This is a genomic window from Bacillus sp. GS3m_15504, assembly GCF_055825275.1.
On the sequence record NZ_JBVVNL010000002.1, the window covers coordinates 230,686 to 288,356 of the forward strand.

40 protein-coding genes, 14 pseudogenes and 1 riboswitch are annotated in these 57,671 nt (G+C 32.2%); of the genes and pseudogenes, 19 read left to right on the forward strand and 35 right to left on the reverse strand.

Translation table 11 applies throughout. The features are described 5' to 3' along the window. Positions 1-115: 115 nt before the first annotated feature. From AC0L0O_RS20605 to AC0L0O_RS20620, 4 genes and pseudogenes are all read right to left on the reverse strand, one after another. On the reverse strand, positions 116-1,444 hold the full coding sequence (locus AC0L0O_RS20605) for an MATE family efflux transporter (protein WP_473786124.1): 1,329 nt from the start codon (positions 1,442-1,444) through the stop codon (positions 116-118). Between the two features lie 629 nt (positions 1,445-2,073). Further along, positions 2,074-4,956 carry a collagenase ColA gene (gene colA, locus AC0L0O_RS20610; RefSeq protein ID WP_473786009.1) on the reverse strand — a complete coding sequence of 961 codons (2,883 nt, stop codon included), beginning with the start codon at positions 4,954-4,956 and terminating at the stop codon, positions 2,074-2,076. A 406-nt stretch (positions 4,957-5,362) separates the two neighbouring features. Next, positions 5,363-5,594, reverse strand: a pseudogene (locus AC0L0O_RS20615) (cell filamentation protein Fic); the annotation flags it as partial. Positions 5,595-5,820: 226 nt separating this feature from the next. Next, positions 5,821-7,011, reverse strand: coding sequence for an MFS transporter (locus AC0L0O_RS20620; RefSeq protein WP_473786010.1), 1,191 nt, complete (start codon positions 7,009-7,011; stop codon positions 5,821-5,823). Between the two features lie 362 nt (positions 7,012-7,373). Here AC0L0O_RS20620 and AC0L0O_RS20625 point away from each other — a divergent pair, with 362 nt between their 5' ends. Continuing rightward, complete coding sequence (locus tag AC0L0O_RS20625) at positions 7,374-7,952, forward strand: TetR/AcrR family transcriptional regulator (protein WP_473786011.1); 579 nt, start codon at positions 7,374-7,376, stop codon at positions 7,950-7,952. Positions 7,953-8,232: 280 nt separating this feature from the next. Here AC0L0O_RS20625 and AC0L0O_RS20630 read toward each other — a convergent pair. The 3 genes and pseudogenes from AC0L0O_RS20630 to AC0L0O_RS20640 form a co-directional block, all read right to left on the reverse strand. Next, a pseudogene (locus AC0L0O_RS20630) lies at positions 8,233-8,446 on the reverse strand (linear amide C-N hydrolase); the annotation flags it as partial. A 109-nt stretch (positions 8,447-8,555) separates the two neighbouring features. Next, positions 8,556-8,855: a transcriptional repressor PagR gene (pagR, locus tag AC0L0O_RS20635; RefSeq protein ID WP_000196515.1), complete on the reverse strand. Its 300-nt coding sequence runs from the start codon at positions 8,853-8,855 to the stop codon at positions 8,556-8,558. A 189-nt stretch (positions 8,856-9,044) separates the two neighbouring features. Next, positions 9,045-9,335, reverse strand: a pseudogene (locus AC0L0O_RS20640) (SunI/YnzG family protein). 769 nt (positions 9,336-10,104) lie between these two features. Between AC0L0O_RS20640 and AC0L0O_RS20645 the strand changes: the two are divergent. Beyond that, positions 10,105-11,418 carry a condensation domain-containing protein gene (locus AC0L0O_RS20645; protein WP_473786012.1) on the forward strand — a complete coding sequence of 438 codons (1,314 nt, stop codon included), beginning with the start codon at positions 10,105-10,107 and terminating at the stop codon, positions 11,416-11,418. Positions 11,419-11,628: 210 nt separating this feature from the next. Further along, a pseudogene (locus tag AC0L0O_RS20650) lies at positions 11,629-11,739 on the forward strand (IS6 family transposase); the annotation flags it as partial. A gap of 114 nt (positions 11,740-11,853) precedes the next feature. On the opposite strand, the pseudogene AC0L0O_RS20655 reads toward AC0L0O_RS20650, so the two are convergent. Beyond that, positions 11,854-12,573 (reverse strand): annotated as a pseudogene (locus AC0L0O_RS20655) (aromatic amino acid transport family protein); the annotation flags it as partial. Positions 12,574-12,720: 147 nt separating this feature from the next. Beyond that, complete coding sequence (locus AC0L0O_RS20660) at positions 12,721-13,893, reverse strand: tyrosine-type recombinase/integrase (RefSeq protein WP_000341109.1); 1,173 nt, start codon at positions 13,891-13,893, stop codon at positions 12,721-12,723. Between the two features lie 401 nt (positions 13,894-14,294). Here AC0L0O_RS20660 and AC0L0O_RS20665 point away from each other — a divergent pair, with 401 nt between their 5' ends. Further along, entirely contained in the window at positions 14,295-15,287 is a 993-nt protein-coding gene (locus AC0L0O_RS20665; protein ID WP_473786013.1) for a helix-turn-helix domain-containing protein, read from the forward strand. Positions 15,288-15,485: 198 nt separating this feature from the next. On the opposite strand, the gene AC0L0O_RS20670 is transcribed toward AC0L0O_RS20665, so the two are convergent. Beyond that, positions 15,486-16,877 carry a family 8 glycosyl hydrolase gene (locus tag AC0L0O_RS20670; protein ID WP_086419703.1) on the reverse strand — a complete coding sequence of 464 codons (1,392 nt, stop codon included), beginning with the start codon at positions 16,875-16,877 and terminating at the stop codon, positions 15,486-15,488. 551 nt (positions 16,878-17,428) lie between these two features. Between AC0L0O_RS20670 and AC0L0O_RS20675 the strand changes: the two are divergent. Further along, positions 17,429-17,602 (forward strand): annotated as a pseudogene (locus AC0L0O_RS20675) (IS4 family transposase); the annotation flags it as partial. A 54-nt stretch (positions 17,603-17,656) separates the two neighbouring features. Here AC0L0O_RS20675 and AC0L0O_RS20680 read toward each other — a convergent pair. The 3 genes from AC0L0O_RS20680 to AC0L0O_RS20690 all read right to left on the reverse strand — a co-directional run bounded on the left by AC0L0O_RS20680 (position 17,657) and on the right by AC0L0O_RS20690 (position 21,234). Continuing rightward, entirely contained in the window at positions 17,657-18,652 is a 996-nt protein-coding gene (locus tag AC0L0O_RS20680; RefSeq protein WP_326042299.1) for a DUF4046 domain-containing protein, read from the reverse strand. Between the two features lie 833 nt (positions 18,653-19,485). Continuing rightward, positions 19,486-20,700 (reverse strand): MFS transporter, encoded by a 1,215-nt coding sequence (locus tag AC0L0O_RS20685; protein WP_473786014.1) that lies wholly within the window; start codon positions 20,698-20,700, stop codon positions 19,486-19,488. A 57-nt stretch (positions 20,701-20,757) separates the two neighbouring features. Beyond that, entirely contained in the window at positions 20,758-21,234 is a 477-nt protein-coding gene (locus tag AC0L0O_RS20690) for a MarR family transcriptional regulator (protein ID WP_473786015.1), read from the reverse strand. A gap of 291 nt (positions 21,235-21,525) precedes the next feature. On the opposite strand from AC0L0O_RS20690, the gene AC0L0O_RS20695 reads away from it, so the two are divergent. Beyond that, complete coding sequence (locus AC0L0O_RS20695; RefSeq protein ID WP_473786016.1) at positions 21,526-21,996, forward strand: MarR family transcriptional regulator; 471 nt, start codon at positions 21,526-21,528, stop codon at positions 21,994-21,996. Between the two features lie 123 nt (positions 21,997-22,119). On the opposite strand, the gene AC0L0O_RS20700 is transcribed toward AC0L0O_RS20695, so the two are convergent. The 3 genes and pseudogenes from AC0L0O_RS20700 to AC0L0O_RS20710 form a co-directional block, all read right to left on the reverse strand. Then, complete coding sequence (locus tag AC0L0O_RS20700) at positions 22,120-23,340, reverse strand: cytochrome P450, cyclodipeptide synthase-associated (protein ID WP_473786017.1); 1,221 nt, start codon at positions 23,338-23,340, stop codon at positions 22,120-22,122. 35 nt (positions 23,341-23,375) lie between these two features. Then, positions 23,376-24,095 (reverse strand): tRNA-dependent cyclodipeptide synthase, encoded by a 720-nt coding sequence (locus AC0L0O_RS20705; protein ID WP_070183911.1) that lies wholly within the window; start codon positions 24,093-24,095, stop codon positions 23,376-23,378. 659 nt (positions 24,096-24,754) lie between these two features. Next, positions 24,755-26,103: pseudogene (locus AC0L0O_RS20710) on the reverse strand (FAD-binding oxidoreductase). 371 nt (positions 26,104-26,474) lie between these two features. Between AC0L0O_RS20710 and AC0L0O_RS20715 the strand changes: the two are divergent. Further along, positions 26,475-26,657 (forward strand): hypothetical protein, encoded by a 183-nt coding sequence (locus AC0L0O_RS20715; RefSeq protein WP_253184245.1) that lies wholly within the window; start codon positions 26,475-26,477, stop codon positions 26,655-26,657. Then, a pseudogene (locus AC0L0O_RS20720) lies at positions 26,651-26,877 on the forward strand (recombinase family protein); the annotation flags it as partial. The gene AC0L0O_RS20715 and the pseudogene AC0L0O_RS20720, both read left to right, overlap by 7 nt. A gap of 176 nt (positions 26,878-27,053) precedes the next feature. On the opposite strand, the pseudogene AC0L0O_RS20725 reads toward AC0L0O_RS20720, so the two are convergent. The 3 genes and pseudogenes from AC0L0O_RS20725 to AC0L0O_RS20735 form a co-directional block, all read right to left on the reverse strand. Next, a pseudogene (locus AC0L0O_RS20725) lies at positions 27,054-27,372 on the reverse strand (Holliday junction resolvase RecU); the annotation flags it as partial. 296 nt (positions 27,373-27,668) lie between these two features. Beyond that, positions 27,669-27,836, reverse strand: a complete 168-nt coding sequence (locus AC0L0O_RS20730; protein ID WP_473786018.1) for a hypothetical protein — start codon at positions 27,834-27,836, stop codon at positions 27,669-27,671. 252 nt (positions 27,837-28,088) lie between these two features. After that, a complete protein-coding gene (locus AC0L0O_RS20735) occupies positions 28,089-28,310 on the reverse strand; it encodes a hypothetical protein (protein ID WP_473786019.1) in 222 nt (73 codons plus the stop codon). 501 nt (positions 28,311-28,811) lie between these two features. Between AC0L0O_RS20735 and AC0L0O_RS20740 the strand changes: the two genes are divergently transcribed. After that, positions 28,812-29,405 carry a cupin domain-containing protein gene (locus AC0L0O_RS20740; protein ID WP_473786020.1) on the forward strand — a complete coding sequence of 198 codons (594 nt, stop codon included), beginning with the start codon at positions 28,812-28,814 and terminating at the stop codon, positions 29,403-29,405. Between the two features lie 203 nt (positions 29,406-29,608). Here AC0L0O_RS20740 and AC0L0O_RS20745 read toward each other — a convergent pair. The 7 genes and pseudogenes from AC0L0O_RS20745 to AC0L0O_RS20775 form a co-directional block, all read right to left on the reverse strand. Beyond that, positions 29,609-29,731, reverse strand: a pseudogene (locus AC0L0O_RS20745) (IS6 family transposase); the annotation flags it as partial. A gap of 45 nt (positions 29,732-29,776) precedes the next feature. Then, positions 29,777-31,480, reverse strand: coding sequence for an exosporium leader peptide-containing protein (locus tag AC0L0O_RS20750; protein WP_473786021.1), 1,704 nt, complete (start codon positions 31,478-31,480; stop codon positions 29,777-29,779). A 1,147-nt stretch (positions 31,481-32,627) separates the two neighbouring features. Next, complete coding sequence (gene kdpC / locus AC0L0O_RS20755; protein ID WP_134189262.1) at positions 32,628-33,206, reverse strand: K(+)-transporting ATPase subunit C; 579 nt, start codon at positions 33,204-33,206, stop codon at positions 32,628-32,630. 19 nt (positions 33,207-33,225) lie between these two features. Further along, positions 33,226-35,319 carry a potassium-transporting ATPase subunit KdpB gene (kdpB, locus tag AC0L0O_RS20760; RefSeq protein ID WP_473786022.1) on the reverse strand — a complete coding sequence of 698 codons (2,094 nt, stop codon included), beginning with the start codon at positions 35,317-35,319 and terminating at the stop codon, positions 33,226-33,228. A gap of 18 nt (positions 35,320-35,337) precedes the next feature. Further along, positions 35,338-37,002, reverse strand: coding sequence for a potassium-transporting ATPase subunit KdpA (gene kdpA / locus AC0L0O_RS20765; protein ID WP_473786023.1), 1,665 nt, complete (start codon positions 37,000-37,002; stop codon positions 35,338-35,340). 19 nt (positions 37,003-37,021) lie between these two features. Next, a complete protein-coding gene (gene kdpF / locus AC0L0O_RS20770; RefSeq protein ID WP_098405503.1) occupies positions 37,022-37,102 on the reverse strand; it encodes a K(+)-transporting ATPase subunit F in 81 nt (26 codons plus the stop codon). Continuing rightward, entirely contained in the window at positions 37,099-37,203 is a 105-nt protein-coding gene (locus AC0L0O_RS20775; protein ID WP_098405502.1) for a hypothetical protein, read from the reverse strand. The genes kdpF and AC0L0O_RS20775 overlap by 4 nt, the downstream gene beginning before the upstream one ends. A gap of 100 nt (positions 37,204-37,303) precedes the next feature. After that, positions 37,304-37,447: riboswitch (cyclic di-AMP (ydaO/yuaA leader) on the reverse strand. 307 nt (positions 37,448-37,754) lie between these two features. Here AC0L0O_RS20775 and AC0L0O_RS20780 point away from each other — a divergent pair. The 3 genes from AC0L0O_RS20780 to AC0L0O_RS20790 all read left to right on the forward strand — a co-directional run bounded on the left by AC0L0O_RS20780 (position 37,755) and on the right by AC0L0O_RS20790 (position 41,010). Next, positions 37,755-38,177, forward strand: a complete 423-nt coding sequence (locus AC0L0O_RS20780) for a CBS domain-containing protein (protein WP_098425949.1) — start codon at positions 37,755-37,757, stop codon at positions 38,175-38,177. A 321-nt stretch (positions 38,178-38,498) separates the two neighbouring features. Then, on the forward strand, positions 38,499-39,854 hold the full coding sequence (locus AC0L0O_RS20785) for a TrkH family potassium uptake protein (protein WP_134189259.1): 1,356 nt from the start codon (positions 38,499-38,501) through the stop codon (positions 39,852-39,854). A gap of 478 nt (positions 39,855-40,332) precedes the next feature. Beyond that, positions 40,333-41,010 carry a DUF421 domain-containing protein gene (locus tag AC0L0O_RS20790; RefSeq protein WP_410986382.1) on the forward strand — a complete coding sequence of 226 codons (678 nt, stop codon included), beginning with the start codon at positions 40,333-40,335 and terminating at the stop codon, positions 41,008-41,010. Positions 41,011-41,154: 144 nt separating this feature from the next. Here the strand turns inward: AC0L0O_RS20790 and AC0L0O_RS20795 are convergent, their stop codons facing one another. Beyond that, a complete protein-coding gene (locus AC0L0O_RS20795; protein WP_473786024.1) occupies positions 41,155-41,748 on the reverse strand; it encodes a DUF421 domain-containing protein in 594 nt (197 codons plus the stop codon). Between the two features lie 247 nt (positions 41,749-41,995). On the opposite strand from AC0L0O_RS20795, the gene AC0L0O_RS20800 reads away from it, so the two are divergent. Both AC0L0O_RS20800 and AC0L0O_RS20805 read left to right on the forward strand, forming a co-directional pair. Continuing rightward, positions 41,996-42,406, forward strand: a complete 411-nt coding sequence (locus AC0L0O_RS20800) for a hypothetical protein (RefSeq protein ID WP_044796527.1) — start codon at positions 41,996-41,998, stop codon at positions 42,404-42,406. Positions 42,407-42,577: 171 nt separating this feature from the next. Then, positions 42,578-42,874 carry a DUF1259 domain-containing protein gene (locus tag AC0L0O_RS20805; protein ID WP_473786025.1) on the forward strand — a complete coding sequence of 99 codons (297 nt, stop codon included), beginning with the start codon at positions 42,578-42,580 and terminating at the stop codon, positions 42,872-42,874. Between the two features lie 648 nt (positions 42,875-43,522). On the opposite strand, the pseudogene AC0L0O_RS20810 reads toward AC0L0O_RS20805, so the two are convergent. From AC0L0O_RS20810 to AC0L0O_RS20820, 3 genes and pseudogenes are all read right to left on the reverse strand, one after another. Then, a pseudogene (locus tag AC0L0O_RS20810) lies at positions 43,523-44,953 on the reverse strand (IS4 family transposase). A 110-nt stretch (positions 44,954-45,063) separates the two neighbouring features. Further along, positions 45,064-45,487, reverse strand: a pseudogene (locus AC0L0O_RS20815) (DUF1878 family protein). 167 nt (positions 45,488-45,654) lie between these two features. Beyond that, on the reverse strand, positions 45,655-46,614 hold the full coding sequence (locus tag AC0L0O_RS20820; protein WP_473786026.1) for a proline dehydrogenase family protein: 960 nt from the start codon (positions 46,612-46,614) through the stop codon (positions 45,655-45,657). A 117-nt stretch (positions 46,615-46,731) separates the two neighbouring features. On the opposite strand from AC0L0O_RS20820, the gene pdxR reads away from it, so the two are divergent. From pdxR to AC0L0O_RS20835, 3 genes are all read left to right on the forward strand, one after another. Beyond that, positions 46,732-48,147 carry a MocR-like pyridoxine biosynthesis transcription factor PdxR gene (gene pdxR, locus AC0L0O_RS20825; RefSeq protein WP_473786027.1) on the forward strand — a complete coding sequence of 472 codons (1,416 nt, stop codon included), beginning with the start codon at positions 46,732-46,734 and terminating at the stop codon, positions 48,145-48,147. A gap of 1,293 nt (positions 48,148-49,440) precedes the next feature. Next, on the forward strand, positions 49,441-49,746 hold the full coding sequence (locus tag AC0L0O_RS20830) for an ArsR/SmtB family transcription factor (protein ID WP_473786028.1): 306 nt from the start codon (positions 49,441-49,443) through the stop codon (positions 49,744-49,746). Positions 49,747-50,220: 474 nt separating this feature from the next. Further along, positions 50,221-50,478, forward strand: coding sequence for a hypothetical protein (locus AC0L0O_RS20835; protein ID WP_134189254.1), 258 nt, complete (start codon positions 50,221-50,223; stop codon positions 50,476-50,478). 136 nt (positions 50,479-50,614) lie between these two features. On the opposite strand, the gene AC0L0O_RS20840 is transcribed toward AC0L0O_RS20835, so the two are convergent. Continuing rightward, positions 50,615-51,214 (reverse strand): HD domain-containing protein, encoded by a 600-nt coding sequence (locus tag AC0L0O_RS20840; RefSeq protein ID WP_134189253.1) that lies wholly within the window; start codon positions 51,212-51,214, stop codon positions 50,615-50,617. A gap of 222 nt (positions 51,215-51,436) precedes the next feature. Here AC0L0O_RS20840 and AC0L0O_RS20845 point away from each other — a divergent pair, with 222 nt between their 5' ends. Together AC0L0O_RS20845 and AC0L0O_RS20850 are read left to right on the forward strand one after the other, a co-directional pair. Continuing rightward, positions 51,437-52,027 (forward strand): TetR/AcrR family transcriptional regulator, encoded by a 591-nt coding sequence (locus tag AC0L0O_RS20845; protein WP_473786029.1) that lies wholly within the window; start codon positions 51,437-51,439, stop codon positions 52,025-52,027. A 320-nt stretch (positions 52,028-52,347) separates the two neighbouring features. Further along, positions 52,348-52,949 (forward strand): annotated as a pseudogene (locus AC0L0O_RS20850) (transposase); the annotation flags it as partial. 540 nt (positions 52,950-53,489) lie between these two features. Here AC0L0O_RS20850 and AC0L0O_RS20855 read toward each other — a convergent pair. From AC0L0O_RS20855 to AC0L0O_RS20870, 4 genes and pseudogenes are all read right to left on the reverse strand, one after another. After that, positions 53,490-54,394 (reverse strand): annotated as a pseudogene (locus AC0L0O_RS20855) (Rpn family recombination-promoting nuclease/putative transposase). Positions 54,395-54,572: 178 nt separating this feature from the next. Beyond that, positions 54,573-55,094 carry a hypothetical protein gene (locus AC0L0O_RS20860; protein ID WP_473786030.1) on the reverse strand — a complete coding sequence of 174 codons (522 nt, stop codon included), beginning with the start codon at positions 55,092-55,094 and terminating at the stop codon, positions 54,573-54,575. Between the two features lie 505 nt (positions 55,095-55,599). After that, positions 55,600-56,445 (reverse strand): AraC family transcriptional regulator, encoded by an 846-nt coding sequence (locus tag AC0L0O_RS20865; RefSeq protein WP_473786031.1) that lies wholly within the window; start codon positions 56,443-56,445, stop codon positions 55,600-55,602. A gap of 397 nt (positions 56,446-56,842) precedes the next feature. Beyond that, entirely contained in the window at positions 56,843-57,478 is a 636-nt protein-coding gene (locus AC0L0O_RS20870) for a GntR family transcriptional regulator (RefSeq protein ID WP_473786032.1), read from the reverse strand. Positions 57,479-57,671 lie beyond the last annotated feature (193 nt).

Consider the following 57,671-nt stretch of genomic DNA (forward strand, 5'->3'; position numbering starts at 1 on the left):
TTAAACTTAATTTAAAGACAACACAATGTCTAGAATAGTGAAAAAAATACCCTCCGAGTCATTAACGCAAACTAAGAAGTATCTTGTTTCACCATGTAGATCTTCTACTTCTATCCTAACTAACAAGTCGTGAAATTCGTTTCTTTTTCCATGAAAATTTATAATATCCATATTGCAAAAGTAAACTTACAATAAATGCAGCTGGATATCCAATCCATATTCCTTTTATACCAAGATTTGTATGATAAGAAAGGTAATAAGCAACTGGGACTTCTACAAGCCATATTGATACGACACCGATAATAGTGGGCCATAATACAGTTCCACTTGCTCGCATTGTCGCACCAATAATTTGAGCATGGCCGAAAATTAAGTAACTCCAAAGTGTAATCATCACCAAACTATGTGCAATTTCGATTGTATTCGGGCTCGTTAAAAATAACGATAAGATTTCTCTTGAAAACAAATAAATAAAAGCAATTAATATACCACCAATTATATAGTTCATAACGATTCCAGCACGAATAACTTCCTGTAATCGATTAAATTGCTTTGCACCAATGGATTGCGCAGCGAAAATGGATACTGTTATTCCGAGACTGACTGCAGGCATCTGAACATAACTTGCAACCTGGTTTACAACCCCATATGCAGCAGTCGCATCAGAACCGAAACGATTCACAAATGCGATTACCGCAATCTCAGATAATGAAACAAGAATCATATTAATACTGGCTGGAATTCCAAGGCGTAATAATAGTTTTAACAATTCCCAATCCATACGAATATTTTTCCGCACGGTCTCATCTAATTGCAGTGGATGATTCTTCTTCTTTAAATAAATAAGCATAACAATAAATGTTACAATGGTTGAGATAACAGAAGCATAAGCAGCTCCGTACACACCTAGTTTGGGTATTCCTAGCCAGCCAAAAATTAGAATAGGTAATAGCATTATATTTAAGACTGTACTAACAATTAAGAAATAAAACGGTGTCTTAGAATCTCCTGTACCCCTAATAAACGTTGTATAGGAGAAATATAGAAATAAAACTGGCATAGAAATAAATAAAATACGTGCATAATGCACACTCATATCAATTATATTATCTGGCGTACCCATAAGACGCATAATGTTCAGAGCAAATACATTTCCCACTATTGCCAAAATAACTCCTATTATAAAGGTAAATGTCAACGTCGTACCAACAATGGCTTTTAAACGCTCTTCATTACGGGCACCAAATGCCTGACCAATTAAAATCGAACTACCTGATCCAATTCCAATTACAAACGAAACCAGTAAGAAGAATAATGGGAAAAATGCTGAAATGGCAGCTAATTCATTCACACCAAGCCATCGTCCTACTACCACCATACCAAATAATTGTCCAACTGATTGTAATATGTTACTTAAAAGCAAGGGAACTAGAAACATAGACATTGATTTCCATGTTGCTTTCTCATCCTTTTGTTGATTTTTTAATCTTTTACTTTCTTGAATACTATCTATCGATGATTTCATATTTGATTTCCCCTTTTATTTGGAGGATTTATATCATTTTGAGAATAATACGTTAAAGATGAAAAAAATTTCAAGTTAACGTTATAATTTTATCTACAGATTTCCCCCTACGTAATAATGATTTTTAATAATTTGTTTGTCATTCTTTTTTCTACACTTCTCCCTTTGGATTTACTCTTCAACATGTACAACAGTTGGATTAATTTTCCTTGCCCCTGTTTATTTTAATAAAATTATTTATATTATTAAATGTAATAAACAATTAATAAATAAAATTGGTATAAATGAGCCACTGTCACAAAACGAAACGGTTACGCTTTTATATAGCGTAACCGTTTCGTTTTGTTGTTTGCCATCATTACGTATACTTGTTAATTTTCATGTCTATACTGTTTAGAGAAGGTATTCCATGCCATTCGGATTGACCTCCAGCACATGATAAGTTTATAACCGTTCCTATAATTAGGAACGGTCTTATTTCATTCAACTGTCCTTTTTAATTACAGTAACTGTTTTTTGATAAGCATTTATACATATCGGATATGAATTTATTTTACAAATAATGAATATTCACCATTCTTATCATCGAACTTATAAACATTCAAATAATATTTGCCTCGTTTCGCTTCGAATTTCCCCTTTATAGTATTTCCTTCATCTTCACCACAAGCTACATAATTTTGCATGTCTGATTCATGATAAAGTACCCATGTCATCCCAATATTTTGTTCATTTACCACAGAAATATCTACTTCTTTTGGATTTGTAACATTAAACGTATAAACATCTGTTTGATCAGGAGTAATCAGATTTCCTTTTACAAGCGTATTAAACGGGAGTACCTTCTCCTCTTCATGGGATTCACCTGTTTGCGGATCTTGTTTTATAGTAACTTTTGTTTGATCTTTGCTTTCTTTTCCTCTACTATCTTTCACTGTTAGTTCCACAGTGTATGTTCCTTTTTCTCCATATACATGGGTAGGATTTGCTTCTGTACTTGTTGTACCATCTCCAAAGTTCCATAGATAAGAAGTAACTTTTCCATTTTCACTTTTTGTACCATCGCTATGAAATTGAATCTCTTCATTTACTACCCCGCTGTATGGTCCATTCATATTTACTATAGTATTTGTTTTTTCCTTTTCCTCAGTTGCAACACCATGAAAAACAATATCATATTCAAACTGGTTAGCTGCATTCACACGATAGTTTACAAAATAGGCTGTAACTGTTTTATAACCACTCCAACCTTTTTGGGATAACTGCTCCAAAGTTCGATTTACTTGTTTACTCATCGTTTTCCAATCTTCAGACTCACCTTTTGATGTACCACCTGTATACTTGCCTTCCACGGTAAATGTATTAAAGAATTGCGACTCATATTTTGTAATTTTGGCATCTTTTATATTTGCTACATCCACAATTTCTTTTTTCACTTCAACTAGCGGCTTTGGTGCGTGTTGAATTAAATAATCATTTGTTACTTGCGGTACATTATATTTATCTTGATTATCAATCAACTGCTGCATATATGCTTGATATTCTGCATTCAATTTTGTATTGTTGCTCAATGATTCACGATATGAGTCATAATTTTTCACATCGTTTGCACGGATTAAATCTTGAAGCTTATCAAATGTTTCAAATTGATGATTATACAAATATGACTGTAGTGCAAAGGAATACTTATAAAAGTCCCATGATCCATATTTTGAGAACAAAGTTTGCTTTGCTGTATAACGGCTTGCTGGATCAGATGATAAGCCACTTATCATACTTTTACGCGGAACAACATTATTTGTACGTGTAGATCCTGCAAAAAATTCTGCATTCCCTTCTTGGAACCAAGTTAATCGTTCATTTTGATACATTTCTCCGCTTCCAAATAAACCAGGAACCTCATACCTTCCTTGTAAATAATGAGTGAATTCATGACGGAATAACTCTTCTAAACTATAAATACTCTGCTTTGGCGTACGCTCATATGTAAAGAAGGTCCCCTTCTCTTCAATATAAATTCCACCGTTATTTGTTTCATATCCATATAATTGTCTATTTAATTGATATTCATCTGGATTATTATAAATTACTATTGTTAGTACATCATCAGCGTTACCCGGTTCTAGTGCTTTATCATTACCAATTACACGGTGATATTGTGCTTTTACTTCTTTGGCTGCCCAATATAATCTCTTAATTTTTTCTTCTGTTACTTTATCTCCCGTCTTGAAGACAATTGATCCGTCATCAAATGTATATGTTTTAGGTAAGTATTGTCGTTTCCCTTCTTCACGTATTTTCTGTAGATTTACTGCATTTCCACTATAATCTTTTCCACCATAGTTTGTTTTAATTTGTTCTACTGCTACAAAATAAGGTCCACTTAAACGAGGATACAAGCTCATTGCTTGTGTAATAACTTCTAATCCTTTGTATGGATTACTATGAAACTTCCCTAAACGACCTGCATAATAAATGCCATTATTAATTAGCCAACTATTTTCATTTGTTATATTCCCCACGAGAGCAATTCTATTAACCTCATTTATAAAGTTATCAATCTTTCCATACCACATTGTTTCATTAGATTGCTTACTCGTATCTTGCAAATAAGACTGTATATCATAATCAATTCCTTTTACAATTTCATATACAGCTTGTCCTTTCGCATAATCGCTTACATACGTAGTAAGATTATCATTATATTGTTTTAAAACATTTACCGCATACTGTACTGTTTCAGTATCACTAGAGGCATTACCAATTAATTTTCCATACGCGGCTACTACTCTATCTTGCTCAGCTGTACCTAATGTAAAGTTTGGATTTTTCGCAATCGCTTTCAATGCTGGTAAACATTTGTCATGGAAGCTTCTCTCTTTCAAGTAACTTAATTCATTATTATAATATCCCACATAAAAAGCAGAACGTAATACTTCAACAAATGTTTCAATGCCCTTTGAGTTATCTTTCGTAAACGTGCTTCCTCGTTGTCCTAATTCATCAATGATAATGTTCATACGTTCTTTATTTTGATAAAAAGCTTTCGTATCTTGATTGAATTGAAATAAATCAGTAATTTGATTCCAAGAAATTTTTGAAAGCGTATCAATGAGTTCGCTATCAGGCATTTTATTCAGTTCTGCCAGAGTGTAGCTTTGCTTTAATTGACTTTCATCACGTTTCATAACCAGAGTAGGACGTTGTGAAAAATCGCCTACTTTTAAACGCTCTTCAAAAGTCAATGTTTCGTCCGCTGTTGTAGCATGTACAATTTCATCTTTTGAAGTTTCTGTCCCCATTGGTTTCATCTGTAAGATATTATAGGATGCTGTTTCTTCTGCTGATACCTGTGTTTGAATACTTCCAAATGATAATGCCATCGTACTAATCCCGATTATCATTTGAGTAAATTTTAAATTCTTGTTCATTACATTTCCTCCATTTATATATTCCACCCAAAAATAATACATTTTATCTTAATAAATAATTATAAAATGTATTATTTCATATTATATCAAATTAATATATGAATAATATGAAATATTATAGAATTTTTTTTCTTTTTTCCATCCTTACTCATGAATTGAGTATATCTTTTGTTTGAAATTCACAGGTTCGTTGCAAGAAACCAAACTCTCTGGCAAGATTTCGTAAGATATTTTGCGATAAAAAGCTTTGAATTTCTTGAGCAAATAGTTGTAATTCATTGGATACAGAAATAGACATACAAAAACGCCATTCTTACTTATAATTTCACAGAAAGAATAACGTATTTTTTAATAAAAAATACTCGTCAAAGTGTAAAACAAAAAGGCTATCTCAGCCCTTTTTGTTTTACAAATCCTTTATATCATATTCGGTATATCCCTCATAATAGTAACTAATACTAATACTTTTCATGAATATTTCACGACTATTTATTTCATCTACTAGTGCATTTTGAAGTAAATGCTTAATTTCAATATCTTTAATTCGGCTGCGTTCCATTGCCAGTAAATAATCTTCTTTATCAATTTTATTACAGTCGACCAACCTGATAAAGTTCATTTTTAAAGATTAAATCTAGCTATATTCATTTCAACTTAAAGAGAGTCTGTGTTTTGACACAAGCTCTTTTTTATTGCGTTTCAAATACATTCAACAAGGTGAATCTTTTTCAATTACAGCAATATAGAAAAAAATCTGGTTTTGATATAAAAACTTCAAAATAACCGCAATTAATCTATAAAACTCGGACATACCAATGAAGAAGCATTCAAACAAATCCAGGCAGTTTAAATTTGATTATAGAACTATTTCTCACTAGCAAAATAAAGCAAGGCTATGGTCGGAAAAGCGATTCCTATGCATAATGTTAGATTCCATCCTCCTAAGGCATATGCCCATCCTCCAATAAAAGATCCAACAGCACCTCCTAAAAAGAAAATAGCCATAAATAGCCCGTTTAATCGACTACGAATTTCTGGACTTAACGAGAAAATTAAACGTTGGCTAAGCACAAGGTTTGCAGATACTCCCATGTCTAACAGAATTGCAGCAATTACTAAAACAGCTATTCCGATGGGCGAACTACTTTGAATAATAAGTGGTAGTAATAAAGAAATAATAACAACAGTGAGAGCTATCCCAGTGGCGGATCGTGTCCAGCCAAGATCAGCTAGACGACCACCTATTGGAGCGGCTATTGCACCTGTAATTCCGACAAGTGCATATAATGCTATGGCAGTCTGAGAAAAATGAAAAGCAGGACTAGATAATAATAATGGAACAGTGGTCCAGAATAAGCTGAAAGCCCCAAATACACAAGCATGATAAATGGCGCGACGGCGTAAAATTGGAGTAGTTCGTAGCAGTTGCCACATTGAATTAAGTAAGGCTATATAATTTGTTTTTACCTGTGGTTTCCTAGTAGGGAGTACTTTCGATAATACAAACGCTAAGACAATAATTACAGTAGCAGATAAAGCAAATATTGCATTCCATCCCCACATATCGGCTACTAGACTAGATATCGGTCGCGCAAGCATAATACCTAATAACAGACCACTCATGACATTGCCAACTACGCGACCGCGTGCATTCTCAGATGAAAGATATGATACAAGAGGTACGAGTACTTGCGCTGCGACCGAACCCAGTCCGATAAAGAATGAAGCAATTAACAACAAAGTTGCGCTTTTTACAAAAACCATGGAAATGAGTGCAAATGCACTTAAAAATAACAATATAAGTATCAATTTTTTATTCTCAACAATATCCCCCAAAGGCACAAGAAATAGTAAGCCAACAACATATCCAATTTGAGTTAGCGTTACAATTAATCCAGCGCTACTATTAGAAAGCCCAATTTCATTACTAATTACCCCAATTAAAGGCTGTGCATAATAAAGATTAGCCACAATAATACCACATGCAGTTGCTAAAAGAATGATTAAACCTGATGAAATATCCTTATCAATTGCTTTATTTTTAAAATTAGACATATCTATTTCCTCCCATACTTTTATTTCAAAATTACTAAATCACCTTGGCAAGTACTACTGCGATGCCATTTTTTATTGTAATAAATTATATCTGAGCTACTTTCCATTCTGCTTTTAAAAGGTCCAATTTCATCTCTTTTTTATCCCCCTTTTCTAAATGTTTTTTAGCAATTTAATTTGTAATTTTTGGAACCTAAATATATCCATACCATTACAAGATGTTAATTAATAAACTGAACGTACAGTTTATTAATTAACTAAAATATATACTAAACGTTCAGTTTTGTAAATAGTCTATTTCATTTTTCGTTTTTATTAAGTATACTAAACGTATAGTTTATGTTTTGAAAGGAATGATTAATGTGCAAGGTAAAAGAGGTCGACCACGTAATATTGAAACCCAAAAGGCCATCCTTTCTGCGTCCTATGAGTTATTATTGGAAAGTGGCTTTAAAGCAGTCACAGTCGATAAAATTGCAGAACGTGCTAAAGTCAGTAAAGCTACGATTTATAAATGGTGGCCAAATAAGGCTGCTGTGGTAATGGATGGTTTTCTTTCTGCTGCTGCTGCCAGATTGCCTGTACCTGACACAGGTTCAGCGTTGAATGATATTTTAACTCACGCCACAAGTTTAGCCAATTTTTTAATCAGTCGAGAAGGAACCATTATCAATGAGTTAGTTGGCGAAGGGCAATTTGATTCGAAACTAGCAGAGGAATATCGTGCCCGATACTTCCAGCCACGTCGACTGCAAGCAAAGCAACTTCTGGAGAAGGGAATTAAAAGAGGAGAATTAAAAGAAAACCTCGATGTTGAATTGAGCATCGATCTCATTTACGGACCAATTTTTTATCGGTTGCTAGTAACCGGTGAGAAGTTGGATGATTCCTATGTACATGACTTGGTTATAAACGCATTCGAAGGGATACGGTTGAAGTAATTAACATATATACAAAGATTTAGATTTCCACTGTTTCCTATACTGATGTAACTTGCATTAACTTAATAAATAAAGTATCTATTTTTTTAAAACTGTTGTATATGGGATTGTCCCCGTATGCATCAGTTTTAAAACAGGATTAATCAACAAGCTAATCACGCTTCCTTTTTGATTTTTTTGCAGGTTGTAATGTTTATTAGTTATTCATTTTTCATTTGAAAATAGATTAAAACCACATAAGAATCCTAAATTTGTATTGTATACAGTTTACCTATTCTAATCAGTTTTCATAAAATATCTTCTGTTTAAACAGGAATGGATAGGTTTTAATCTCTTCTGAATCTAAGTTTTCATCAAATAAATGAATGGCTGTAATTTGTATACAATCGTAGGTATGATAATAATATACCTTCTTCCTTGATTACTCCATGCTTAGGAACTTCGCAATTTGATAAGATATGAACAACGGCTGATATTCCCTCTTCTTTTAAATCGTGACATATTTTAGATGTTGATTTAAAAAATTAATAAATAAAAACCCTCCACAACAAGGAGGGTTTAGTATTCTATATAAGTATATCTTTAAATGGTAGATTTAATATTTTATTGTATTGGTCCTAATAATCCCATAATTTCTTCAGCTTTTTGGTTTTCGATGCTATAGTAAATTTCTAACCCCTGACGATTTCCTCTTAGAACCTTCCCTCTCATTTTAGATAAGTGTTGGGAAACTGTTGATTGTGGAATGTTTAAAATTTCGGTCATTTGGGTTACATTTAGTGTTTTATGTTTAGAAAGCTCATTAATCAGTTTTAAACGCATTGGGTGTGCCATAAGTTTTAAAAGCTCTACATCCTCTTCTAAAATCGTGTTCTCTACATGCTGATTCGCAAATCTTGTCATAGTATCCGCTCTCCCTTATTTGTTTTCTTCTAATGTAGTGTAACTTCCGTATTACATAATATTAGTATGTTTGAATGTTTGTTGTTAAAAATGATACTTAAAGTATACAACTTTAGTTTGTGCTAGTAGTGGAGTTAATGTGTGGTTTATATGAAGTTTTTATTTGCTATTTTTTATAATCTTGCCTGTTTAAGTAATGATGCTCTTTTGGAGAAATTTATCTGTAAGCTTATAATAAATTTCTTCTAGGATTATAGATGGGTTAACAACAAATATAATGAAGTTTAAGTTTGTAGTATGTATCAGTATTCTATTTCTCGAGCAAGAAGGAGTTCCAATATAAACCACATGGTCAAGTTTATTAAAAGGAACATCATTCGTTGATATAGTGAGTAAATCTTTTAAAGGTATGGTAATCTCTGCTGATTGCTATGCAATCATTATACTATCTGAGGACTTTGTTATGCTAATTCTAGACACTTTATATCAATCCTTTATTAGTTTTAGATAAATAATTAAACAATTATCTAAATTATTTTAAGTAAAATTATATATTATTATATCGCTTTATAATAATACACACTAAACAACATGTGCAAACGCCTTATTATCATAATAAATACACTGTGTTAAAAACGATTTAACTACTATTAATCAATTTTGTTTCTTTTAAATTTAACAGTAATTAACTGGAAATACAGTTCTTATTCTATTAGCAAATTAAATATAGCAGAAATTGATGGAATTTTTGTATTTAAGGATGTGGAGAATTTTTGCCTGAATCATTATTTTATCACTGGTTTTTAGAATGTTCGATTGCATCCTCTATCTGACTTCTAATCTTACAATTTTGTAAGATTAGAAGTCACAATGTGTATATTTTATACCAAAAGACTCCTCCCTTAATTTGTTTAATGGTGGGATAGCGCTATTAAAAACATAGAAGATACTGTCGAAAAATGATAAAGATGACTCGATTATTATTTACTGATTTTTCATAGACATTAATATATAATGTTTATATATAATCAAACAAAAAATCTATTCGTTTATCTAATAACGTAAAAACAAACATAAGTGATGAAAATTATGAATACCAATAACAACACGGATTAGTACGGTAAAGATGCTTTAATAAGCGAAATACTAAAAAATTGAAAATAAAACTTTATGGATCCTTGAAAAAAAGTTACAACCCTATGAAAAACAAAATTGTAACCAAAAACAGATTGAAAAGAGGGAGAAAAATATGAAGCAAAGGAAATATCCAGTAACACCTCAAGATCGAATGAATTATATACTAGGTCTTTATTCTGCGAATCAACAAATTAATGCCGTTCTTTATTTTCCTATAGGTATATCAAAAAAATTACTTGAGCAATCAGTAAGGATAACGTTACAATTACAGCCCGTTTTAAACAGTCGTTTTGTAGAAAGTGATATGCCTTACTGGGAGGAACGTTCATCTAGTACTAACTCACCAATTTGTTTATTTGCAGAAGGAAATGATGAAAATCTGGAAATGATGGCAATAGATTTTATAAAGGAATCTGGAAATCCTATTCAGGGACCTATGATTCAGACAAAATTATTACGAGGAACTTTAAAAAATGTGTTAGTTGTGAAATTATCTCATCTTTGTTCAGATGGTGCTGGAGTCAAGGAATATATTAATTTGCTGGGAGCAATTTATACTCAACTTTCTCTGAGGCAGTCTAAGGATCAAATTATAAAGAAATTTAATCCAGAAAATGAGGAGTTTCGCGATCAATCACCTGTTTTCAAATATGCTGGAATAACAGACATAAAAAGTGCGTATCGTCCTAACCAAGAACAACAAGCAGCGTTATGGTCTTTCCCATCTAAACCTAACAAAAATACTTATCCAGAAATGGCTGTGCGACGGTTAAGTCATGAGCAAACTCTACGTCTAACTCAATGGACAAAAGCACAAAAAGCTACCTTAAATGATGTAATCATGACTGCATACTTCCAATCTTTATCACAATTCGCTGTATATACAGAACCTCGCACCGCAGAAAAAATGATTGGTTTAACAATTGATTTACGCCGATATCTCCCTAATCATACAACTGGTTCAATTTGCAACTTATCTGGGATGGAAATGCCCGTGATTAAAATGGAAAATGATGACTCATTTAATCAAACTTTAGTTCGAGTCAAAGAATCAATGGATACAATAAAATCTCAAAATCCAGGGCTTTCTTCAGCTGCAGGAATGGAGTTACTGGCAAGTAAAAAGCTATCTGAAGTGAAGAAGATGTATAAACAGCAATACGAACTGGCTTTACAAATGGGAATGGCTTTACCGTTACTTACTAACTTTGGGTCGATAGCAGATGAACCTATTATGTTTGGTGAAGTTCAAGCTCAGGACGGGTATATAACATCACCAATTATGTATGCACCATTCTTTACAATGGGTGCAAGCTCTTACAATGGGAGACTTACATTTACAATTGGTTATCATTCGCCAGATACTACAAAAGAAAAGGTAGAGCAATTTTTAGAAAGTATGGTCAATCAACTATCAAAATTGTAATGGGAGTATCACCCTAAGCTCAATAAGTTAAGTTTATAAATCTAGCCAGGAAGATTCCTTCCTCAAGGAACGCGAAGTGAGTATGTGAGAGATGAATTGGCTTCGGACATAGGATGTAAGGAAGCCAGTTTAGTTGTTCGCCGTCCATTCCCATTAACCTAAGAAAACAGATGTGAGATACTTCAAAATATTAGCTTGATGCACTTGGTTCGGTTCCCTCATATGCTTGGATTAAAATCCTTACAAACAGCTTTTAAAAAAAATGTCGCAATAGAAGTTATGCATATAATCAAAAAAGGACAAACTATCCACGGTGAATAGTTTGTCCAAAATTATAAACTCTATGGTTTAACAATATATAATTCAGTTCCGCTAAAAGTCGTTTATTCTCTTTTCTTATCCTACTATTTTTGCATCCGAACGAACAATAGTTAATTAGAATAATGACTTAATACTTGCTAGAACAGTAAGTATTCCTATAACAATTACAAATACATTACTCATTTTCCCTCTGTATTTTGATAGTAATGGTACTTTACGAATCGCATACATCGGTAATAGACATAAGATAGCAGCGACTAACGGACCGCTAAGAGCATCAATGATTCCAAGAATACTTGGATTTGTATAAGCAACATACCAGCATGTTAATACGACAAAAGTAAGAATCATTGTCTTAACTGTTTTCTCTCCTATATCTTTCCCACGTTTTTTACCGGACTTGATAATCATGTCACGCATTACCTCATACGCTCCTATATAATGGCCAAGGAAAGACTTTGTAATAGCCACAAATGCAATAATCGGAGCCGCAATAGTGATTACTGGTGAATTAAGCTCATTAGCAAGATATGATAGGATTGATAAGTTCTGTTCTTTTGCCACCTTAAGATCATCTGGAGTCAAACTTAAAGTACTGCTCCACACAAAGAACATAACAACAACGAATGTCATGATATAACAAACTTTTTGTATTTGAGCACACTTGGCGTCAGTAGCGTCTATTCCATACGTAGCTCTCTGTTTCATAACAAATGACGAAATCATAGGAGAATGATTAAACGAGAATACTATGATTGGTAGTATCATCCAAATCATTCCAAAATATCCTGTTCCAGTTGAAGCAGTAGAAACACTTGAAAAACTTAGCATGGATAACTTTGTATATAATAGAAGAAATTTTTTTATCTTCAATTAATTAAGTTTGATAATGACTCATATCAATTAAAAATAAATGAGAATTAACTGTATTTAATTATGTAAAAAATACACAATTAAATACAGTAATAATCATTATAGAATTTAAATCAACATATCAGCGAAAGCAGATCCAACGTTATTTTTACGCTTCATGTGCTTTTCTAAATATATTTTTGTGGTTTGAATATTTTCGTGACCAAGTGTTTGCATTAAATGATATAAATCTGCATTTCCTTGTTCTACTGCCATAATTGCAAAAGCATGTCGAAATGTATGTGCGGTTACTGGATTTTCACGATATTGTAAGAACTCTAAGTTTGTCTTCTTTATCATATCTGTTACTTGGTTTGATAGTGTTTTAGAGTTATATGCACTGCCTCTTTGATTTATAAATAACGGACTCTCATCCCCTTTTTCCAATACCGTTTGGAAACCCCTTCTTCTCCTCACCTCACAAATACATTGGTATAAATGTTCTGAAACGAAAAGTTCACGAAATTTGTCCCCTTTCCCCCTAACCTTTAACCAATACTTTCCATCATAGTGTAAATCTTTTACTCTTGCAGTACACAACTCCTGAATACGTGCACCAGTACTAGCCAATGCAAGTATTATTGTATAGTTTATTAAATGTCCTCTTTCTTTATAAAAACCTAATATTTTCATGACTTCCTCATAGGATAAATCTCGATTCGGCCGATCTTTTTCATTTACATTTGCACGCTGTAATTCTTCATGAAGTGGTTTTTCAATATACCCAAATACATGAAGATGTTTTAAAAAGGAACGAATCAATACCGTTTTTTTCGCCAAAGTTGCAACAGCATACGTATTCCCACCTCGACCATTTTGTACATTTTTTAACCAGTAATTAAATTTACGAATATGCCAAGGCTGTAACGTTTTTAATAAGGAAGCATTTCGCTGAACTTCTTCCCCACTCACTTCAAACTCTTCTGCATGCTGTACCATACATTTGCAAAATGATAGTATCTCAGACACATAACTCCTTTTTGTATCACCCTTTCTATTTTTCTTTTCATCCATATCATTTTTTAAATTTACAAAATGATATATCACTTCAAGATCACCTAGAAATGCATATTTTCCCTTTCCTTCTTTTTCTGCATCCTCTATCTTTTGTTCCAAATCATTCATATAACGATTGTTATACATAAATGAAGATATATCTTTTATATTGTCTAAATATATATCTGTAAATTCTCTTTGACTTTTTAAAATAGGTAAAATTTCATTTTGCTTTTTATCATCCATACCTATACATCCCCTCTTCTTGTATAGATTTTAATCTTTAGTATATTTATTAAGTATACTATGATTTTTATATCACTTACATCAATTATAGAAATTAATAATCATATTATTTCTGTAATAAGTCTATATTCTTCTATATTTAGTTATACATATAATTTTCAATAATTTTTTATTAAATAGATAAACATGTGACATTAATTTATACAATTTCATAAAATATATACATATTAATAAACATGTAATTATACCTTACATTTAAATAAAATTATAAAGAACATTAACATATTTGTTTTATGATATTTTATTTTATATTTAAATCTTATTTTATATCTAATTAAGAATCTGATATGATATATACATACTTTATTAATTATCACGAGTAAATAAGGAGGTATACTTTCATGACACAAGATTTACTGTTTATCACAAAACCTACAGTAACGACAAAAGAAGCTGCAGATTTAATGGGAGTTACCGTTCAGACCATTTTAAAAAAAGAAAAAGAAGGTCTAATAGAATGTGTATATAAAGATAATTGGAAGCAATTCGGAAGTAAAATATTCTATTTAGAAGATATTGAACGGTTAATGAATAAAGATGAAGTAAATGGATTAAGTACAAAAAAAGCAGCAGAAATTCTAAACGTAGCACCCTCCACAATCTTTACATATATTAAATCCGGAAAATTAACAGCCACGATGGTAGAAAAGCTCGGTAAACAAGTATATGTCATTGATGAAGAAGAACTAAAAAAATTCCAACTTAATTACGAAAAATCCACAACAAAAGAACGTAAAACATTCATTACTAAGATTCAAGATATAGACATTTATTTATATCAATTATTGAAACATCACCATACAGGAAAAAAAGCTAGGGTAATAGAAATTAATGGAGCCGATGGAAAGGTTCTTACAGAGGATGAAGAAATTTTCTCATTATCAACTTATAAAGAACATGATTATTCTCTTGAACCCTTCAAAAAACACACAGTGATTACGAAGCGAGGATATTTATCTTTTACATTTAAAAAGCCTCAGTTATTTAATTCTATTACTTATAATCTAATAAATTTATTTTATAAAGAGCTCGGTGTCACAAATATGCGATTGACTACTACACAAGATATCATCAGATTGGAGATTAAACCATTTGTTTTACAGGTAGAGCCATTACAATTCCAAGAAGAGATTAAGTACTTACATTCACATATGACGTCAGGCTCAATACTCCCTCATGTTGAAGGCATTTATTTTAAAAGTAAGGTAGAGCCATTAACTTTTCATGCAGATCATGACTTTAAACAAAAAGTAGTTCAAATGGCTGCCGAATCTGGTATGGGGCAAGAAGAATTTTTATTACAAGCTGTAAAATCATATATTGAAAAGTTTTGAAGCTTATTTACATCAACTTCCAATCGGTACATTATTTTATTTCCACCCCAAATGGTTTATCTAATCCATATAGTTTATCTTATAAGTAAAAAACGTAGAAATTATAAATTCCTACGTTTTTTACTATATAAGTTGCTGCTAATTATTTATCTATATTTTAAAAAAATATCAAATTTTAAATTTGGTATTCATACAATCTTAATCCTGTTCCTTCAATTCAGATTGTACTTCTAAATTTATTGGACTTTGTATCTTTTTTTCATCTGGAATCGGTTTCCACCAATTCCCTGTTAAAAATAACATAGTTAAAAGATTATAACTATCACTGAAATAACTCTCTTTCTTATTCTTCATCCAATCCCAACCACTATTTACCCATTCTTGATTTTTGCTGTTAGTGGTACCAGCAGCAATAAAGGGCGAAACGTATACGGCTGTTGGATAATCACCAATATTTGTTCCATCTAGTTTATAGCCGTCAACAATTTTCGATGGATTACCTTTTGTTTTACCTTTTATCCATGTAGCAACTTTATCAGAAATCACCTTACCTCTCTTTTCTCCATACATTGCATAGTCCATAACAATTCGGAGTGGTACACGACTCGCATTATAGTAATATGAATCAGTATATTTTGATTCATCTAAAAAATCTTTCGGTGCAGGCTGTGGTGGATTTTTTACAACAAAATCAGAAATCAATCCTGTCTTTGGTGAATATTTATTTGTGAAATTTGTATAAGTATTGTAGAGATTATCAATAACATTAAGCCAAGTTTTATCTCCTGTAAATTCGTAGAATGCCCTTAAATGAGACATCATCCAGTCGGATGGTCTAGTATCAAATGTACTTTTGTCTCCCCAATCCCCTAAATTCAAACCATTATTTTTTGTCACATTACTAGCCTTAATACCTTTTGTAATCATATTTTGAGCTTCTTTTAAATAATTGATTTTCCCACTTGATCCCCATTGCTTATGAGCAAGAAGAAGTGAATAAGCAATGTCTAAATCCCCATCTGTTGCAGAATCAAAATGCCCTTGTGCTTTCTTGTCATCTGCTACAACCCACCCCATTAAATTTGGGTTTATGGAACTTTTAAAAGCTCTTGCTGTTTTAAATAAGCCATCATAAATAGTCTGAGCATTTGAATCATGTCCTGCCATTAAAACTGTGATAATCATCCCATATCCTTGTCCTTCTGAAGTTCCTAATGGTCTAAACCCATCTGGATTTCCCGTAATCTCACCCTTAACATAATACCCACCAGGAAGTGAAGATAAATCATTCTTTAGATACTTCTTCTTCCAATCGTTATAATAATTTTTAACTGCATTATTCAAACTTTCCTGTGAAACATGATTCGGTTTTAAAATTCCTGAGTAATTTACTTGTTGAGGAAAAGGTTTCATCTCTTTAGCGACAGCGGATACTTGAGAAGAGTTTGTTATAATAGAAGAATTGATTTTGTGTCCATTATTTATTAATGTATCATTGTCTATAGCTGCTGCTGAAATACAATTAGTATAGCTTGCAAACCCAATCCCACATGCACATATAACAGTGAATATCTTTCTTTTTTCTACCATTTTTTCATCTCCCTTAAAATAAATTTTACAATTCAGATAAAATTTCGTATTTCTATGATAATTACTCCCATAACAAACGTACCTTTTTTTGAAGGATTTGGAATACAGTTAGATATTTTTCAAACGAAGTCTGACTTGGTATATTTTTTATGCTTTTCTAATATAAGAGTACTCATCTAAGCAATTTCTATAACTTATGGTAGTTAATACTTAAAATAGTTAACATAAATAATGTTATGTATATTAAAATTATCATACAGTAACTAAATATTATTATGTAGTCACGATTATTCTAAATAATTAATAGACAACTAATTTTATTTATATTAAAAACTATATTGCAATAAGAATATTCCCTTGTAAACCTTAGATAAAAAAAATATTAAGCTACAAAATAACAGATTTAAAAAACCTTGTTCAAAATTCGTCTAAATTTACATTTTCAACTATTTTTATAGGAAAATTCTAATCAAAACATATTAATTACTAAATTTTTTGGGAATAATCACACATTTCTATTAAGGTAAATTTATTCTCCTGGACTAATCCAAACTACTGTTTTCAATTGTATTCGTATTTTAGATTCAACAGTATTTCAACTTACTATTATATTTTCATCAATTTATCCTGGTACGGGAGGGTGCAGCCATATAACTGGAGTAAAGATGCAGCCTAAGTATAATTTATCAAGAGGACAATTCTTTCATATTGATACAGGTTCAGGTAGTTATTTCCAAAAATGACTATAAACAGGGGATACAAGGATATATAATTATTTATTAATATTTATTTGTATAACCTCTAAATGAATGCTTTTCATATTTATTTGGATATAAATCATTAATCATTGCATATGGACTCCCATTCCAGTATCTTAGTAATGGAGTCCATAATCTATGCCTTTTTAGCCAATCCATTGTATATTTCTGTAATAATTGATTATCTGTCAGCTTTTCTTTTTCCTCAATTGTCCATCTTAATGCATTAAGCGCTTTTTCTTTCGTCCAAAAATTATTAGGAGCCTTAGTAAATTCCCATTCTTTAAATTGATTTGGATACAAATCATTGATCATTGCATATGGACTATCATTCCAATACAATTGTATGGCCCCTCTTAATCCCAATTGCGTTAACCATTTTTTTTCGTAAATATTTTTCAATTGTTCCTGATTTAACTTTTCTTTTTCTTCAATTGTCCATTTCAATGCTTGCAATGCCTTTTCTTTCGTCCAAAAATTATTAGGAGCCTTAGTAAATTCCCATTCTTTAAATCGGTTTGGGTATAAGTCATTAATCATCGCGTATGGGCTTCCATCCCAAATCACCCGCAAAGGTGCACTTAGTCTCCGTTCATTTAACCATTTTTGCCCATAAATTTGCAAAAGTTTTTGTGGAGATAGTTTTTCCTCATCTTCAATTATCCATCTTAATAATTGTAAGGCTTTTTCTTTCGTCCAAAAATTTAAAGGTGTCATTTTAAATTCCCATTCCTTAAATCGGTTCGGATATACATCATTAATCATCGCATACGGACTATTTTCATATTTAAGCTTCAATAAGCCATGTAGTCGGTACTTCACAATTAATGCGTTACTCCAATGCAGTTTAATCTCTTCTTCGTTCCACTTTAAAATATTTGTTACTAAATACCTTGTTACTCTTTTAGCCATATCATTGTTTTCATCTGACTTCCAAGTATTTCTTGGGAATCTATTTCTTTTTCCATCTAATATCTCCTGATAAATTTCCTCTATAGTAATGGCTTTAATATGCATTTCACAATTTTCATTCCTTTCCCGCCTTTTAAATACATAAAATTCCAATTTAGTTTTATAGGTTAAAACTATGACCTTGTTATTCTATGGAAAAACTTCAATAATGCTTTCTAAGAAAATTAATGTGGATATTTATAAAATGATTTCTGTATAAAATACAATCAATCTCTATTAAATTCTGCCATAAGTATCCAGGGGAAATAGATAATATAAGTAAAAAAGACCACTGTATTTATAAAATTCACAATGGTCATTTTTATCGTTTTCCGACAGAAGACTCCTTCCTCAAAAATGTGAAGGTGTGAAACACCAATTTTAGGTGGGAGATGAATGTCTGTTGGCATAAGCCAACATGTTTGCTATCATTTACTTGTACAGATTGCTCTTTGAAAACTGAAGATATGAGGTTGGTTGCAGAAAAACGTTGCAACCGTAAAATCTTCAACGTTCTTTCGCCCCATACTTGCCGAAGTTGCGAAAACCAAGCTAAAGTAGGTAGTGTGGTGAGTCAACGTACAAGATACTTATGTTTTCACCGTAGGGACTACGGGTAGAGCCTGCTAAGATAACCGGTGGATACACCGGTGTTCGCAGGAATCTCCCACTTCAAACAGTCCGTAAGGACGTTAAGTGGTGAGTAGTTCAATACTTAACTAAATATAATTTCTCTTATTGAAATTTCTAATTACCTTATTCAAAATTACAAAAGAAACAATATATTTCATCTTTTATTATGAATAAGAACAGCTTTCGGTCTACCATAATTTTATTATGGATAATAATTTAACTGTATAATTTATATACTATTAATTCTTTATGATGAAATCATTTTCTTATTTTAGATTTTCTTGTTTTGGCACGATTTTAATAGATCTCTTACTAATCCGTATAAGCATGCCAAAAGAGAGAAAAATAAAAAATCCGCCAAATAGAGCAAATACAACTGTAGGCTTGAAATGTGCTAATAATAATCCCGAAACAATTGGTCCGACAGCCATTCCCATATATCTAATAAAGTTAAACATTCCCATTGCACTTCCCCTATTATGTTCAAATTCATTTGCAATCATAGTAGCAAATAAAGGAGTGAGGATACCAATTGATATTCCGTGGAGAATTAAAGCAACTGTTACACCAATTAAAGTATTCGAGTGTGTCACAGCAAATAATATTACGCTTAAAGCTAAGGCTACATTTCCAGTTATAAAAAGTTTTTTTTGTGAAATTTTCGAGTGAATTTTTTTAAAGGTCATACTGCCGAATATTAAACTTATAGCCATTGGTAAGTAAAGTAAACCCACTACCTGTAAACTTAATTGATAATGATCTGTTAATAAAAGTGGTAAGTAAACAATGAAGGAGAAATAAAGAAAAAATGCAAAGAAACTTAATATTAATATGGAGCTTCCCACTTTGCTTTTAAATATAGAAGCATAGTGAGATATAAGTGTTTTTCCACTCATTTCTTTTTTACTCCCCATACGATCTTCAGGGAAATATAACCAATTAGTAATAAATAGAATTATAGATACTACTACAAGTAGCCAGAAAACACCTGGGTAATTATATTTTTCCCCAATAAAACCTCCTAACACAGGGGCAACAGCAGGGGCAATGGATAACATGGTTTGATATGTACCCATTGCACTTCCTCGTTGTTCTCCTTGAAATACAGTACCAATTGTAGTTGCCGCAATAAGTGGTATTGCAGCTGTCCCTACAGCCTGTAAAATTCTACATATTAAAAACACTGTAAAGTTACTTGTAATTGCACAACCAATACTCGCTATAATTGTTAAAATAATACTCGGAATAAGAATAGTCCTAGTACCTTTAAAATCAATTATAGAACCAAAAACAATTTGCATAATTGCCGTAATAAAAATAAATATGGAAACCGAAAGGTTAACCATTGTTATAGATACTTGGAATGAATCCCGAATTATGGGGATTATTGGAGAATATATGTTTTGATTTAAAGAAGCGAAAAAAGCACTAATACACAACAAATATAAAAGAAAAGAAGCACTTGATTTAACACGGTTCATGCTATCCCTCCTAAAAGATTATTAATAATTAGCTAATTTATTTAAGTTATAATAAATTTATTTTCCCAACATTTTATCGTTTATATTTTGTAAAAACTTCAATATTGCTTTTTGTTCAATTTCAGAAAATGAATCAACGAACTGATAAAATTCATTTTCTTTCTGGTCATGAATTTTTTGATGTAATTCACAAAGTGATTGTCCTGCCGGAGTCAGTTGATAATATACCTCCTTTTTATTATCAACTGACTGAAAACGAATGATTAAATTTTCTTTTAATAATTTGGTGTTAATTTTTGTGATATTCGCTTTAGATAAATTCATTTTCCTTGCAATTGTAATATTATTTATTGGTTGATTCTCACCAATACAGGCAATTACGTGTATACTTGTCATATTTGTCGGTACATGTTCTATTTCTTCCATTTTTGCTTGCTTAAAAAAAGTCTCAATATCCTTATCTACCTTTTGTTCATTGAGATGTAACAAATGTAGATAATTATCGTAAATTTTCTGTTTTATGCCCTTATTCATTTAAATGTTTCTACCCTTCTTTGTCTATTTTGTTTTTTGTTTACCGGTAAACTATTTTGATTTTATATCCTCATTTAGCAATTGTCAATTGCTAAATTGGAATTTAACTAATTATGTAAGAACCTTTAATGTATCTGTTTTTCATAATTTACCCTAATAAAGCCCTATTATATTAAAGAGTTAGTTTCAATGCATAAAAGTCTTTTTTTAAATTGTTGACCTAATTATTGTTTACTGGTAAACTTTATATTGTTAACCGGTAAACAATAATTCTAGATAGGGGAAATTATTATGACAAATTTTATCCATGAACAAACCTTAAAAGCTATTGAAGACTTTGTCATAACAAGAGAAAAGAAAAAATATGCATCTCAAGAGATGATAAAAGAATTAGTTAGTGAATATGAAAATATAAATAAAAATTGGACTCTAACGCAACTACATATTGTTTCGGTTATTCATGAGAGTAAACAACAAATGAATAACACTCTACTATCTATGGAACTTAATATTTCTAAAGCAACCATCTCTAAAGCTATTCGCGTTCTTATTGATAATAAAATTTTATTGACGCATCAAAATACAGATAATAAGAAGGAAATCTTTTATACTTTAACTGATAAGGGAATACAGTTAGCCATTGTTCATAAAAAGTTACACAAAATTGCACATGAGCGTTACAGTGAGTTATTCCAACAATTTAATGATTCCGAGTTACAAGTTGTAACAAAATTTTTAGAAGCATGGAAACAATGTATTTAATTTTTTGTTATATCAGCTTAGAAGGTATATATGTTGACCTTCTCATAAAAATAGAAAAACTAAGGGGTTTTAGCCCCTTAGTAAAAATTGAATTATATTAATAACTAAAATAGCCATGTTTTTTTAAACTAACTTATCAAAAAGAATAGGCATGGAAATAGGTCCACGTGTATAAAGTCCTTTTTCAACATATTGAAAATCTTCTTCTAATTTAATATTTTTCATATTATCTAAGACTACATTTACAACTATTTCAATTTCTGATTTTGCAAACGCTGCTCCTACGCAATTATGAATACCTGATCCGAATGCAAGATGTCTTGCAGCACCACTAAATGCCTTTTTAATATCAAGATCCGGACGATAAATATTGAATTCATCAGGTCTTTCAAATGCATTAGGGTCACGATTCGCTGCACCAATCATACAAAATACCGTAGTTCCTTTGGATAGTTGGATACCACTTATGTCCGTATCTTTTGACAATTGACGTGGGATCAATTGCACTGGTGGATTGTAACGTAAAGTTTCTGCAATAGCTAATGGTACTAATGAACGGTCACTTAATACATCTTGCAGTTGTTTCGGTTGGTTAATTAAATTATAGATTAATAAAGCAAGAGTCTTATCACCAGGTTCTGTTGCAGCTAATAATATATTTAAAATCAATGCTAGAATATCAGTATCAGTCATAGCTATTCCTTCATATTTTGCACTGCATAATTTAGAAATTAAGTCTTCCTGTGGGTTTAATCTTCGCTCTTTAATAATCGGTTCTAAATAATTAGCTAACTGTTCACTGCACCAAAGAGAATGTTTTTTTGCCTCTGGTGGTTGATTTATACTGGTAATAAAGTCAGCTACACCGCTATGCCATTCTCCTATCTTCTTATGATCTTTCTTATCTAATCCAATCATATCCATTGTTACATAAACAGCAAATGTTCTGCCAAAATCATTAATTAAATCTATCTTTCCATTTGGAAGGTGTGGAAATAGTAAATCTTCTGCATTCTTTTTAATTAAAGGCATTAATTTTTGTAAAGCATCTCCCATAAAACTTCTTAAAACAATTTTTCTTTTCGCTACATGCTCTTTTCCACGCATTTGTGCTAATACTGGTCCACGCATTACTGGCTCAGCACGTTCAGCTAATGATTTTGTTGTAAATGTTTCAGTATCATTCAATATATTACGGACATCTTGATATCTGCTAATAAAATAACTATCAATCTCAGCTTCGTAATGTACTGGGTCATTCTGACGTAGGTATGAAAAATACTTATATGGATTTTCTTGAAATTCCTCTGTTAATATATTTACCGTTTGTATAGTATTTGACATATTTCTTCCCCCTTGTATTGGATACTTACTATTTGCTAAGATAGATCTTCCAATTCTTGAACCATTAAATATCCTTGATTTGGTTTCATCTTAATAGAAAAATCATTTCGAACTATCTGTTCACCAAGCTCCCATGGTTTATGATAAATAAGTACAGCTTCTTGAGCTCCTAAAATTTCAGCTCCGCCAATGAAAAATGGGAGTTCTGCAATTACATATTCTACTGCAATATTTAGCATGTCATTTGATATTTGATCAATATCTATATTGGTACCCCTTGCCCTACCTAAGATGGCTGCATGTGACATTTCTAAGCAAGCATTTCGAAAATCAGTTTCGCTTAAAAAAATATGTTCTGCTTCTGCTCTCATGCAGCTATATGCATTGTTGTCATTAAAATCAGAAAAAGTATGGATAGCGTTTACATTACCACCATGCTCTTTAAGTGCCTTTTCAGCTGATCTTCTATTTCGAGATACTTCTTTCCTAACTTTTCTTTCCGCTTTACCTTTTGGTGTTCCTAGAGCCTCAAGTAAATTTGCAGCTTCTTTTCCAGCTAATAAAACACTAACATCATCAAAAGTATGTAATGCCCATTCAATGAGTCTATTAATATATTCATCAGAAAATCTACTATTAAACGGACTAATACCTATTATTGCATGCTTACTACGTTTTAATATTTCAGCACAATTAGTAGATAAGGGTTGAGAACTAAACTTTCGTACATTTCTTAACGCTATAGCATTCGTCATATAATCATCCCTTTATTTTTTTATCAATATAAACTATTTTATTAATTTTTAGTGATTGAGAATACATCGCACTACATATATTAAGAGATAGAAAAAGTTACTAAATATGAATACTAAATAAAAAGCTCCTTATAATGTTCACCGGTGAACAAAAACAATTCTATATCGCAAATGTTTATTTGTCAATATAGATTATTCTGAAAAATAAACAAAACAAAAAACTTATATTTTTCATACACATTTTTGTGAACATTTAAAGAAATTTATAATAAACATAATACAAATGTTTAAACATTATACTTGCATTGCAGTTTGGATAGATTAGATAATTTCACAAAAATAATTTATTATTTTTCTATATTTTTAATTGTACCTAGACTAAAACTGAGCAGTATATAAATACAAAGTTAATTGCTTTCTCCGTTTTACGAACTAAGTGATTCTCTGTATACCGAAAATATATTCCGTACTTTTTTATTTAACCACATGATAAATACACTTATTACTTTAAGAGTATTGTAGTTTTTCTATTAAAAAAGATAAAGACAAAACTCATTTTCATAAAGTTTGTCCATATTCTAACTCTGTACAAAAAAATCCGAAATTTTAGTTTTTATATTTTTTTAAACCTTGATTTTTATAAGAATCTACATATTTATTTAATTTTGGATCCCTTGAGGAAATGTAAATATATTACACGGATCATACTCTTTATTTATTTCCTTTAAACGTTCGGAGTTTTCTCCGTAGTAAGCGCACATATAATCTTTTAATTCACTATAAGGAAAATTTATAAAATAACCCTTTGTAATAGTTTTTATATAGCTAAATCGCTGTTCAACCCATTTAAAATTATCTTTTTTAAAAATAGGCTCTTCCCATATAGATTGAATCCCCAAAATATAGTGAGCATCCCGGTAAAAAGATGCAGTATCGTTCTTATTTATATCATTTACTTTGCCCCCAAGAGCATAGAGGCTTATTGCTGCAAAGATACTGCCCCTTGGTCTATTCTTAATAAGATGAATTATATTTTCAATTTCCTGATCATTATAATATCTATGGACAAATCTTCCTGTAGATTTAAATTGTTCTGATTTAAGATAAGATGCTTCAATTTTTTTCATTGCATCTAAAAAGCCAATATACTCCAAGTTAGTTGTTCCTCCCTCTATACAAACTAATGATTGCAAAATATCTCTTGCTTCTTCTGGAGTTCCGTAAAATATCCCTCGTCCATATATGGCTAATCCTTCGTTAGCAGAGTTATATAAACTAACCCCAAGTGTAATCCTATAATCCAGGTCCACTAACCATTTTGCCATTTCTGTAAGAAAGCTCGCTGTATTTCTGGTGAAGCTTTGGGCCAATATATTTCAATTAATGTAATTTTATCGACTTTTGGAGGTATTTTAAATGTCATTGAAACAATAACACCAAAGTTCCCACCACCACCTCCTCTACAAGCCCAAAATAGATTGCTATGACATTTTTTATTCGCTACAATTAACCTGCCTTTATAGTCTACTAACTCAATTTCTATTAAACTGTCACATCCAAGTCCAAAATTTCTACAAGAATATCCCCAACCGCCTCCTAATGTGTATCCTGATACTCCCACAGTAGGGCACGTACCTCCTGGAAAGGGATACCCTTTAGAGGAGATAAAATCATAAACTTGTTCATTTCTGGTCCCCCCCTGTATTTTTAATGTTTGTTTTTGGGGAGTAACTTCTAGACGGTCCATTTTACTTACATCAATAACAATAACGTTATTGCCCACAGAATATCCCTCATAATGATGGCCACCTGAACGTATGCGAATATCCACTTGTTTTTTCCTTGCCCAAATAATTGCATTGCTTACATCATACTTTGTATAGCAATAAACAATAATGAGTGGAAACTTTTGTACAGAGCGATTCCATTCTTGCCTCGCCTTTTCATACTCACAATGTGATTTTGTAACAACTTTCCCTGTTAGTCCTTTGAGATTCAATTTACACATTATTATAAGCACCTTCCATTTCAAGATAGAACTATCATTTTTATAACTAGTGTATGATACTGTCATATATAAGTGATTTTCAAGAAAATAATCATCAACAAGGTTCTAAATATAAAAATATTAGGTTTATTTGAACACCTGCCATATGATAACTCTTAGTACTTGATTCAGTTTCATTGATTTGCATAACTTATATCTATGCCTCTTAAATAAAACGGTATCAAATTAAGAGGTAGGTGAAAGAGTATCCTAAACCGTTTCACTCTTTTGTTGTATGATTTTTAAATCTTAATAAGATAAATGTATTGTAAAGAAGAACAAAGTGATAGTGAACACAAAAATTTTTAACATTTTGTTTAGGAGGTGTTACTGTGAAAACTATAGAAATTGAAATAGTTAAATCAGAGAGTCGTAAGGATTTAAAAATGGAATTAGATAAAGTTGTAAATAAGTTTCGTTCAAAAGGTTTAGAGGTTGTCGTACAATATCGAACACAAGCAATTGTAAATGGAATTGAATATTCAGCTTCAATCGTGGGGTGTAAATCAGAATGATCGAAGCTGAACGAGGAAAAGAAGGATTAGAAGAGAGTAAAAAAAAACGGGAAATAACATAGGGGGACCAAAACTAGAAAAAGGAAAACTTTTAATTACACTACGTATATATGATAGTGACCAATATTCCATCAAAGAAATCCTAGAAGAAACTATAATATCACAGGAGTCTCCTTATCGAGCTATTAATAAACGAAAACTTGAAGCAACAAAGAAGTAAAAATACTTTGTGTTTCTTCAAATTATACTATTTTATGGAAGGGATTTTATTAGCTAATCTTATTTACAAATATCATTCAAAAATAAAAACCGATTCCTTAACGTACAGGGAATCGGTTTTTTCGTGTCCGAAATGTGTCTAAACGTACAATCTTCTTTTCTTGATATGGTGAGGCCAATAAGGAAGAAGCATATTGCTCCCATCTTCTCCGATTTCTCCAGGTAATCAAACTGGTGCTGCTTTATGTGATTTAAATCAAAACACGTATCTTTCTCTGTAGATTTCGCATCAAATGCTATAGCTCGTCCTTTATATACCGTCGCAGTCTACAGTGTTTTTAGATGCATAATATCCTGTTAATACCTCCCCCCTTAATCTTTAGCCCTTTACAGGATTCGGATGCTTGTTTATAAGTGCCACTCTACCTCTTTGATACATTTCATTCAATAGATTAATAAGTTTTTCAAACGCCATTCCACGGTTTCCTTGTCCCATTTTTATTCACCTCTTTCTACTAAAATGATTATTTCGTTGAGTTTTAATGTCCCCAATGGTCAACTATTTCACGTGATGATGTCCAAGAACTATCATCTAATGTATGAATGTTTATTTTTACTGGAATCAACTCATCAGATGCATTATTTTCATCGACATACTTTGAGCCATCTCTTCAGTTGGTAAAAAACAAGTAGCTGTATATCCTATTGTTATATCTTCTTCTGCAAAATTATACTAAACATCTTCTAGTATAAATACGCTAATACTCAAAACTCCATTTATGTTCATCCTTCCTATTTGAAATACGGATAATTTTCAACTGTATACCTCCAGTAATCATTTTCTGTTAATGCAATCAACTCTTTGCCTTTCTCAATTGCTTCCTCTTCGTTTACGAATACACCATATATACCACTCTCATTTTCCTGTTCAAGTAACTCAAGAACGAATACTCTATCCATTTCCCTCTCCCCCTGGATAAACTCAAAATTCCGTCAATACTGTAGAGACATGATTACCTTTCTCTGTTTTCCTTGGATGAGCAGTTAGCTTTTTCTATCTGCTCTTTTATTTTCTGGAATCACCAACAATAAGTCGTAATCTGATTTTACTAATTCTACACACAGCGATTTATTTGTTCCATTTCCTTAATACGTATAAATCAATCTCATTTCTTCTTTAGTGAAGCTTGTCCCTAACAACCAATTAAAGCTTTATAAAATCTTCGTTGACCAATACGCACTCAGTCCCTTACTTACAGGTCTTGATAACCATGTGAACAATTTACATTTAAAATCTAATCCGTTTTCGACATCTTCTAAATGAAAATACATTTTATTTTTAGGTTCAAATATTAGCTCGTTATAACTCTCTACAAATGACTTAGGAAAGTACATTAATCCCTTATCTACTAATCGCTGTACCTCTTGTTTCATATTCATTCCCCTTTTCTACAAAATGAAATTTTCATACAAAATACACACAACTAAATCCATATAATTCGATATAATATATTGCATCATTTCTTTTTAGAGGGGATAGTCGTTACAGAAAGGGACTTTTCTAAGTGCTCTTCTATTTACATACCAAATAACGTTTTTGTTTAAAATAACCGTCGCAAACAAATTAGATAAATTTACCAGTACATTTAAAACATATTCATTTTAAAATCCCTTTTGAATACGACATAACTCAACCTTACGAAAACCTACAACTCTTCACGCGCGGCTCTTTTTTATTTAAATTAACAATTTTATTAAGTGTTTTATACAAATAGTACATTCTTTATCAAATTGTTACTTTTATTTTTCCTGGAAAAATGATAAAGTTTGTTTGTATTTTTTATTACTGCCTATTTCCTCTTATTCTGCATTCCTATAAATAGACAACTGCATAGGATAAACAGAAAATGATAAAATTATGAGAGGAGCTTGAATATGCAATATAATCCACGTTATTGTCAAAGTCAAAACCCAATGGATTGCATCTGGAATAACAATAATTGGATTTACGCTTGGAATCCTTATTACTACAGTTACAACAATATTTCTTGGGACTACAACCGGAATCCTTATTGTGAAAATATTAGATTAACCGATTATGGAGCTAGACCATTTGTATTGAATATTAACCAAGCCACAAAACAAAACAATACTTACCGCACCGCTATCTGGACAGGGAAAAACTTACAAGTAACTCTAATGAGCATTAATGTTGGAGATGACATAGGTTTAGAAGTACACCCTACAACTGATCAATTCATACGTATTGAAGAGGGCCAAGGACTCGTTCAAATGGGGGATAACAAAGATAAATTAGATTTTCAAAAAATGGTCTATGATGATTATGCAATTATAATACCTGCTGGAACATGGCATAATGTAACTAATACAGGTAATATTCCGTTAAAACTTTACTCGATATATGCTCCTCCAAGTCACCCATTTGGTACCGTTCATGTTACTAAAGCAGAGGCATTGGCTATGGAAGAAAGTTATAGTTATAGCAATAAGAATACAGTTAGTTATTAACCAAGCTTTATTAATAAAAAAGAATGCACATTTTAATTTGTGTGCATTCTTTTTTATTAATATATACATAAAGACTTTGCAAGAAAATCCAATAAAGTTGTGTTCCCCGAGTTAGTGATATTATTTTTTCGAAATTACATCCCTATTCAATCTCTACTTCTTCTGACGGTTTCTTATACTTTATAAAAACCCAAACATGTCACCTACTTCTGCAAAGATATAGCTGTGTGAAAAAACTTGATTCTTAATATAGAATATACATGTTTCTTAATAAAGTGATTGTCTTGTTCTACAATGTTATTCAAATATTTGAGTTTTCTTGTTTTGGGGCATAGTAACATATTACACTTCTAAATTACATCTATACGTTATTAAATCAACATAAGCCAATAACAATTAGTTAACGGAAGATTAGGTGCCTCTGAGATTACTGTTGTATTATATCCCACAATAAAACTAGATGGTACAGTTGCAGAAGCCCATCCTGCAGTGAAAAATTGGTTTGCAATTGTATTACTCGAACTGAAAATAGGTGTTTGACCGGTAGAACTCGAGTCAATTCCGATAATTCCCTTTCCGGCGGAATTTTGAACACTGTTTCCAATAACTTCAATAAACTTAAAAATATTAAAATTAGCATTAAATAGTAAGACAGGTACATTCCCTTCATTAACTGTCGTATTGCTTAGAAGAAACAATCCGAAATTTGTACCAACAAATTCTTCAATTAGTAATAGATGTCTCAATGTAAAAGGAGAAGAATTATCTTGATTATTATTGCTTACTATTAAGTTCCCTTGTAATGTTCCAGAATTAACAGTTATATTAGTGATAATAATAAATCTGCATCGTGTGTCACCTGAATCAGACACAAAAGTATTACTGTCAATAATACTTTGTCCTGAAGTAGAGGAAATAATGATATAGAAGTATCCATTGTTAGGTGATGCAGCGGGTGCATAGGTAAAGTTGCAATTTGTTATTTGAAACTCAGTTGCTACAATAGTGATACCGAGTTCACATACTGAAATTTCACAACTATCAATATATATTCCTGTTGCTGACAAATTATTAATTGAAATAACAGACTCAACTCCTAAAACAGATGGGAAATTTTGGACGATAGACATGTTTTGGAAAACAACATTAGATACTGTAACATTAAACATAGAGATTACAGTATTCAAGGCAGTGACAACGGTAGTTGCCCCTATTCCTTGCCCCTCAATTGTTACTGATTTATTGACAGCAATGGTGGATGTAATTGAAAAAGTTTCGGCATCAAGTAATAGTCTATCACCATTATTAGCCACAGCTAAAGCTGCATCAATCGTGGTATAGGTCTGCGTTGACCCAACAAGTATTGTGTTTCCGGTAGGAGCTGGAATAGCTCTGACCATCGGAGGAACTGGCTGAGAGAGCTTATAATACGTGCTCCCCGTGGATAGGTCAATGTAAATATCACCCAAATCTCCAATGTCGCATGTTGGAACTCCAACTCCTGTTAAAACTGTAGTACCAGTTACTCCCGTAGGCCCAGTTGTTCCCGTAGGGCCAGTTGCTCCTGTAGGGCCAGTTGCTCCTGTAGGGCCAGTTGTTCCCGTAGGGCCAGTTGCTCCTGTAGGGCCAATTGCTCCCGTAAGTCCAGTTGCTCCCGTAGGGCCAGTTGCTCCTGTAGGGCCAGTTGCTCCCGTAAGTCCAGTTGCTCCCGTAGGTCCAGTTGCTCCTGTAGGGCCAGTTGCTCCCGTAAGTCCAGTTGCTCCCGTAGGGCCAGTTGCTCCTGTAGATCCAGTTGCTCCCGTAGGGCCAGTTGCTCCTGTAGATCCAGTTGCTCCTGTGGGTCCAGTTGCTCCCGTGGGTCCAGTTGCTCCTGTAGGTCCAGTTGCTCCCGTGGGTCCAGTTGCTCCTGTAGGTCCAGTTGCTCCCGTGGGTCCAGCTGCTCCTGTAGGTCCTATCGGACCTGTTGGAAAAGTAAAGGGAGGAATAGATGTAAGTGTTGGCCCCACGAGATTAGGATCAAAGGCCGCAGCCTGAATTCCCTGCCATTTCTTTTGCTCATTTGGTTTATCGGACATATTATTACCTCCAAACAAAATACACTCATTCCTTAAATGAAAAAACAGTTTTCACCTTTACATTAGTCTATGTAGAAGTGTGTTACCAATTCCCCTATATACGAATAGGTTATGAAAAAACGATAAATTGGGATAGCAACACATCGCTATCAAGCTAATAAAAAGAAATGCCCTCTAGAATGAAAAAATACGCTAGTTTATGTAATTAATATAAGATAGTTATCTATGGGGATTTAACATATTATAAGATATTGAATAAGGCGGAAAACAAATCCAATAATCTACTTGTTTTATTTTCTTTAAACAAGTAGATTATTGGATTCTAAATGAATTTATAATTGTTTGACTTTACTACGTTGCTTATAAAACACATTAAAACAATTAATAATAATACTCCTATTACAGATAAAATTAGGTTATTTGAAGAAATTATTTCATCTTTCCAATATGCTAAAAATATTAATAAACCGTGTCTAACGGAAAAGAATAACCCTAATCCAAATATCGAAAGTAAATATGAAGATTTATCAATTTCCTCTTTTATCCTTTTCATTACTATCTTAACTTGTTAAATTTATACTTATTAAACTTACTTTCTTTATCTCGGCTGTAAACCAAAAATCCAAAAATAAAAAGATAACCATCATATTTTTTGTTTACTTCGAATACTGAAACTACAACTAACAAGTATATCTATATTGATAAATTTATTACAAAAATAACTGTAAATGATTTAAAAGGTGAAAGTAAACTTTTATCCATTAGTTTACTTTCAAGTCACCAAAAACATTAGTCTTAAAGTGATTCTCCTGATATCATCAAAATCAGAAAGAAAATAACTAAAAATAAGCAAACCTTTCAAAGAAATTACCTGTAGTAAAGATTTTTTTATTTAGGGGGTATATCAAAAACATAACTTGATAGTGATATGGCGGTATCCCACTTTCTTTTAAAATTTCAGAGACATCACGATAACTTAAAAAAACGTCATTAGTAGCCGACAGCTACCATAATAATTTTTTATTTGAATTGTTGCCCTTTAAAATATCTCATGTCTGATTTTTCTAGATTTTTTCTAAGGTTTATCTTCACTAAGAAAAACTTGCAACAGAACCTCGATAACGATTGAGGTTCTGTTGCAAGTCTATTATTTTGTAAATTTTTGTACTTCCATGTTCAACTTTAATACATTCACTCGTTCCTCGCCATATAAACCAAGTACACGTCCTTCTGTATGAGAAGCAATCATATCTTTTAGTTTATCTTTTGAAACTTTCGTTTCCTTTGCAACACGCTCAACCTGTGCATATGCAGCTTTTGGACTAATATCTGGATCGAGTCCTGAAGCTGAATTTGTCACTAAATCCATTGGAACTTCTGTTACCGGCACAGAAGGATTATCTTTCTTCCATTTTTCAATACTTTCTTCTGTACGATGTAATAAATCTAAATTAGAAGGAGCATAGTTGTTAGATCCAGAACCTTCTGCTTTATAACCAATACTTGATACACGTCCTTGGAAATACTTTGGATCCTTAAATTCCTGACCGATTAACTTAGAACCAATTATCTCACCGTTATTATATATTAAACTTCCTTCTGCATTATCCTTCATCGTTACTTGTACAACCCCAGTTACTACAGCTGGATAAACAAGACCACATAAAACTACAAGTACACCAGTTAAGCGAATAACAGGTCCAAATAAATTTTGTTTCTCAATCATGTATATAACCCCTTCTTTATTAAATGAATAGTCCAACGACTAAATCAATTAATTTAATTCCAATAAATGGTACAAGCACCCCGCCAAAACCATAAATAAATAGATTGCGTGACAGCAGCGTATTTGAACTCATCGGTTTATATGCAATACCTTTCATTGCTAATGGAATCAATATCGGAATAATGATTGCATTGAAAATTAATGCTGAAAGAATTGCTGAAAATGGTGAATGTAATCCCATAATATTGAGTGCTTCCATTTGCGGAATTGCAACTGTAAACATTGCTGGAATAATCGCAAAGTATTTCGCTACATCATTTGCAATACTGAATGTCGTTAATGCACCACGCGTCATTAATAGCTGCTTTCCAATCGCAACTACTTCAATAATTTTTGTTGGATTGGAATCTAAATCAATCATATTTGCAGCTTCTTTCGCTGCCGCTGTACCACTATTCATCGCGAGACCAACATCAGCTTGTGCGAGTGCAGGTGCATCATTTGTACCATCACCTGTCATCGCAACTAATTTCCCTTTTTCTTGCTCTGCTTTAATAACTGCAATTTTATCTTCCGGCTTACACTCTGCAACAAATTCATCTACACCCGCTTCTTTTGCAATCGTTGCTGCTGTTAATGGATTATCACCTGTACACATAACCGTTTTAATCCCCATCTGACGAAGCTGTTCAAATCGTTCACGCATACCTGGCTTCACAGTATCTTTTAAATAGATTAAACCGAAAATATGATCCCCTACTGCAACTGCCAGCGGTGTACCACCTTCTTTTGCAATTAAATCTGCTTTTTGATTTAAATCTTTCGGAACAACGCCTCCTTGAGATTCCACCCAACCAATAACAGCTCCAACAGCTCCTTTTCTTACTTTCATTCCACTACTTAAATCAACACCACTCATTCGTGTCTCTGCTTTAAATGGCACAAACTCTCCTGCCTTTGCCTCTGATGCATTGTAAGATAGCCCTTTTAATTGTACGTAATCAATAACAGAACGGCCCTCTGGAGTCTCATCTAATACTGAGCTAAGCGCTGCCCATTTTGCTAGTTGTTCAATTGTTTCATTTCCAACTGGTAATAAAGTATGAGCCATCCGGTTACCAAATGTAATGGTACCTGTTTTGTCTAAAATTATTGTATTAATATCACCCGCTGCTTCTACTGCTTTCCCACTCATTGCAAGTACATTAAACTTTGTTACACGATCCATTCCAGCAATCCCAATCGCAGATAACAATCCACCAATTGTTGTCGGTATTAAACAAACAAGTAATGCCACAAGAATAGATGTATCAATTTGGAAACCTAGATAATTCGTAAATAGTGGCAGTGTTACAACTACAATTAAGAAGATTAATGTTAAACTCGTTAATACTGTATTTAATGCAATTTCATTGGGCGTTTTTTGACGTGTCGCTCCTTCGACTAACGAAATCATCTTATCTAAAAACGATTCACCTGGATTACTTGTAATTCGAATAGAAATCTCATCACTGACAACCATTGTCCCGCCTGTAACAGAGCAAAAATCGCCACCTGCCTCTTTCATAACTGGTGCTGATTCACCTGTAATTGCTGACTCATCAACAGATGCTAAACCGCGGATTACTTCACCATCACCCGGAATCATCTCACCTTGTTTCACGAGAACAATATCACCTTTTTTTAAATTTGATGCTGAAACTCTAGTAATTTCTCCATTTTCCTTTACGATATTTGCAAAGACGTCCTTTTTTGATTGTTTTAATGAGTCAGCCTGTGCTTTTCCGCGCCCTTCTGCTAATGCTTCCGCAAAATTCGCAAAAAGAACCGTGAATAAGAGAACTAGTGTAACTGCTATATTGAACCATAATGGAACATTTGTTGATAAGCTTGGCACGATTGATAAAATCAATGTAATAAGAAAACCAATTTCTACAACAAACATAATTGGATTTTTGATCATTTGTTTTGGATTTAACTTTACAATAGATTGTTTTAAAGCATTTAATATGATGTCACGATCCAATGTTTTCGCACTTCTAACTTCCCCATCTTCTATTTTGGGAGACGGTACAGCTTGTATTTGTTTTTCCTTTAACATAGCTGGTCGCATAATGATTACCCTCACTTCTTATAGAGTTAAAAACTCTGCAATTGGTCCTAATACTAATACTGGGAAGAATGTTAATGCACCAACAATAAAGATTGTTCCTACAAAAATCCCTCCAAATAACCCATTATCCGTTCTGAATGTTCCGACTGTTTCAGGTACTAATGTTTTTTCTTTTAAAGAAGCCGCTACGGCAAGCATCGTTACTAAGCCGAAGAAACGTGCTAAATACATAACAAGCCCAGTAGATATATTCCAAAACGGTGTACTATCCGCTAACCCTTCAAAACCAGAACCATTATTTGCTGCCGATGATGTAAATTCATAAATGACTTGTGTAATACCATGAAATCCTGAATTTATGATTGCCTCTGTACCTAAACTTGTTGATAAAGCAATTGCTGATGCTCCAAGAATTAATAACGGCTGGAATAATAGTGTTACCGCAATAAGTTTCATTTCTTTTCCTTCTAGCTTTTTACCTAGAAACTCGGGTGTGCGTCCGACCATTAACCCTGAAATAAAGACCGCAATTATTGCATACATTATAACGTTTATAAATCCTGCTCCAACACCGCCGAACACTGTATTAAGCAGCATATTTACAAGTGGTAACATGCCACCAATTGGTGTCAACGTATCATGCATTGAGTTAACAGCGCCTGTTTCAGATGCTGTTGTAACAGTTGCAAAGAGCGATGTCATTACCGTTCCGAAACGAACTTCTTTTCCTTCCATGTTTCCTTGTGTACTATCCATACCTACTTGATTTAAAACTGGATTTCCCTGTAATTCAGCTGTTACAACTGTTCCAAATCCGATAATAAACATCATGAGCATTGATACGAATAAAATTCTTCCCTGTTTTTTACTACCTATCATTCTTCCATATGTAAATGGAAGTGATGTTGTAATAAGCATCATAAGCATCATTTCTAATACATTTGTAATTGCCGTTGGATTCTCAAAAGGATGTGCAGAGTTAACCCCAAAGAACCCACCACCGTTATTTCCTAGCATTTTAATAGATTCTAAAGATGCTAATGGACCTCGTGGAATTATTTGTTTTGCCCCTTCAAGTGTATGTGCTACTGCGCTACCGCTAAATGTTTGCGGCATACCCTGTGCTACGAATACAATTGCCATAAGAAATGCGATTGGCATTAATACGCGTATGATTGCGCGAACAAAGTCAACAAAGAAATTCCCTAACTCTTTACCAGCTAAGCCACGAATAAAGGCAATTGCTAAAGCTAAAGTCGTTGCTGGTGCGGTGAACATCATAAACGTAATCCCGATTATCTGTGATAAATAAGATAAACCACTTTCACCGCTATAATGCTGTAAATTTGTGTTCGTCATAAAACTAATTGCTGTATTAAATGCCAGTGTAGGTTCCATTCCCTCTATTTTGCTAGGATTCAATGGAAGAACACCTTGAAATCTAAAAACTATATAAACAAATATAATCATACAAGCGTTTGTTAACAACATAGCAAATGCGTATTGTACCCAGGTTTGATTATTTTGTTTTATATTGCCACACTTAAAAATAATTCTTTCGATTGGCCCAAATACTTTATCTAATGTCTGACTACCTTGGAACGACCTTTCTAAATAAGCTCCCATTGGAATCGCTAGTAGTACAAACAGTAATATCGTTACAATAACTGCAACCCATATCATTATCGTTACCTCCCCTTACTTAAAACTTCTCTGGATTTAATAACGCATATACTAAATAACTTGTAATAAGTAATACTACAATCGAAAGTACAATCGTCATTTCGATTTTCCTTCTTTCACAATTTTATTTGACCAGCTTGCAAGCCCTATCATAGATGTTACTAATACAACCAAGATTCCGATTATTACTACATCTAGCATTATAATCCCCCATTCCTAAATGTTAAATTTTACCATTTAATAGCCAAAAAAGAACACTGAGGCTCTACTCAGCGTTCAAAAACGAACAACACAAAAGTAAACCTCCTCTCCAAACGCTTACGAGGTTAGCTGTCGGATTCGGGCCTAAAGAGTAGCCCTACTTTCGTAATGAAAGATTCACCCCAAGTGACAATGCACAAAATTGGTTCCCCCGCTCCATTTCTGGACTCAGCGATATAAGGTTGTTTTTGGAAAATTTTATAAACAATTTATGAATGTAAATATACTCCTCTAGATTTAACTTGTAAAGATTAGAATCACCTTAAATAAGGAGAAATTTAGCTATTTATACGATTATATGGAGTATAATGAATCTCTTATCATCTGTTTGCTTGTCTTTTCTTTCTTTTTCATCAAAATCGATTTTTAATATTAAAAAAAGAGAATGAATTTGAATATCTTCCTAGTAACATCTTGAATTCATTCCCTTTTTATATTATAAAAATATAAAGAATATCAAGAAAACGAACTATTAAAGGAGATTCAATAAAATGAACATTGCATTTTTTCTTACTCCTAAGAGTGAACTTGTATATATAAACATAAATTCAACGATGCGTCAGGCTTTAGAGAAGTTAGAACACCATCGATATACAGCTATTCCCTTAGTCAATGATAAGGGAGAATATGCAGGTACACTTACAGAAGGTGATTTGCTATGGAAACTCAAAAAAACATCATCTTTAACCTTTAACAATACCCATCAAATTCTTTTGAGTGAGGTTTCTTTACACCGTTTTAATGAACCAGTTTCCATAAATGCAGAAATCGAAAACCTTGTATCAAGAGCTATGGAGCAAAACTTTGTTCCTGTTATAGATGACGAAGGTATTTTTATAGGTATCGTTAAAAGGAGAGATATTATCCACTATTGTGCACAAGGTATATTATTTAACAATAATTCTATAACATGATAAAGGAAGGAAATAGCCAAGATATACACGTGCCTCAGCTGAATCCTAAACGTTGTAATATTGCTTTTTCGCAACTCTTTTTCTTTTTTAGATGTATGTGTTAAAAAATACTGGTTGTTAGGTGTTTTAGGTAGCCATTTGTTATCTAAATCTAACTTTTTTGCCCTCTATTTTTGCAAGTCCTATCTGTGAAAAGTCCTCTTTTTATTTGGCAAGCGAAAAGAGGACTTTTTTAATTTATCTCACACTATTGTTCTTTATATGATATTGTTTTTATGGGAATTTTAATTATACATATAGCGTTCGAGGGGAGTTATTATTTTGGTTCATAAAATTTTCAAAAGACAAAATCTATTCTTCAAACTAAATCCAGCACATATTTTAGTATTAGGTTTTTTAGGCTTAATTTTAATTGGAACATTTTTACTCATGTTACCTATATCTACTCAAGATCGTCATCATTTATCGTTTATTGATGCCCTTTTTGAGGCGACATCGGCTGTGTGTGTAACAGGACTTGCAGTAGTTGATACAGGAAGTACATTTACTGTATTTGGACAAATTGTTTTGCTTATCCTTATCCAGCTTGGTGGTTGGGGATTTATGACCAGTGGAATTTTGATGTTTCTTATTTTAGGGAAAAAAATCGGGATAAAGAAGAGACTGTTACTTCAAGAGGCTATTAATTCCTTGTCTTTGCAAGGAGTTATAAAATTAGTGCAACAAATTATTTTGATTACACTTGTGATTGAATTAGTTGGAGCAACTGTTTTAGCGATTCGCTGGTCATATGAAATGCCTTGGCCAAAAGCAATATATTACGGGATATTCCATACCATTTCAGCATTTAATAACGCGGGATTTGGACTAGAACCAGATAGTTTGAGTAAATGGGTAGGAGACCCTGTAGTCAATATAATAATTACGTTTTTATTTATAAGTGGTGGAATCGGTTTTATTGTGATTTTAGATGTAATTAAGAAAAGAAAAATCAGATATTTCTCACTACATACTAAACTTGTTTTAGTAGCCACACTGTTTCTTAACATCATAAGTTCCATTATTATTTTATGTTTAGAATACAATAACCCTGCAACATTAGGAACATTGTCGCTTGATGATAAAATATGGGCATCGTATTTCCAAGGTGTTGTTCCTAGGACAGCAGGATTTAACACCATCGATATCGGGCAAATGACAATGAGTTCTCAAGTCTATACAATAGCATTAATGTTTATCGGAGCATCTTCTGGATCAACTGGTGGTGGAATTAAGGTAACAACAGCATTCCTGCTTTTATTATCCATTGCAGCAATCATAAGAAATAGAGAGGATATTCATATATTTAAAAGAAGAATTCCAAAAAATTTAGTGAATCGAGCAATCGCTATTGCTACGACAGCGGTTCTGTTTATCTTTATTATATTCTTCTTATTAACAATTACTGAAAAACATGCTGAATTCTCTCAAATTTTATTTGAAACAGTTTCTGCATTTGGAACAGTTGGACTTAGCGCAGGATTAACAGGAGACCTTACTCCTGTAGGGCGTATTTTGATTACAATCATGATGTTTATTGGAAGATTAGGACCATTAACGATGGCATTTGCGCTTGCTATGGCCAAAAATGAGCATAATAAGATTCGTTATGCAGAAGAAAAAATCTTAATTGGTTAAATTATAATCATTTCTGTACTCAAATTAGGTAAAACAAAGAGGTAGTTCAAGTAGTTAGTTAACTATTTGAGCTACCTCTTATCATAACTCCAAAAAAGATTATTGCCGTACCCCTAATACGTAAAACTATTATCCATAAACGTTTAATATAGCTGAACTGTGTGACAACTAATTCAAACTATGACGAACAAGAAATTGACCATTTCTTGTTCAAATTATCCTATGCGAGGGAAATTCATTTTTTACTCCTAACAATGTATTAGCATGTTTTTTATGTCATTTAATTGGTCAATCCCTTTATTAAATTGAGATATGTATATGCAACATATATGCTGGAAATAACATAAAATATATCCTTTTGAGATTAAACAAAAATACAGTTTACTACCTACTATAACTTACTTCCCATATTTCTTATAATTTATTTTTCTATTAGAACTACTTTTGTTAAAAACTTTATGATAGGAGTTTTTAAAATATGATATATATGCATCTAACTACTGAACTTATTATTGGTTTTTTTCTTCTTTTTATAATAATTAAGTTTGTTGGCAGGAAAATTATTAATCAAATTACCCCATTCACATTTATCTCTGCCATAGTCTTAGGTGAATTACTCGGAAATGCAGTTTATGACAAAAATATTAGTGTTTATCATATTATCTATTCTATGACTTTATGGGGATTTTTACTTTTTATTGTGGAGTACCTTGGCCAAAAATTTTTATTTTTTAGAGGAGCTTTTGAAGGAAAGCCATCTGCACTTATAAAAAATGGCATAGTTGACAGGGAAGCATTAAAGAACAATAAGATGAATATTAATCAATTACAAAGTTTACTAAGACAGAGTGAGACTTTTTCAATTCGAGAAGTTGCGTTTTGTTATTTGGAAGCTAATGGGGCCATTAGCATCTTAAAAAAAATACAATATCAAAAAACTACTCGAGAAGATTTTAACATGCCTGATACGCCAGTGTATGTTCCTGTAACCCTTATAAGGGATGGAAAAGTCTTATGGGATGAATTAAAAGATTTAAACTTTGATGAATCCTGGTTAAAAAAACAACTCCTTTCCCAAAATATCTCTAATTATAATGATGTTTTTTTAGCAGAATGGCTAGAAGGAGATGGGCTTTTTATACAAAAAAATTATTAATTTATATTTATCCTTTGATAAGATTTCTTTTTTAGTAATAAATATAATTACATATATGCTATGTTCACTCTATATTTACAAAACATAGCATATTAATTAAAACTAAATTCTTTTATCCCTAAACCAAGGCATAATAATAAATTCTCATTTAAGCTTTTTATGATTCTGGTTATTTGTTTTTTTTACTTCTTGAAATATATTATTATTTTCTTCCTCTTCATAATATATATCGCATAGGGACTTATTATTAGTAGAATAAGATTGCATTAATTTGTGAAAATCCCTTACTGTTAAAGGTTTTGCATCATCCTTCAATTCATATCCCAATTGACCATTAGGCTCAAGTGTCGCTGTTTTTACATCTTCTATTTTAGAAATCCCTTGATTACGTAAACGCATTTCTAACTGATCGACTGTTAACCGTAGTTTAGTTAAGTTTGAAATATTAAGTGCACCGTTTTCAATTACCACTTTAGATTTACCAGTAATAAATTTTTCAAAAGCATTAGACTTTAGTTGAAAGTACTCCAAAAGAATAACAGTAACTACAAAAATACATGCACTAGCAATAGCCTTACTAACACTTTTTTCTACGATGGGTTGAACAATAATTGTACCTATTGAAATCATGACAACAGTTTGTGCTAAAGTCATTTGTGAGATTGATTTTCTTCCCGCAATTCTTAATAACAGAATTCCAGCAAGAATTAAAATTAACGATTGCCAAATAAAATTCACATTATCACCCTTCTATATACAACATTATTATTTTTTAGGGTGTACTTTAATTGACAATATATACAAAAAGGAATGTATTCACCTAAATATAAAATGGTGCATAGTATAACCTCAGCCATAAATAAAATTATTAATCAAAGATCAAATGGACAATGTGATTTGGTTGACAAATTACATTGTATACGCAATAAATACATGGATAAAAAATCCCTTCCACACTCTTTCCACCATTGAAAGGAAGATGTATATGAACGTTAACCTCTCGGAATACGGAAAACACTTACAAAATATAGGTTTAATTCTTATTGAATCATCTGATGAATTAGCTTTATTTTCTAACTCTTATGGGGAAGATACGCATCAAAAATTAGTAACATACAATAAGAATCTTGATAAAAATTTGAAAGCTCTAAAAACAACAATACCTCCAAACTTCATACTAAAAGAACATTCCATCCTTATAAAAGGGTTAGATGAAATATCAAACGCTTTTCAGCACATGATAAAAAGTATTGATTATATAGAAAATAAGTTTAATTTGGATGAGTATAACACAGGACTCTCTATAATAAACAAAAATCAAAGTTCATTATTAAATGCTGTGGAGCAAATAGTCAATAAAATTATTCATAGGTTATTTCAAACTTCCAAAATCTAAAATCTTTGTATGCATTAAAAATGAATGCTCAGTAGTTTCCTGAGAGCTTCTATTCCATTTTAAATTTATAGCTATATTTTTTCATTTCAGAAGGGTTCATTATCTGTTCTATGTCTTGCTCCTTTTAAATAAAAATTATAGTATAAGTCTTATTTAAAAGGAGCAATGTTCATGCCTAATATGTATACTTTGTGCGAACAATTTGGACAAATTTTAGGTGGGAAACATACAATCGAAAACGGAGTTTGCTCAGTAAAAATAAAAAGAAATAATTTACATACCTCGATTATGGGAAAGAATGCTGTATCGGATCACGTCATTGGAGCTATGTTCTCATTTGAAAGCCTAGATGAACAAGGAAACGCTTTAAATTTAGGAGAAACTGCTTTAAAGCAAGAAGAGGTATATCCTTTTATATCACTTCTACAACAGCAAGGGATATTTGTTAACTCCCTCCATAACCACTGATTGTTTATGGAGCCCTTACTTATGTTTGTACATTTTAGTTCAATAGAAAATCCAATATTATTTGCTCAAAAAGTAGCTTATACTTTTCAACAAGCTAAAAAAATGATTTAATAATTAAATTTCAAATATAGAAAAATATAAAAGGTTTATTCAGATAAGGTTTTTTGACCACTAGATGCGCTTGTTTCACTAATTCAATTTGATTATGAAATTAGTGAATATATTAAATAATTTCCTGAAACAGGTTAATTGTTAAACAAAAAGATACTCTCACTATACAGCGAGTATCTTTTTGTTTCGATTTTATATTAAAGAAATAATTTGTTTGATAAGTTCAATAATGTTTGGTGATATTGTAAATATGTAAATCCTATTTTTTGAACTGACATTCAAAATACATTTCTGTATCTTTACTATTTTTTCTTGTAGGATTCATCATATCAAAAAAGAATAATTGTACGTTTAGACATAATTAAACCAGTTCCTACTGGCTTTTAGTTTGGTTTAGGGGTAAGCACCCATCGCTATCAAGCTAAGCTCATACAACGTCAATTATAGTAGGGGTTGTTTCTTTTTTCTAAAGGCTATGTGTAGGAAATTTAAAGATTTACATGCGAAATAAACACTAACGGGTTTCATTTTTTTGATTTAAACCGCTTGATTATCAGACATGGTACAATTGTAAACGACACCTAATATATCAAAGACTGTTTTCTTCTCATACCTATGAGATTTTCGCCCGTTTTGCTGTAGGAGATTGAACAGGCGAAGTAACACCTTTGATAATTCTTGGGTGTCTTTCTGTATCGCTTGGAAAAGAAGAAGAAAGTAATCTTTAATCATATATATAGCCTTATATTCACTCAGTTCTCGTTTCTTTTTCATAAGAAGTAATTGCCGCATTTGAAACATGGTAGAAGAACAAAGTAGAATGGCAATCAATTGCCCATACAAATGGCATTCCAATCGTTCTAGTTTTATCTTTTTACAATGATGAATATGAAAGAATCACTTCCACGTTTTAAATAAAATCTCGATTTGCCAACGTAAAGAATACCAATCATGTACTTGTCCCAGCGGGACAATATCTGTAGGGGTATTTGTCATATATATATTGATACCACTGAGTCTTTTACTACGAGGAGAATACTTCATTCCTTTCTTTTTTTCCCTTACAGTTTGATCTTGTAATCGTTTTTGTTGTTGTTCTTTTGTTAGTCGATGAACTATCACACGAGTTGGGACTTTATCAGCCATTCCTACATAAGCGTTGGATATTTCACATGTTTGTCCTGGTTGAAGGGAATTCATTAAAACCTCCATATCTATCTGGATATACTCTGTACCTTTCTTGATTCTGCCATCTTGAAAATAATCAGGATTAGGATTTTTTTGATAGATACGTGTATTCGATTTGATACGTGAGATATAATAGACCTTTTTCTCTTGTATATGTTGAAGATCTTTCAAATGAAAATAGCCTAAATCTCGGATACATAAATCATTTTCTGTTATAGTTGGGACACACAGGGAACCGTAGGTTCGATCATGTTGTTTACCTGGACCTGTATGAATATGAAGGAACTGTCCACTTAATAAATCATACTCCAGCTGAATCTTTACTCCCGCTGTATGGCTGCATCCACCTGCACCTGGATAAACGAATGAAAAGGGATCTGGAAGTTGAAATGCAGTTGAATCTAAAATACGAATACGCTTGAAAACAGAAGTTTACGGAAAGGAAATCAGTATAGATGAGGTCAATTTTCGGCTTAGTAGTTCAGCTAGTGTGTGTTGTAAAAATTGGACGGCTGCTTTATTAAATCGTTGGTTCAGTCCCTCGGGACCGATGAACACTTCTGTCGAAAATTCTAAACAGCTAGATAACTGAGTTAAAGACGTCGTATCGATATTTTGGTTCATCCATACACATAAAGCGACTAAATCTTTTGCTTCGTACTTACTGGTTCGTTGTACGAAACCAACATCTCTAGCAAGATTCCGTAAGGTATTTGGAAATAAATAACGTTGAATCTCTTGAGCAAATAGTTGTAATTCATCAGACACAGAAACACACATAAAAAACGCCATCCTTTCCTATAATTCTACAGAAAGGATAACGCCTTTTTTGCTTTATGGATAGTGTAAAACCTTAGTTTTATAATGATGTAGCGGTACCAAGTAGCCGTTTAATAATTATTTATGCTACCTATATATATATATGACCAAACATTATTACTCATTTTTAATTGCTCTAAAAAATAATCACAGACATTCACAAAAATACATTGTTTTTTTAAACTTAATAATAAGTACTTTAATTCAAATTCTTGATAAAAAATCTTAGTGATATATAGTTTAAACTCATCTAAATTAGGCTTTTCTGTGTTGTATAGCATAAGTTTAAAATTTAGAAAATAAATGATTGTTTTGGGCAAAAATCGAAACTTCTTCTCTAGTTAATCGATCATGAAATGCAATTAAAATTTTTCTTAAGGCATTTACTTGTTCTTCTTCAAATTCATGATCTATAACAAATTTATCTGACTGAATCATACTTTGCATAAGTCTAAATTGATATCTTAATAAAGTCACTTCTTTGATTAAATCCATATCCCCTCCTTTATCAACTAAAATTTACCACTTTATGATAACGATTTATAACTTGAAATACAAATACTTATGATATACCACCCATAAAATTTTCGTTATGGGAGTAATTAAAACTATTAGCTTGATAGTGATGTGGTGCTACCCCATATTTTAAATATAATGTTCGTTCAATATAACGTACTTCTGTCTGTTAAGCATGGATTGATGATATCCGTTACTGCACGATATAGATTTTCCGGATATTCAGCTATTCGATGACATAAATACAAGTACCACTCTTTTCCGTATGTTAAATATACTTTACAGTTGTACCCCTTACTTTTTAAATCCATTAACAAATCTGGACGGATTCCGTAGAGCATTTCCATTTCTACGTTGGGTTGATTAAGGTATTGACGGTTTTCTATTTCTTGAATAAGCATTTCATCATGCGTGGCTATGGATACTGGATGGTTAGATTCTATTATTTGTTCTACAAGTTTAAGATAACGATTATTTAATTCCTTTGATCTAGGCATAGCAACATCAGCTGTTTCTTGATAAGCCCCTTTGACAACTCGTATTTTCCCAGGATAATGAACTAATTCCTGAACATCATTGTTGGACCTATATAAATGTGCCTGTATAGTGATCCCTACATTAGAATATTGCGTAGTTGTTTTTTTATAGATATCAAGAATATCGTCAGTTTTTGATGTTTCTTCCATACTTATCATAAGTGTAACGCCGTACAGATTTGCTTTCTTGGCTAACTCAAGTAAATGAATATAAGCTGTTTCTGGATCCACAGATAATCCAATATGTGATAAATCAAACGAAACAGTCGACTTCATGGAGAACAAACCCATTTCTTCAATAAGATTCAAAAACTCGTTTTTGGCGTTTCGGCATTCTTCTAAATCTGTTGTATTTTTACCAATGTATTCCAGTGAAATAGAATAACCTCTTGAAATCAGTTCTTTTGCTGTTGCAAGCCCATCTTGCCTATGCTCTCCGGTTACAAACCGTTTAGCGGCTTGCAATAATAAAGGATAGAGTTCATTGGACTGCTGAATATAAGATTTAATATGTTCATTTCGTGCAACCGATTTAAGTGCTTGGGTGACTTGAACCTTTGGATTAGTCATAACTTACATCTCCTTTTTCATATTTACATAAACTTTATCATGGTAAAATAGTTTATATTAGTACCATTTATAATGAATTTTCAAAGTACCAATTCTAGATAAGGAGTAAATTTCAATATGCTTTGGATACCCATTGACCGGTCATTAGATATACCATTAATTAGACAAGTTTATCAGCAAATACGAGAACAAATTTTAAACGGGGACTTACAATCAGGAGAAAAACTACCGTCGACACGTGAACTATCTTCTGAGTTGAATGTATCCAGGAATGTGATTTTGGAAGCGTATGATCAATTATTGGCTGAAGGATTTTTAGTTGCAAAAAGGGGTGCTGGAACATTTGTTGCTGAAGGAACTTTTTTAGAACAACAGAATAAAACACCTTCATTTCATTCTGTGAATTGGAGTGAAGATAAAAATAAAGATGATAACATCATCAACTTTCGTTCAGGTATACCAGCACTGGATTTATTTCCGCGTAAGACATGGGCAAAATTGTCTCATACCATATGGAATGACATTGCACCTTCTACTTTTGGATACGATATTCCCGAAGGACGTCCGGAATTACGACAGGTTTTATCACGCTATTTACTGAAAACAAGAGGTGTTGATTGTCATCCAGAACAAATTGTGATTACATCTGGTGCAACCCAAGCTATGACACTTGTTTCTAAATTACTTTTATCGCCCGATGATACAGTGATAATGGAAGATCCAATCACCAATGATATTCAAACTATATTTAAAACTTCAGGTGCTCTTCTTTCCCCTATACCTGTTGATGAATACGGAATGAAGACATCGTTGCTGCCATTAAATAATTATCCAAAGTTTATCTTTGTTACTCCGTCCCACCAGTTTCCGTTAGGAGGAACGTTACCAATTCAACGAAGGATTCAATTGATTAACTACTCTAGAAGAACAAATTGTTATCTTGTTGAGGATGATTATGACAGTGAATTTAGATATGAAGGACCACCTGTAAGTTCATTACAGGGATTGGATTCAGATCGTGTATTATATATTGGTTCGTTTAGTAAAATCTTATCACCAGCCCTTAGAATGGGATATTTAATTCTTCCTTCACAACTTATTGAAAAATGTCGCAAGCTAAAATGGTTTTCGGATTTACATACCCCTTCTTTAGAGCAGCTTATCCTTGCCCGTTTTATTGATGAAGGCTATTTGGAACGACATATTATGAAGATGAAGAAAATGTATAAAAAGCGAAGAAACTTTCTTATTCATTGTTTAAAAACAACATTTTTGGATAAGGTTAATATTTTCGGTTATTCAACAGGCTTACATCTAATTGTTGAATTAAATGAATGCCATTTTTCAAAAGAATTAATCGAATGGATCGAACTGTTTGGAGTTAAAGTATATCCTGTAGAAGATCATACTATAAAAAAAGGAAAACATCATAATCGAATTATTTTAGGTTATGGGCATCTAAAAAAAGAAGAAATTAAAGAAGGTGTGACCAGACTACATAAAGCAATATATAATTTAAAATCCAAAAATTAAAGCCGAGCCGTCCTTAGGTTAGCATGCGGACAACTCGACTTAGTTTTCTGTCAGGATCCCATAACTATCCAGCTAAAAATTTATAGTACCTCCAGAAGGGGAATTTTAACTTTTTACAGTTATTCATGAAAATCCGACTCATTCCTTTCATTTTGGAGAACAATCAATTTCTTAAGTTGATGGCGATAGGGCACAATATCATTTGGAGAAAATTGTACGTTCAGACAAGATTTAGACATAAAATAACCAGTTCCCTGTCCATTAAGGAACTGGTTATTTTTTATCACTTTGTGATAGGATTTTTATCTCGAAATAATCTTAAATAATTGGCTTTTTCCAATTTAAGTGAGTTGTGTTAGAAAAAATATTAGACTGAAAAAGTGTTTTCTGTGTCTGAAAGAACTTTTTGCTATCATAAAATACAAAGTATCGAAAAACCTTGAAAAGAGCCCCTTCAGTACTCCAGTGATATGAACCATAAGTTTTCCGAAACGGCAAGCTTATGATTCTTTTGGTTTGATGCTTCCAATTGCGGCATTCTTATAGAAAGAGACTTATTTATATTTATATATAAATAATAACAAGAAAATGAATTTCGTATTATAACTAAAAATATTTTTCGTATATATGTAAATTAAGTTTTCTTATCTTTCTTTATCTATATAACGAAAAGATCCGTTGTGAGATAATTTATTAAAAACATTTTGGCTAGAAATCAATGTTTGATATATGGGATGAATTATAGAAGTAAATTATCCACTTTATTAGATTTTATTTTTATTATATAACAAAGAAAAAGCACCTATTTTCGTAGGTACTTTATCGTATTTGATTAAATGAAAGTAAACTTTTGGTTAAAAATTCACTTTGGTTTTAACTAAATTTCTCAATATAGATAAACTGCTTAATTACGGCTCAAATATTCAAAACTAACAAAAAATAAATTATAGTATAAATATGATGGCTTTCCTTTTGTTTACTCCTTGTGCTAAAGATAAGATCGTGTTCTCTAATCTTATCTTTTTATTTTTGGATTTTAGATACAAAAAAGCAATCTTGAATAGTTTAAAAATACCCTGTCACTATGCCAGAAAGAGGAAAAACTTCAAGCACCGTTCTCTACGTAGCAGGTTAAAGTAGTAAAAATTGCTTGGAGGAAAACGTTTGAACGTGAAATAGAAGTACTAGAAAATATAAGCACTTGAAGGGATTCATTGTGTGTCTAAAACATTGGCGAAACAAATAGATGATGTTAGGATGTAGAAAACACTCGCTAAAAAAGGGGAAATGATTATGCCAAAAGCTTTTTATATGAATATTAATGATTACGAGAGACCTGCGGATATATTGCGGATGCTTGGGCATCCTATGCGTTTGACGATAGTTCGAGAATTAATTTCGAAAGGTCCATTAAATGTATCCGAGTTACAGAAGTTACTACGCGTTCCACAATCTACAATGTCCCAGCAATTAATAAAGTTAAAACAGTTTAAGATGGTTTCCTATGAACGAAAAGGAAATGAAATTTATTATATAGTGAGTGACGAAAAAGTAATCGAGAGTATGAAGGGATTAGAATGTTTGCAACAATGGACGTAAGAAGACATGGGAAATCTTTTTATTTCTATAGATTGAGATTAACTTTTATAGTATACATAGTTTTAACATAACGAAAAGTAGACAATTTAGATGAATTGTAATATCAGGCGTACCGCCAGCATTTCGGAAAAAACCACGCTAAGAGTATGCAAAGCTTTATGCAAAAAATAGGGAGCCATCAGGAACTATAGGGAAGCCAAAGGCGCTTCAAAATAAAAATGTATAGAATTATAGAAAAAGAAATGGCTAATCCTTTGTGAAAGTAAAGGGGAGCCTTTTTCCTTGCTACTGATAATGAGACGTTATGTTAACCAATCATATATAGAGTATTCATATTTAAAATAAGACATATTTTCTTGCTAATAAACATCTCTTTTAACAAAAAGGTGACAAGCATGAATAAGAAAAAATTATATTTTATCAAGAGAGTAATAACTTCTTCTTTTCAAATTTCATGTTAAATGGAGGATTAATATGGACATTAGATGGCATGAAGATGGAATAGCATTTGAAACAATGACAGAAGCTCATGAATGGGCATATAACGTAATATACAATGAGATTGGCTACCTATATGATGGATACAAAACCAAAGATGAAAAAATAGCCTCTTCTCTTATCTATGAATTAGTAAGAGCTAATACATTATATGGTCCTAAGTATAATATCTCTTGTGATGAAGAGTGTACTGTTAAACCATGTATCTATAAAGTTTGGGTCACACTAATTTAGAAATAAACTTTAGATAACGAATTTTACGTCAACTAGCCTCTTTTGTAGAGGCTAGTTTTTTTGCATAACGTGGTTTTTATCCGTTTTTCGGTCTGTATCCCTTCCTAAGCTCTATGACATTCTAATTCTTTATTCTCTAATCTTTAAAAGGAGCATTCATCACCCAATCTGAAAACCCCATACGAAGCATAGAAGAACTCAAATTATTTGGCTGTTGCTGTTTATTTTTTAGATTGGAATCATATTTAATAAGTTCAATCATAGCTTTTTTAAAACCTAATCGAGGATAAACCTCAATTATAAAATTGAATGTTTCCTCCGGAATATCTTCTATACGTAAACCAACTACATCCATTCCCGCCCCGAAATGAACTAACGCAATCTCTGGTTGCTTTTCTTTAGCAATTTCCGAGGTGTGTAGAATAATAGCTTCACGTACCACATCAATTTTATCTTGTGAAAAACCATGGGAATGAAGGAATTTTTCTGCATGATTAGCACCTTCATATTCAAATGAATGTTTACAACATACATGCTCTGTAAGACCAACATCATGTAAAATAGAAGCAAGATAAAATAACTCCTGATCATATTTAAATCCATATTTTTTTCCCAATGCATCACCAAAAGCATATGTCCGTAAACAATGATTATAAAGAAATTCTGGAGAAATCTCGTAAACCAATTGAGTAGCTTCTTTTGCTACTTTACTATCTGGAATAATAATGTTTTGCATAATTTCCTCCTTAGTTTTAATTATCTTCAATAAATTCATGTCAGATACCAATAGCATGATTAGAATGTTACACGCTAACCAAATACTAACTCTCTCACCATCCCTTTTAGAAATTCTACTCTCATCCCAAAAAAGACCGAACGGTCTCTTTTAAGGTAACTTATTATATGTTAATGTACAACTACAACATGTTACAATTTTTCAACAATAATGGAGGATATTATGCAAAAAGGTGAACAAACACGAAGAAACATTGTATTAAAATCGGCAGAATTGTTTAATCAAAAAGGCTATGCTGGCTGTTCGATGAATGACATTATGGAGGCTACAGGGCTACAAAAAGGGGGGATTTATCGTAATTTTAAAAGTAAAGATGAGATTGCTTTAGAGGCATTTAAATATGCCATTGATACTGTCTCTCAACATTTTTCTGAGGCGATACGCAATGCTAATACAACATTAGAAAAGGTTAGTGCTTTTTTTAATGTATATGAAGATGTAATAAATAACCCACCAATAAAAGGGGGATGTCCTTTGCTGAATACTGCTGTAGACAGTGATGATACGAATCGACTATTAAGAGAAAAGGCACTTGAAGTTTTCTATACATTTCTCAATATGATTGAAGAGATTATAGTAGAAGGGATTCAGAATCAGGAGTTAAAGCCAGATATCGATACAGAGGCGGTAGCCTCCTTTATCATTGCAACCCTAGAAGGAAGTATTATGGCTAGTAAACTAGAAAGGGATAATAAACATGTTACTTATAGTAAGCAACACGTGCTGCGTTATTTGTTTATGCTAAAAATTTAGCCCGCTTTATATTTTGAGAGAAAACGGGCTTTTGACTTAATGGCGATGAGATTGTATTCGAAATAGAAGGATAATCTAATAAGAATAAAATCTATGCTACAATCCATTTTTATATGTATCTCACCTAAATTCTTTAAAAAGCTGATTATCCCTTAGCGTTTAGGAAATCGGCTTTTTCTATGTGAAAAATCCCTTAGCCTATGAAATTCGCATTTTGTTGGTACCACCCATCGCTATTAAGCTAAAAAACAAAATATCCTATAAAATAAAAAAATACGCCATCCTTTCTATAGAATCATAGGAAAGGATGGCGTATTTTTATGTCTATTTCTGTATCTGGTGAATTACAGCTATTTGCTCAAGAGATTCAACGTTTTTTTATCTCCAAGTATTTTACGAGACCTTGCTAGAGATGTTGGTTTTGTACAACGAGCTAGTAAGTACCAAACAAAAGATTTAATCGCTTTATGTGTATAGATGAGTCAAAATACCGCTACGACTCAATTAACTAGCCGTTTAGAAGCATCAACAAAAGTGCTCATCAGTCCTGAAGGACTAAATCAACGATTTAATAAAGCAGACGTTCAATTTTTACAACATATATTAGATGAACTACTAAACCAAAAATTAGCCTCATCTATGCCAATTTCTTCTCCATATATTTCTATTTTCAAACGTATTCGTATTTTAGATTCAGCTTAAGTATGATTTATTAAGTGGACGATTCCTTCATATTCATACAGGACCAGGCAAACAACATGATCGAACCTATGGTTCCCTGTGTGTCCCAACTGTAACAGCGAATGATTTATGTATCCAATATTTAGGGTGTTTTCATTTGAAGGATCTTCAACATATACAAGAGAAAAAGGTCTATTATATCTCACGTATCAAATCGAATATACGTATTTATCAAAAAAATGAAACCCATCAGGGTTTATTTCATATGCAAATCTTTAAATTCCCTACACAAAAAAGAAACAACCCCTACTATAATTGACATTGTATTTTCTTAGTTGGATAACGATGCAGCAATACCCCTATTATTGTAATAAAAGCCATATTTTACTCGTGTTATTTTGCATAAAGAAATGCCATAATCCACTTTGACTAGCTGTTACTGTTAAGAAAGTGCATGCCATTGAAAACGTTAGCAGTTAATCATCCATAACTAAGGAGATGGATACTTCTTAGATTGCGGTAGACGCCGTAGCCCTTAACAATTTGTTAGGTTTTTTTATTTTTTTCGAGGATGATTTTGCCCATCCCTCGCAAAATCAAGACTAAAATTAAAAATGAATAGAAAAAACAAGGCTCTTAATTCGTGGATATAACTACAAAGTAAGATAAAGAAAAGACACCATAAGGTGCCTTCCTCCTACTTGAACCACTTTAATTTTAATAACGAGAGAGCTAATAGAATACTACCCAATTCCCATTTTACCATATTTATCTATATTGTTCATTCAGAAAAAATATTGCGTATGTCCGTAATATCCATATTGGTAAACTTCGCAATATCTTCTATATCCATGACATTTTTATGCATGCCTCGGATTAACTGTTCTCTTTCAGCTAATTTTCCTTTTTCCATACCCTCTTGAAGCCCTTTTTCTCTTCTTTCTTCGATACCGACTTCACGAGCATGTGCTAATTTGGCTTGCTCATCAAATAAAACCTTTTCTCTGGTTTTATACGCAAGGCGGAAAGAACTGCTCTGACTCATGTTCTCCCATTTATGGATCGTTTTTTGTAACATCGGGTCTTGTTTCATGGCGATGACCTCCAAATGTTAATCTTCATGCGCTGGTAACAACAGCTACCAACGAGCAAATTCATTTTCCCACAGATTAACTTTTTCTTCTCTCCATTGCTGAAGCAATTTTGGAATTTCAATAAAATGAATTTCTAAATCATCGAGTAAAACTTCCTTGTGCTGTTGTCTCCAAAAATGTCCCACTGTATGCATATCATCATAAAGAGGAAAGAGATCAAAATCTAATATATTAATTGCAATAATCTTTCGTAAAGAACGATATGTCATTCCTTTTTCTAATTGTGAGGTATACAGTTTACTCCAGTAATATCAGGAGCGCTTTACAATTTCTTGTGTATTCTTTAACTGGATTTCCACATTTATTTTTGTTCCGTCCTAAAGTGCAGCAAGTATATCTAGTATGGATAATTTACCTTCTTCATATCCTTTATGCAAATGTGGATCTTCAATTTTCAGTGATGCAATCGGTGTAGCTAAAGACTCATGCAACATTGCATTTTAAAAAAAATCAATAACTCCTCTTGTCCTTGCACACCGAATAATTGCTTAAAAGCAAAATCGACTCGTAAATTGACTAAAGGTTGATTCATGGTTAGAGTCACCTTTCTTTGTGGGTATTCTATATGAGGTCACCATATCAAAAAAGAAAATTGCACGTTTAGACACATTTTAGACACAAATTAACCGGTTCTCTGTACGTTAAGGAACCGGTTATTTATTTTTACTGCTTTTTTTATGAAGTTTTTATCTCATAATGCTCTTAGATGATTAAAAATTATTATCTGTTGATTTATCAGCATCTCTTTTTTTTACAATTTTATAAGCAATCCAAATAAATAAATTACAAATTATAAGTCCGATACAAGCTGGTAAAACGATTGATACTCCTGAACCATCCCCTGCATATAAACTCCATAGAACTTTCAATATAGCAATTAAGTTAATAACAAGTATTCCATACTTCCATGAGTGTTTCCAAAACGCATATGCTAAAGCAAACATTGTCACCGGAACTAGTGAAGAAAAGACAATCTTAATAAAATTCCACTTGCCAAACAAATAATCCATTTCCATTTCCAAAAAAGCTGCCACTTTGGGATTCACTGTTGTAGGTTTTTCAAACCAAAACATACTTGTAGCTAATGCAACTAAAGTGATTATTATCCCTTTGATACTTCTTTTATAAGAAAAATAGCAAAACGGCAATAAAAATAGTGGACGAATATACCAACTCAGGATATTTTGATGTCTCTCAAACGCCCAAGTAAAAAAATCATTAAGAAAATCCACAGATAATCACCTCCTAAGCGCAGCAACATTGGTATTTGATCTAAAATGAAAAATAGTCAGTTTAATGTTAGTATGTTTTTAAATATATATTTGTAGAAGCGTGTAAATGTCTATTGATATAGAAATACTCCAGGTTATTCATTGTCTTTTTATAGCATAGAAAATCCTTAGAGGTTCCGTCGTATGCCCATTAACTTAAGAATATTAACTCCCCCTCAATTGTAAAAAAACATTATTCTCTCTAAACAAGTTAAATTAGAAAGGATGACGTTTTTTATGTTTGTTTTGATTCAAAGTGAACTCCAATTATTTGGTGAAGAATTACACCGATATCTTACACTTTAGAAGAGCTTGCTAGAAAACTAACTTTTGTACAACGGAAACGTAAGTTTTCAGATCATGATTTGGTTACTCACAATATAAAAAACTCAAATTTCTAAGCATTTAAATTCAGATTGTTTTTTTATTACTCCATAAACAGCTTCTTTTTTATTGAATGTGTATTTTATTTCGGTATAACTGGGACCCAGAGTTCATGTCTCGGTTTATGTTTCGGACCGTAATAACATTCTATGCACGGTAAATTTGCAAGTTCATACTCAGAGGTTGGGACCCACTCAGAATATAAGCGTTTCCATGCATCTACTATGTTCGGAAAAATTGCCCATGTACTTGCAGGAATAATTAATGTTTCCATATCACCTGATACTTCCCCATCATACCTTACACCCATAAAGTAGGAAAATTCTTCATCTGTTATGGCGGCTTCTTTTCCACAAACCCCCAAAAGGCTTTCAAGCGTGCATTTTGGATTTTCCCATGACATATCTATTAATTCTTGCATAAATCCGTCTTTTTTGGCAGTGTTCCAAAGTGTAGGGATTTTTTTAAATGCGCTGCTTGTTTTTACAGGTTTACTCTTTCCTACAATTCTCAACTCAAAATCGAGGTTTTCAATTCTGTAATCCATCTCGGTACCTCCTTTAATAGAGATTTGGAAGGAAATTTTCGGAAAGGCTTTTAACTGCACTCCTTTATTACGAGCATTAGAAGGAGTTATTCCATGCATTTTTTTAAAAGCACGTGAGAAAGCATCTGAAGAAACGTAACCGTATTTAATTGCTACATCAATGATTCGAATATCATTTTTTTGAATTTCAAATGCTGCAAGCGTTAACCGTCTTCGTCTAATATATTCTGAAAGCGACACACCTGAGATTGAAGAAAACATTCTTGAAAAATGAAACTCAGAGCAATTCGCTGCCTTTGCAATCTTCTTGTAATCTATTTCTTCATCCAAACTATTCTCAATGTAGTCCAATGCATTATTCATTCTTTCTAGCCAATCCATAAGTTTACTTCCTTTCAAATATTTACTTTAATACATAATAGATAATAATAACCGACATTTCATGCCTAAAAATGTCGGTACAAAAATTACACCCTTTAATAGAATGTAAAATAAGGGTGTACTATTTGGGGGCTCGCCAACTAAACGCGAATTTCGTACGCTAAGGAATTTCTAAGTTAAAAACTTGGCTTTACTGTACTTTAAAAAGGTCCCTTAAACGATATTTAAGGTTTGTTATGGAACTTTGTTTTTGATAATGAGTTTTGGAACTGGTTTTTGACTGCATTTCTTTCAGTTTTATTAGAACTAAGTAGAGTCCCTTAAACGGTCATTTATGGAACTTTGATTTATAGAAGTTGACTGAAATATGAAACCTCATTTTGGCTCTTTTTAATCACTACAATAACCCTAAAATAATTTCTTTATTGATTCGTTCAAATATGTGTGTTGCTTTTTCATATTCTTTTTCTTCAAGATACATAATAAAATTTTTCATTAAACTAAGCATTTCCTCTTCGTATGGCTTACGTTTCATATATTTAAGTTCTACAGAACCTAAAAGTTTCTTTTCTTGTATATCTTGTATCACTTGCATAATTGTTTTGTTTTCAGCTGGAGATAATAATAATTCATGTACTTTCCATAAAACATTATGAAATTCTTTTACATTGCCGCTCTCTAAAGCCGTTGGTAGATTTATCAGACATTGTTTTAAATTAGCTATGTCAAAGCTTGTATCATTTTTAATTACTTTTTCAATGGATAGTTTAAAAAACAATAAACGAATTTCCAAAAACTCAATAATGTTCTCGAATGAAGATTTTGTTTTTGCTACAGTTATTCCACAATGACTTTGATGATTTAAAAATCCTTCTGATGTTAAACGAGAAAGGGCATTGCGAATTGGCGTCCTACTCATACATAACTCTTTTTCTAATCTAGATTCTGTTAAGCGCATCCCTTCTTCATATGTGCCATCTATAATTTTACTTTTAATTTTCATATACGCTATTTGTTCTCGTGTTTTTTTCATATGTCTTTCCTTTCTTTTACTGACAATCTATCTTGTTGCACAAAAAATACATAATGTATACAATAATTTAGTTTATCATATAATATATCTATTTATAAACAGATTAACTATAAAGCGGGTATAATTTATTCTGCTAGTTTTTAAACCATAATATCTTTTTTATATACTGGTACAAATATGATAAAATTCTAGT

Coding starts and splice junctions, on each gene's coding strand:
- AC0L0O_RS20605 (WP_473786124.1), bottom strand. CDS start 1,444: ATGTCTATGTTTCTAGTTCCCTTGCTTTTAAGTAACATATTACAATCA.
- colA (WP_473786009.1), bottom strand. CDS start 4,956: ATGAACAAGAATTTAAAATTTACTCAAATGATAATCGGGATTAGTACG.
- AC0L0O_RS20620 (WP_473786010.1), bottom strand. CDS start 7,011: ATGTCTAATTTTAAAAATAAAGCAATTGATAAGGATATTTCATCAGGT.
- pagR (WP_000196515.1), bottom strand. CDS start 8,855: ATGACAAGATTTGCGAATCAGCATGTAGAGAACACGATTTTAGAAGAG.
- AC0L0O_RS20645 (WP_473786012.1), top strand. CDS start 10,105: ATGAAGCAAAGGAAATATCCAGTAACACCTCAAGATCGAATGAATTAT.
- AC0L0O_RS20660 (WP_000341109.1), bottom strand. CDS start 13,893: ATGGATGATAAAAAGCAAAATGAAATTTTACCTATTTTAAAAAGTCAA.
- AC0L0O_RS20665 (WP_473786013.1), top strand. CDS start 14,295: ATGACACAAGATTTACTGTTTATCACAAAACCTACAGTAACGACAAAA.
- AC0L0O_RS20670 (WP_086419703.1), bottom strand. CDS start 16,877: ATGGTAGAAAAAAGAAAGATATTCACTGTTATATGTGCATGTGGGATT.
- AC0L0O_RS20680 (WP_326042299.1), bottom strand. CDS start 18,652: ATGCATATTAAAGCCATTACTATAGAGGAAATTTATCAGGAGATATTA.
- AC0L0O_RS20685 (WP_473786014.1), bottom strand. CDS start 20,700: ATGAACCGTGTTAAATCAAGTGCTTCTTTTCTTTTATATTTGTTGTGT.
- AC0L0O_RS20690 (WP_473786015.1), bottom strand. CDS start 21,234: ATGAATAAGGGCATAAAACAGAAAATTTACGATAATTATCTACATTTG.
- AC0L0O_RS20695 (WP_473786016.1), top strand. CDS start 21,526: ATGACAAATTTTATCCATGAACAAACCTTAAAAGCTATTGAAGACTTT.
- AC0L0O_RS20700 (WP_473786017.1), bottom strand. CDS start 23,340: ATGTCAAATACTATACAAACGGTAAATATATTAACAGAGGAATTTCAA.
- AC0L0O_RS20705 (WP_070183911.1), bottom strand. CDS start 24,095: ATGACGAATGCTATAGCGTTAAGAAATGTACGAAAGTTTAGTTCTCAA.
- AC0L0O_RS20730 (WP_473786018.1), bottom strand. CDS start 27,836: ATGGATAGAGTATTCGTTCTTGAGTTACTTGAACAGGAAAATGAGAGT.
- AC0L0O_RS20735 (WP_473786019.1), bottom strand. CDS start 28,310: ATGAAACAAGAGGTACAGCGATTAGTAGATAAGGGATTAATGTACTTT.
- AC0L0O_RS20740 (WP_473786020.1), top strand. CDS start 28,812: ATGCAATATAATCCACGTTATTGTCAAAGTCAAAACCCAATGGATTGC.
- AC0L0O_RS20750 (WP_473786021.1), bottom strand. CDS start 31,480: ATGTCCGATAAACCAAATGAGCAAAAGAAATGGCAGGGAATTCAGGCT.
- kdpC (WP_134189262.1), bottom strand. CDS start 33,206: ATGATTGAGAAACAAAATTTATTTGGACCTGTTATTCGCTTAACTGGT.
- kdpB (WP_473786022.1), bottom strand. CDS start 35,319: ATGCGACCAGCTATGTTAAAGGAAAAACAAATACAAGCTGTACCGTCT.
- kdpA (WP_473786023.1), bottom strand. CDS start 37,002: ATGATATGGGTTGCAGTTATTGTAACGATATTACTGTTTGTACTACTA.
- kdpF (WP_098405503.1), bottom strand. CDS start 37,102: ATGACGATTGTACTTTCGATTGTAGTATTACTTATTACAAGTTATTTA.
- AC0L0O_RS20775 (WP_098405502.1), bottom strand. CDS start 37,203: ATGCTAGATGTAGTAATAATCGGAATCTTGGTTGTATTAGTAACATCT.
- AC0L0O_RS20780 (WP_098425949.1), top strand. CDS start 37,755: ATGAACATTGCATTTTTTCTTACTCCTAAGAGTGAACTTGTATATATA.
- AC0L0O_RS20790 (WP_410986382.1), top strand. CDS start 40,333: ATGATATATATGCATCTAACTACTGAACTTATTATTGGTTTTTTTCTT.
- AC0L0O_RS20800 (WP_044796527.1), top strand. CDS start 41,996: ATGAACGTTAACCTCTCGGAATACGGAAAACACTTACAAAATATAGGT.
- AC0L0O_RS20805 (WP_473786025.1), top strand. CDS start 42,578: ATGCCTAATATGTATACTTTGTGCGAACAATTTGGACAAATTTTAGGT.
- AC0L0O_RS20820 (WP_473786026.1), bottom strand. CDS start 46,614: ATGACTAATCCAAAGGTTCAAGTCACCCAAGCACTTAAATCGGTTGCA.
- pdxR (WP_473786027.1), top strand. CDS start 46,732: ATGCTTTGGATACCCATTGACCGGTCATTAGATATACCATTAATTAGA.
- AC0L0O_RS20830 (WP_473786028.1), top strand. CDS start 49,441: ATGCCAAAAGCTTTTTATATGAATATTAATGATTACGAGAGACCTGCG.
- AC0L0O_RS20835 (WP_134189254.1), top strand. CDS start 50,221: ATGGACATTAGATGGCATGAAGATGGAATAGCATTTGAAACAATGACA.
- AC0L0O_RS20840 (WP_134189253.1), bottom strand. CDS start 51,214: ATGCAAAACATTATTATTCCAGATAGTAAAGTAGCAAAAGAAGCTACT.
- AC0L0O_RS20845 (WP_473786029.1), top strand. CDS start 51,437: ATGCAAAAAGGTGAACAAACACGAAGAAACATTGTATTAAAATCGGCA.
- AC0L0O_RS20865 (WP_473786031.1), bottom strand. CDS start 56,445: ATGGATTGGCTAGAAAGAATGAATAATGCATTGGACTACATTGAGAAT.
- AC0L0O_RS20870 (WP_473786032.1), bottom strand. CDS start 57,478: ATGAAAAAAACACGAGAACAAATAGCGTATATGAAAATTAAAAGTAAA.